The organism is Streptomyces sp. NPDC058401 (assembly GCF_042722885.1).
In the GTDB taxonomy this organism is placed as follows: Bacteria; Actinomycetota; Actinomycetes; order Streptomycetales; family Streptomycetaceae; genus Streptomyces.
In genome coordinates, this window is the sequence record NZ_JBHXKA010000071.1 from 1 (window position 1) to 40,432 (window position 40,432).

Annotated in this window: 30 protein-coding genes; 23 read left to right on the forward strand and 7 right to left on the reverse strand. The window is 70.9% G+C overall.

All coding sequences use genetic code 11. The features are described from left to right. Positions 1–237: 237 nt before the first annotated feature. The 5 genes from ACFWNV_RS24470 (at position 238) to ACFWNV_RS24490 (ending at position 6,188) form a co-directional block, all read left to right on the forward strand. A complete protein-coding gene (locus ACFWNV_RS24470; protein WP_383950841.1) occupies positions 238–1,929 on the forward strand; it encodes a purine-cytosine permease family protein in 1,692 nt (563 codons plus the stop codon). Between the two features lie 160 nt (positions 1,930–2,089). Then, positions 2,090–2,302: an SPOR domain-containing protein gene (locus ACFWNV_RS24475; RefSeq protein ID WP_383950844.1), complete on the forward strand. Its 213-nt coding sequence runs from the start codon at positions 2,090–2,092 to the stop codon at positions 2,300–2,302. Between the two features lie 41 nt (positions 2,303–2,343). After that, positions 2,344–2,808: a (deoxy)nucleoside triphosphate pyrophosphohydrolase gene (locus ACFWNV_RS24480; RefSeq protein ID WP_383950847.1), complete on the forward strand. Its 465-nt coding sequence runs from the start codon at positions 2,344–2,346 to the stop codon at positions 2,806–2,808. Between the two features lie 165 nt (positions 2,809–2,973). Continuing rightward, positions 2,974–3,402 (forward strand): ATP-binding protein, encoded by a 429-nt coding sequence (locus ACFWNV_RS24485; protein WP_383950850.1) that lies wholly within the window; start codon positions 2,974–2,976, stop codon positions 3,400–3,402. A 185-nt stretch (positions 3,403–3,587) separates the two neighbouring features. After that, positions 3,588–6,188: a SpoIIE family protein phosphatase gene (locus ACFWNV_RS24490; protein ID WP_383950909.1), complete on the forward strand. Its 2,601-nt coding sequence runs from the start codon at positions 3,588–3,590 to the stop codon at positions 6,186–6,188. 127 nt (positions 6,189–6,315) lie between these two features. On the opposite strand, the gene ACFWNV_RS24495 is transcribed toward ACFWNV_RS24490, so the two are convergent. From ACFWNV_RS24495 to ACFWNV_RS24510, 4 genes are all read right to left on the reverse strand, one after another. Continuing rightward, positions 6,316–7,035 carry a PspA/IM30 family protein gene (locus ACFWNV_RS24495; protein WP_266880921.1) on the reverse strand — a complete coding sequence of 240 codons (720 nt, stop codon included), beginning with the start codon at positions 7,033–7,035 and terminating at the stop codon, positions 6,316–6,318. A gap of 53 nt (positions 7,036–7,088) precedes the next feature. Continuing rightward, on the reverse strand, positions 7,089–9,197 hold the full coding sequence (locus ACFWNV_RS24500; protein ID WP_383950912.1) for a TPM domain-containing protein: 2,109 nt from the start codon (positions 9,195–9,197) through the stop codon (positions 7,089–7,091). A 129-nt stretch (positions 9,198–9,326) separates the two neighbouring features. Continuing rightward, positions 9,327–12,716: a protein kinase gene (locus ACFWNV_RS24505; RefSeq protein WP_383950854.1), complete on the reverse strand. Its 3,390-nt coding sequence runs from the start codon at positions 12,714–12,716 to the stop codon at positions 9,327–9,329. A gap of 84 nt (positions 12,717–12,800) precedes the next feature. Beyond that, positions 12,801–13,574, reverse strand: a complete 774-nt coding sequence (locus ACFWNV_RS24510) for a succinate dehydrogenase/fumarate reductase iron-sulfur subunit (protein WP_383950856.1) — start codon at positions 13,572–13,574, stop codon at positions 12,801–12,803. Positions 13,575–13,717: 143 nt separating this feature from the next. Here ACFWNV_RS24510 and ACFWNV_RS24515 point away from each other — a divergent pair, with 143 nt between their 5' ends. Further along, complete coding sequence (locus ACFWNV_RS24515; protein ID WP_383950859.1) at positions 13,718–14,989, forward strand: RNA-guided endonuclease InsQ/TnpB family protein; 1,272 nt, start codon at positions 13,718–13,720, stop codon at positions 14,987–14,989. On the opposite strand, the gene ACFWNV_RS24520 is transcribed toward ACFWNV_RS24515, so the two are convergent. The 3 genes from ACFWNV_RS24520 to ACFWNV_RS24530 form a co-directional block, all read right to left on the reverse strand. After that, positions 14,955–16,868 carry a fumarate reductase/succinate dehydrogenase flavoprotein subunit gene (locus ACFWNV_RS24520; protein WP_383950862.1) on the reverse strand — a complete coding sequence of 638 codons (1,914 nt, stop codon included), beginning with the start codon at positions 16,866–16,868 and terminating at the stop codon, positions 14,955–14,957. The two genes, ACFWNV_RS24515 and ACFWNV_RS24520, sit on opposite strands and share 35 nt — an antisense overlap. Beyond that, the gene (locus ACFWNV_RS24525) at positions 16,868–17,689 is read right to left on the reverse strand and encodes a hypothetical protein (RefSeq protein WP_383950865.1); all 822 of its coding nucleotides are present in this window, start codon (positions 17,687–17,689) and stop codon (positions 16,868–16,870) included. The genes ACFWNV_RS24520 and ACFWNV_RS24525 overlap by 1 nt, the downstream gene beginning before the upstream one ends. 119 nt (positions 17,690–17,808) lie before the next feature. Then, entirely contained in the window at positions 17,809–18,039 is a 231-nt protein-coding gene (locus ACFWNV_RS24530; RefSeq protein ID WP_383950868.1) for a hypothetical protein, read from the reverse strand. Between the two features lie 358 nt (positions 18,040–18,397). Between ACFWNV_RS24530 and ACFWNV_RS24535 the strand changes: the two genes are divergently transcribed. The 17 genes from ACFWNV_RS24535 (at position 18,398) to ACFWNV_RS24615 (ending at position 40,285) form a co-directional block, all read left to right on the forward strand. Next, positions 18,398–20,776, forward strand: coding sequence for an ABC transporter family substrate-binding protein (locus ACFWNV_RS24535; RefSeq protein WP_383950871.1), 2,379 nt, complete (start codon positions 18,398–18,400; stop codon positions 20,774–20,776). Positions 20,777–21,117: 341 nt separating this feature from the next. After that, positions 21,118–23,022 (forward strand): translational GTPase TypA, encoded by a 1,905-nt coding sequence (typA, locus tag ACFWNV_RS24540; RefSeq protein WP_383950873.1) that lies wholly within the window; start codon positions 21,118–21,120, stop codon positions 23,020–23,022. Between the two features lie 439 nt (positions 23,023–23,461). Continuing rightward, the gene (locus tag ACFWNV_RS24545) at positions 23,462–25,096 is read left to right on the forward strand and encodes an ABC transporter substrate-binding protein (protein WP_383950876.1); all 1,635 of its coding nucleotides are present in this window, start codon (positions 23,462–23,464) and stop codon (positions 25,094–25,096) included. A gap of 174 nt (positions 25,097–25,270) precedes the next feature. After that, positions 25,271–26,203, forward strand: coding sequence for an ABC transporter permease (locus tag ACFWNV_RS24550; protein WP_383950915.1), 933 nt, complete (start codon positions 25,271–25,273; stop codon positions 26,201–26,203). Continuing rightward, a complete protein-coding gene (locus ACFWNV_RS24555) occupies positions 26,196–27,143 on the forward strand; it encodes an ABC transporter permease (RefSeq protein ID WP_383950879.1) in 948 nt (315 codons plus the stop codon). The genes ACFWNV_RS24550 and ACFWNV_RS24555 overlap by 8 nt, the downstream gene beginning before the upstream one ends. Positions 27,144–27,163: 20 nt before the next feature. Further along, entirely contained in the window at positions 27,164–28,210 is a 1,047-nt protein-coding gene (locus ACFWNV_RS24560; RefSeq protein ID WP_383950918.1) for an ABC transporter ATP-binding protein, read from the forward strand. Next, complete coding sequence (locus tag ACFWNV_RS24565; RefSeq protein WP_383950882.1) at positions 28,203–29,252, forward strand: ABC transporter ATP-binding protein; 1,050 nt, start codon at positions 28,203–28,205, stop codon at positions 29,250–29,252. The genes ACFWNV_RS24560 and ACFWNV_RS24565 overlap by 8 nt, the downstream gene beginning before the upstream one ends. A 121-nt stretch (positions 29,253–29,373) precedes the next feature. Continuing rightward, positions 29,374–30,315, forward strand: coding sequence for a GNAT family N-acetyltransferase (locus ACFWNV_RS24570; protein ID WP_383950884.1), 942 nt, complete (start codon positions 29,374–29,376; stop codon positions 30,313–30,315). Positions 30,316–30,423: 108 nt separating this feature from the next. Next, positions 30,424–32,052 carry an ABC transporter substrate-binding protein gene (locus ACFWNV_RS24575; protein WP_383950887.1) on the forward strand — a complete coding sequence of 543 codons (1,629 nt, stop codon included), beginning with the start codon at positions 30,424–30,426 and terminating at the stop codon, positions 32,050–32,052. Positions 32,053–32,082: 30 nt separating this feature from the next. Next, positions 32,083–33,006 carry an ABC transporter permease gene (locus tag ACFWNV_RS24580; protein ID WP_383950890.1) on the forward strand — a complete coding sequence of 308 codons (924 nt, stop codon included), beginning with the start codon at positions 32,083–32,085 and terminating at the stop codon, positions 33,004–33,006. After that, a complete protein-coding gene (locus tag ACFWNV_RS24585) occupies positions 32,999–34,006 on the forward strand; it encodes an ABC transporter permease (protein ID WP_383950893.1) in 1,008 nt (335 codons plus the stop codon). Before ACFWNV_RS24580 ends, ACFWNV_RS24585 begins: the two co-directional genes overlap by 8 nt. A gap of 12 nt (positions 34,007–34,018) precedes the next feature. After that, positions 34,019–34,993, forward strand: a complete 975-nt coding sequence (locus tag ACFWNV_RS24590) for an ABC transporter ATP-binding protein (protein ID WP_327304766.1) — start codon at positions 34,019–34,021, stop codon at positions 34,991–34,993. Beyond that, positions 34,986–36,014, forward strand: a complete 1,029-nt coding sequence (locus tag ACFWNV_RS24595; protein ID WP_383950896.1) for an ABC transporter ATP-binding protein — start codon at positions 34,986–34,988, stop codon at positions 36,012–36,014. The genes ACFWNV_RS24590 and ACFWNV_RS24595 overlap by 8 nt, the downstream gene beginning before the upstream one ends. A gap of 357 nt (positions 36,015–36,371) precedes the next feature. Further along, positions 36,372–36,566, forward strand: coding sequence for a hypothetical protein (locus ACFWNV_RS24600; RefSeq protein ID WP_266904827.1), 195 nt, complete (start codon positions 36,372–36,374; stop codon positions 36,564–36,566). A gap of 81 nt (positions 36,567–36,647) precedes the next feature. Then, positions 36,648–37,556: an N-acetyl-1-D-myo-inositol-2-amino-2-deoxy-alpha-D-glucopyranoside deacetylase gene (gene mshB / locus ACFWNV_RS24605; protein WP_383950900.1), complete on the forward strand. Its 909-nt coding sequence runs from the start codon at positions 36,648–36,650 to the stop codon at positions 37,554–37,556. Continuing rightward, positions 37,553–37,936: a DUF6113 family protein gene (locus ACFWNV_RS24610; protein WP_383950903.1), complete on the forward strand. Its 384-nt coding sequence runs from the start codon at positions 37,553–37,555 to the stop codon at positions 37,934–37,936. The genes mshB and ACFWNV_RS24610 overlap by 4 nt, the downstream gene beginning before the upstream one ends. Before the next feature lie 390 nt (positions 37,937–38,326). Further along, complete coding sequence (locus ACFWNV_RS24615) at positions 38,327–40,285, forward strand: hypothetical protein (RefSeq protein WP_383950906.1); 1,959 nt, start codon at positions 38,327–38,329, stop codon at positions 40,283–40,285. Positions 40,286–40,432 lie beyond the last annotated feature (147 nt).

Sequence of the window (40,432 nt, forward strand, 5' to 3'; positions counted from 1 at the left end):
TTTTTTATATGCGACCGCCCCGCCGGGGTTTTGTGGAGCTGGGGGGGGGGGGCGGCCCCCCGCAACGGCGGCGCGCCGGAACGCTTCGGCGGGAACCCCGCCGGGTGGGGGCACCGGTAGGCGGACGTCGGGGTCCGCGGGGCGTAACCCCGTCGTGACGCGGGGGCCGGGGGTGTAACCCCCGGGCAATGCCCAAGCGTGACGGGCCGTCACGGAAGCGGCCTACCTTCCGGCGGTATGACCGATACCGTCACCCCCGCCCCGGCCCCCGCGGTGCAGCCACCCCGTCGGAGCTACGCCAAGCTCGCCGCAGACGAGAGCCGCGAGGACTACTCGCTCAGATACGCGCCCCACTCCTTCCGCCGCTGGGGCCCCGGCACCGTCGCCGGCACCGCCCTCGGCGGCATCGCCTACCTCGCCGACTTCGCCATCGGCGCCTCCATCGTCTTCGCCTACGGCTTCACCAGCGGGGCCGCCGCGATCCTGGCCGCCGCCGTCGTCATCTTCCTGACCGGCATCCCCATCGCCCGCGCCTGCGCCAAGTACGGCCTGGACATGGACCTGGTCACCCGGGGCGCGGGCTTCGGGTACTTCGGCTCCACCCTCACCTCGCTCATCTACGCCTCGTTCACCTTCATCTTCTTCGCGCTCGAAGGCTCGATCATGGCCCAGGCCATGCACCAGGCCGTCGGACTGCCGGTGGAGATCGGGTACCTGCTCACCACGCTGATCGTCATCCCGATCGTCTTCAAGGGCATGGGCGCCCTCGCCAAGGTGCAGGCCTGGACCCAGCCGATCTGGCTGATCGGGCTGGTCCTGCCGTTCCTCGTGCTCGCCTTCGAGGCCCCCGATGCCTGGGGCGCCTTCGCGCACTTCGGCGGGACGGAAGGGGCCGGCTCCGGCTTCTCCTGGATCGGCTTCGGCTTCGGCACCGGCATCGCGCTCTCGCTGATCGCGCAGATCGGCGAGCAGGCCGACTACCTGCGGTTCATGCCCGCCAAGACCCCGGCCAACAGCCGCCGCTGGAACCTCGCCGTGCTCGCCGCCGGCCCCGGCTGGGTGATCATCGGCGCCGCCAAGCAGCTCGGCGGCGCCTTCCTCGCCTTCGTCGCCCTGGAGGCCGTCGGCAAGACGCACGCGCTGGAGCCGATCGCCCCGCAGCTGGAGGCGCTGCGCCCCTGGCTCGGGGGGCTCGCACTGCCCGTGGCCGCCCTGTTCGTCATCGTGTCCCAGGTCAAGATCAACGTCACGAACGCCTACAGCGGCTCGCTGTCCTGGTCGAACTTCTTCTCCCGGGTCACCCACCGCCACCCCGGCCGGGTCTGGTACATCTTCCTCAACCTCGGCATCGCGCTGACGCTGATGGAGCTGAACATGTTCGCGATGCTCGGCAAGCTGCTGGGCTTCTACTCCAACGTCGGCATCGCCTGGATCGTCGCCGTCGCCGCCGACCTCGTGATCAACAAGCGGCTCGGGCTCAGCCCGCCGTACATCGAGTTCAAGCGCGCCTACCTGTACTCGGTCAATCCGGCCGGTTTCGGGTCGATGGTGATCGCTTCCACCGTCTCGATCCTCGCCTTCTTCGGCCTTTTCGGGACATACGCCGAGGCCTTCTCCACCTTCATCGCGGCCGGACTCTCCCTCGTCCTGTGCCCGTTGATCGCCTGGGCGACGAAGGGGAAGTACTACCTGGCCAGGCCGAACACGGTCAACGGCCCGGACGTGGTCGTCGAGGACGTCACCGCCACGCACGTCTGTTCCGTCTGCGAGTCCGCGTACGAGCTCCCGGACATCGCCGACTGCCCCGTCGTCTCCGGCCCGATCTGCTCGCTCTGTTGTTCCCTCGACGCCACCTGCGGGGACGTATGCCGCAAGGAGAACCCGGGTGGCGCGGTGATCCTTCCGCTGCCGACCGTGCGCGGGGTCTGAACCGGCGCGCACGGCCCACTCGTACGCATGGCCGGATGCGTACGCCTGCGAGGTACCTCTTCGTGAAAAACCGTATCCGCTGAGTAAAGGTCGGGCGTAGGCTCGGGCATATGCGCAATGCGGTTTCCCGGGCAGGTACGTCGGCGGAGGGTGAAACGCGATGAACGACAGCGGTGCCCTGCTCCCGTGGCTGGTCATACGTGAGGACGACAACGGCAACCGCTACCGGGTCGGCCGGTACTCCACCCGGGCAGAGGCCCAGAAGGTCGCCGACAGCCTCGAAAGCAGAGGGCACAAGCAGCTCTACTGGATCGAGCGGATGGGCCAGGTGGGTCAGGACACCACCGCCGGCCGGACCGGCACGAGGAACTGAGCGGTGCGGCGCACCCGTCGCCGCTGCCATAGGCTCCGTCCATGACTGTACGAGTGGTCGTGGGCGGAGCCCTTTGTCATGAGGGGCGCCTGCTGGCCGCCCGCCGGAGTGCGCCCCCGGAGCTGGCCGGCCGCTGGGAGCTCCCGGGCGGCAAGGCCGAGCCGGGCGAATCCGTACCCGAGGCGCTCGTGCGCGAGCTGCGCGAGGAGCTCGGCGTCGAGACCGAGGCGCTGGAGCGGATCCCGGGGGAGTGGCCGCTGAAGCCCGGCCTCGTCCTGCACGTGTGGACGGCCCGGCTGCTCTCGGGCGATCCGCTCCCGCTGGAGGACCACGACGAGCTGCGCTGGCTCCGGCCCGAGGAACTGGACTCCGTGGACTGGCTCGACCAGGACCGCCCGGCCGTCGCCGAGGCGGGCCGCCGGCTGAGCGCGGGAGCGCGGGGCGGCCCGGGCGGTCACGGCGGCCCGGGCGTTCACGGCGGCCGGGGCGTTCGCGGGGGCGCGTGACGCGCACGCGCTAGGCCGTCTGCGCCACAGTGCGCCGGTCCGTGGGGGACCGAGTGGTACGACGCCGCGAATATCGGGTATGTCGCTATTAATCCCTATCTCGTACTTGTCCCCCGTGGTTCTGTCCCTGTCGAACCGGACTGGGGTCGCCAGCCGGCCCGGGAAGTGATCGGCGTGATCGACACAGACGGTGAATGCGCCGAATGGGCCTTTCCCGCCGAACCGGGTGCCGTCCGCACCGCCCGCCACGCGGTGCGCGGCACCCTTCGCGACTGGGGTCTCGACTCCGTCGGCGACGTGACCGTCCTGCTGGTCAGCGAGCTGGTCACCAACTCCCTGCGGTACGCCTCGGGCCCCATCGGGGTCCGTCTCGTACGGCGCAATCCGGCCGCCGCCGAGGCTCGTCCGGGTCCGGCACTTCTCGTGGAGGTTTCGGATCCGCTTCCGGATCCACCCCGCGAACGCACCGCCGCACCCGACGACGAGGGGGGTCGCGGACTCCATCTGGTGGCCGTCTCGGCACAGCGCTGGGGGACCCGTCACGGGAAGTCGGGGAAGACCGTGTGGTTCGAATTGGCTCTTCCTGGTGAGTAACAAGGTGAGGGGCAGCCGACGATCACACGGCCTGGCCGGAAAACAACGGGATCTTTTTGTGATCGCGAAGGCCGTGTCGTAGAGCGCCGTGGTGCTGAATACTTCGGTCATGGCCGGTCCGGTTGCGGTGAGCTGGAGGGGACGGTCGCGTGAGCGAGATACCTGCACAGGCACATCAGGCCCGTGTGCCCGGGGAAGCGTCTGGGGAGACCTGGCGCGACTCCCTGTGGCACAGCAGCCCGCCTGGCTCGATATATGACTACATAAAGGTCGCTTCCTTCTCGATCGGGCCCGACGGGCTCATCGACCAGTGGAGTCTGCGCGCCGAAGAACTCTTCGGGCTGACCGCCGGCGAGGCCGTCGGCCGTGACCCCGTCGACGCCTTCATGCCCCCGGAGCTGCGCGCCGGCGCCCACCGCAGGGTTGCCGAGATTCTCGACGGCAAGGAATGGACCGGCCTGATCCCCTTCCGGATCCCCGGCGGCGACGGTGCGCACGGGGTGGCCGAGATCTATGTGATGCCGACCCAGACCGAAACCGCCGAGCGGGCCGCGCTCTGCGTCGTGGTCGACGTCCGCGCACTGCGCCGGATCGAATCCGATCTGGCCGCCTCGCAGGCGATATTCGGCCAATCTCCCTTCGGGTTCCTGCTCTTCGGTACGGACCTCACCGTGCAGCGGGCCAACCGCCGCTTCGCGACCGTCTTCGGCGGCGCCGCCGAGGAACACCGCGGCCGCACCGTCCACGACTACCTCCCCGCGCACGAGGCCGACCGGATGGCCGAAGCGCTGCGCAGGTGTCTGGACACCGGCGAATCGGTCAACGACCTCCAGATCACCGGCGCCGCCCCCGGCAGCCGGGACAACCGCCACTGGTCCATCAACCTCTACCGGGTCCACGGCGGCACCGGCCGTCCCATCGGAGTCGCCGGCATCGGCATCGACGTGACCCGCCGCCACCTCGCCGCCCGCGAGGCCGCCGGGGTCCGGCGCAACCTGGCCCTGCTCAACGAGGCCGGACACCGCATCGGCAACTCCCTCGACCTGGAGACCACCGCCCGCGAACTCCTCGACGTCACCGTCCCGGGCTTCTGCGACCTGGCCGCCGTCGACCTCTACCAGGGGCTGCTGCTCGGCGACGACGACCGCCCCGCCCGCCCGCAGGGCCCCGGCGTGCCCAGCCTGCCCGGCTACGGACCCGGACGCGCGCCCTCGGCGCCGCTGCGCCGGGTGGCCTTCTCCTCGGCCGTGTCGGACGCCCCGCTGTCGGGTCCGGGCGCGCTGGTCTCCGTAGGGGAGGTGCACCGGTACCCGGCCGGATCGCCGGGGGCCTTCGCCCTGCGCACGGCGCGGCCCCGGCTGGTGGAGGGCGGCGGACCCGACTCCGGGGACCTCGTCCAGTCCACCCTCGTCGTCCCCCTGGTCGCGCACGACACGGTGGTCGGACTCGCGCAGTTCTCCCGCACCAAGGGCAGCGAGCCCTTCGGCGAACGCGACCGGGCGGTCGCCGTGGAGCTCGCCGCGCGCGCCGCCGTCTGCATCGACAACGCCCGCCTCTACCGGCGCGAGCACGAACGCGCGCTGATACTGCAGCGCAGCCTGCTGCCCCCCGGCGACCCGGAGGCCGCCGGACTCGACATCGCCTGCCGCTACCTGCCGGGCAACGCCGCCACCGAGGTCGGCGGCGACTGGTTCGACGTCATCGAGCTGCCCGGGCACCGCACGGCGCTGGTCGTCGGCGACGTCATGGGCCGCGGACTGCGGGCCGCCGTGGCCATGGGCGAACTGCGCACCGCCGTACGGACCCTCGCGCTGCTGGACCTGGAACCGGCCGAGGTGCTGACCGCGCTGGACGAGATCGCCCGGGGCCTCGGCGCACCCGGCGGCTCCCAGCAGGCCTCCCGGGCCGCCCTGCACTCGCGGGACGCCGACCGCTCCGAGGTGTACCTCGCCACGTGCGTCTACGCCGTCTACGACCCGGTCACCCGGCGCTGCACCATCGCCAACGCCGGCCACATGCCGCCCGTACTGGTGGAACCGGTGGAGGAGGGCGGCACGCCCCGCCCCGGCCTGCTGCTGGAGATCCCCACCGGAATGCCGCTGGGCGTGGGCGGGGAACCCTTCGAGGAGGTCGAGGTCGAACTCCCCGAGGGCGCCCTGCTCGCGCTCTACACCGACGGGCTGGTCGAATCCCGGACCCACCCCCTGGAGGAGGGCCTGCGGGGCCTGCGGGACGCGCTCGCCGACCCCTCGCGCCCGCTGGAGGAGGTCTGCGACCACGTCCTGAACACGCTCGACACCCGGCACGGCGAGGACGACATCGCCCTGCTGATGGCCCGGGTCCAGGGCCTCCCGGTGGACGCGGTCGGCGACTGGCAGCTCCCGCGCGAGGCCCGCTCCGTGGGCCGGGCCCGCGAGCTGGCCCGGGCGAAGCTGCCCGCGTGGGGCCTGGAGGGACTGCTCGACACCACGGAACTCCTGGTGAGCGAGCTCGTCACCAACGCCCTGCGCTACGGCGAGGGCGAAATCAGGCTGCGCCTCCTGCTGGACCGCACCCTCGTCTGCGAGGTCTGGGACGCCAACCTGGTCCAGCCCCGCCGCCGCCGGGCCCGCGACACCGACGAGGGCGGCCGCGGCCTCCAGCTGGTCGGCCTGCTCTCCGCGGGCTGGGGCACCCGCCGCACCCACCGGGGCAAGACGGTCTGGTTCGAACTCCCGCTCCCGGGCGCGGTGGCCGAATCGGTGACGGAACTCTCGGCGGAGCAGCTGCTGAGCATGTACGGGTGAGCACGGCCGGGTGAGCACGGCCGGGTGAGTACGGCCGGGTGAGCACGGCCGGGTGAGCACTCCGGAGTCGTCGTGGAATCCCTGGTGGCCGCCCCCTGACAGGGGGCGGCCCGTACCCGTGGGGCCGTCAGGCGGCCTTGCCCGCCTTCAGGGCGGCCAGGCGGGCCTCGATCTCCGAGGTCTTGCCGAGGTCGTCCAGGGACTCGAACTGCGCGTCCAGGGAGGAGGCGGCCAGCTCCTGCTTGCCGAGGGCCATGGCCTCCTCGCGGCGGACCTTCTCCTCGAAGCGGCCGATGTCGCTGGTCGGGTCCAGCACGTCGATGTTCTTGACCGCGTCCATCATCGTGTTCTGGGCCTGCGCGGTCTTGGCCCGCGAGACCAGCTCGTCGCGCTTCGCCGTCAGCTCCGTCAGCTTGGTCTTCATCGAGTCCAGGCCCGACTTCAGCTTGTCGACCACCTCGGTCTGGGCGGCGATCGTCGGCGCGGCCGTTTTCGCCTCCTTCTCCGACTGCATCTGGCGGCCGAGGGCGACCTTCGCGAGGTTGTCGAACTTGTCGGCGTCGGCCGCCGACCCGGAGGCCCGCAGCTCGTCGGCCTTCTTGCTCGCCGCGAGGGCCTTGCCGCCCCACTCCGCGGCCGCGTCCACGTCCTCCTTGTGGTCCGCCTCCAGCATCCGCAGGTTGCCGATGGTGGTGGCGACGGCCTGCTCCGCCTCGGAGATGTTGTTCGTGTAGTCGCGGATGAGCTGGTCCAGCATCTTCTGCGGGTCTTCCGCCTGGTCCAGCAGGGAGTTGATGTTGGCCTTGGCGAGCTGGGTGACGCGGCCGAGGATGCTCTGCTTGCTCATGTGCTCTGTCTCCTTGGGAGGGGGAGGGGGAGGGGCTGTGAAGGGAGTACGTGTCAGAAGCGGCCGCCGCCGCCCATGCGGCCGCGGGTGCCGCCGCCGCCGAAGGAGCCGGGGCCGCGTCCGCCGCCCCCGCCGCCCCCGCCGAAACCGCCGCCGAAGCCCCCGCCGCCTCCGCCGCCGAACCCGCCGCCTCCGCCGCGGCCGCCGCCCAGGATCTCGCCGAGGATGATCCCGCCGAGCACCGCGCCGCCCATGCCGCCGCCCTGCTGCCGGCCGCCACCGCCGTACGGGTTCTCGTAGCCCCGAACGTCCTGTTCGGCCAGCTGCTGCGCCTGGCGCGCCAGCGAGTCCGCCTGCTGGGCCTCGGCGAGCGCGCCCGCCGGGTCCGAGCCCGCCAGGGCCGTGGACCGCTCCAGGTGCCGCTGGGCCTCCGCCAGCCGGGTCCGGGCCTGGCTGCCGATCGCACCCCGGCTGGTGGTGATGTAGTCCGTGGCCGCGCCGATCGCGCTGCGCGCCGTGAGCAGGGCCTGGTCGAGCAGGGCCGCGGCCCGCTGCCGGCCCGACTCCCGCTCGCGGGCCCCGGCCAGCGCCTCGTCGAGGGCCGCGTCGGCCTCCTCCACGCGGCGCAGCGCGTCCATCGGGTCGTACCGGCCGGCGCCCTGCTCCTGCCGTACGTCGGCCAGTACGGCCTCCGCCCGGCTGATGCGGCCGCGCAGATCGCCGGTCGAGCCCTCGGTGGTGCCGGTCAGCAGCCCGCGCGCGTCGGCGAGGTCCGTGTCCGTCTCGTTGAGCGCGCCCGGCAGCTTCCCGGCCGCCTCCGCCAGCTCCTGCGCGCGCCGCTCCACCGCGTCGACCAGGGTGGCCGCCTGGTCCACGGCGCCCTCGGCCGCCCGGACGTGCACGGCGGCCTTGCCGTTGTCGCCGGAGTCGATGGCGGCGCGCGCCTCGCCGAGGCTGGTCGTCGCGAACAGCAGCCGGTCCTTGGCCTGTTCGGGGTTGGAGGCCACCGGCGCCGCCGCGGAGTCCGCGTACTGGCGGCCGAGCGCCGTCAGGGTCGCCTCCGCCGTGGTCGTACGGCCCGTCAGGGCGCGGAAGTGGGCCTCGACGGTCGCGAGCGCCTGCGGGGCGTTCTTCTCCAGGTCCCGCAGCCGGTCGAAGTCCGCCGACTCGGCGTCGAGCCGCCGGCTCGCCTCCGTGCAGCGGGCCACGATCTCGTCGAGCATCCGGCGCCGGGTCGCGTCGTCCTCCGGGTAGGCGTCGTCGAGCTGCTGGCGCAGCCGGAACGCGGCCGTCAGCTCGCCCTTCCCGAACTCCACCGCCTGCGTGAAGGCCGCCACCGCCTCCTCGCCGAACTGCGCCGTGGCGAAGCCGAGTTCCTCGGTGCTGGTGCGGATCGCGTCGTCGGTCTCCACCAGCAGGGCCTTGGCCCTGGCGTCCAGCTCCGGCAGCGGGACGGGGGCGGGCCCCTGCCCGGACCAGCCGGTGGTCTTCGCGCCGCCGCCGCTACCGCCGCCCGCCTGCTTGCGCTTGCGGCGGGTGTACGCGTACGCCCCGAGGGCGCCGGCCGCACCGACCGCGACCACCGGGAGGACGAAGTCCCCGGCGCCGCTCTCACCGCTCGCCGCGGCGCCTCCGGGATCGGCCTCACCGGGCACGACGGCCGGCACCGGCACGGGCTGCCCGCCCAGGACCGCGTCGTAGCCGTTGGCGGCGCCGATCGCGGCGCCCGCCCAGTCGTTCTGCTTGAGGGCCGGCTCGATCGCGGTCTGCGCGACCGCCGCGAGCTGCTCCTTGGTGAACCCGGAGTCGACATCGGCCGAATAGGCGTACTGCCGGGCCCCGGTGGCGACGGCCAGCAGCACGTCGTTCTGACCGAGGCCGTTCTTCTGGGCGGTGGCATCGGCCCAGCTCTGCGCGGACCGGCCGGAGAAGTCCCGCACGTACGTGACGAACAGCTGGACCTTCCGGTCCGCGTACAGCTTGTCCAGCGCGGCGGTCACCTCGGGCCTGCGATCGCCCAGGGCCCCCACCCGGTCGGTGATCTGCCCCTGCTGCGACAGGGTGACGGGATCGTCGGCCCGCGCGACCGGGGCGGTGGCCGTCACCCAGCCGGTGACCGCGAACAGCCCGGCGGCGAGGGCGAGGCCGGTCCGGACGGGTATCCCGGTGGTGGCGCGTCTCTTCGTGCTGCTTCGCGTCCTGCTCTTCGGCGGAGTCACATTTCGGAGGGTATGGGTGGTTCAGTGCCCCCGCACCCGGAGTCGTCCGGCACCGGGTGCGGGGGCCGGCGGCTACGGCAGCCGGTACGCCGAGAGGGTGGGCCGGGACAGTACGAGGCGCTCGCCGACCAGCAGGGTCTCGCCGTCGGAGGAGGCCGGGTGCTCCCACGTGCGCTGCGTCATGCCCGTCCGCGTGTCCAGCGCGCCGACGTACGGATCCGTGGTTCGGCCGAACCGGCCGCGGCGGCCGCCGCTCCGGACGTCGACGTACAGGGCGCCCGCCCGCAGGCCCAGGAACCGCAGCGCGCACTGCGGACCCCGGTGCCGGGTCAGCGCACGCTGCCAGCGCAGCGCCCCGGTCCCGGCGTCGAGCGCGACGACCCGGTCCCCGCCCAGGCCCGGATCGTACGAGGCCACGTACACCGTGCCCGCTTCGATCAGCGGCCCCTCCACGGCCTGGCCCACGTCGAACCGCCACAGGTGCCGGCCGGTGCTCCGGCGCAGGGCGATGAGGAAGGGGCCGTCCAGGAAGTGGACCGGGTCGTCCCCGAGGTCCTGCTTCCCGTACACCGCGAGGTTCGCGGGTGAATCCACGGACCAGGACCACACCGCGCGGCCGGTCGGCAGATGCAGTGCCTGGAGCAGCCGGGAGTCCTTCAGGAGCAGGCAGTCGCCCACCGCCGCCGGTGACCGGGCGCCGGGGTCCGGGAGGGAACGCCGCCACAGCACGTCGCCGGTCGCCGGTTCCAGAGCGGTGAGATCGCCCGGCGCCCCGTGCAGCAGCACCGGGCCGAGGTTGTGCAGGGGCCGCCGCTGCGGCAGGTCCCGCCACCAGCGCACCCGGCCGTTCTCCGGCTCCCGGGCCACCAGCCGGACCCCGGGCCCGTCGGTGCGCGACACCTCGACGTAGACGGTGCCGGCATCGGCGACGCAGGACACCCGCATCCGCCGCTGCCCCGGAAGCCGGGGCGCCCCGCTCACCCCCTCGTCGGCACGGGCCGTCCAGTGGATCGTGCCCGTCTCAGGGTTCAGGAAGGCCACCTCGGTTCCCGACCGCCGCACGAGGTGCCCGCCGGCCGCGCGCAGTTCGTCCGCCATCGCGCCCCCGGACCAGGCGAGCTTTCCCGGCGCGGGACTGCGGTAGCCGGTCCCGGCCGGTGCGAAGACGACCGTCGTCCCGGGCGACAGCGGGGTCCCCGGGTCGGCGGACACCGCTGTCAGCCAGGGCGTGCCGCCCCCGGCCGCGTACGTCCACGCGGCGGCGAGCAGTTCGCCGGCCCGTTTTGCGGCGTCGGGCAGGCTCCGGGCCCGGCGGGCCCGTTCCGCGGCGTGGCCCAAGTCCTGCTGCGCCGGGGCGGGCGCCACGACCCGTTCCCGGGCGCCGGCCAGGGTGGCCGCACCATGGCTCGCCTTCTCGTCGGCGGCCGCCTCCAGCCGGCCCCGCAGCAGGGCGGCCGCCCGGCCGCGCAGCCGCTCGGCGTCGACGTCCCGTCCGCTCGCGGCGTGCCGGTCGGCCTCCTCCCGCAGCCAGGAGGCCCGCTCGGACAGGGCCGGGGGCAGCGCCGCCTCGGCCTGCTCCAGCACGCGCGCCGCGCCCTCGTGGTCCTTGGCGGCGGCGAGGTCCTCCGCCAGCTGGCACAGGACCAGCAGCCGGGCCACCGCGTCGCCGATCCGCCCGGTCAGTTGCAGGGCCGCGGGCAGGTCCCGCACCCCCATGGCCAGGACCATCTCGTACGTCTCGGCCGCCCGCTGGCCGGGGTCGGCAATGAAGTCCAGGTGCAGCCGGGTCCATTCGGGGTCGGAGGCGATCGCCGCCTTCTGGATCCGGTCGATCAGCGGCCTGTCCTCGGGGTTGTTCCCGAGGTGGTACTCGGCGATCTGGCGAGCCTGCTCGGGGTCGAACCTGAGCAACTTCCCGGCCACCTCCCGCAGCAGGCCCGCCCGGTCGGGGTCGGGCACCGTGAACAGCGCCTGGTGCGCGTCCGTCAGCAGCCGGCGGGACCGGGCCGGGGCGTGCGCGGCGGTGTTCCCGGCCAGCCGGAGCAGATGCCGGGCCACCCGCGCACCGTCGTGACGGCCCGCGGCCCACGCCGCCGCCTCGGCGTCGCGCAGCAGGCGGCGGGCCAGATCCGCGTCGAAGCGGGCCGCGGTGTCGGCGGCCGTGCCCAGGATCTCGATCGGGGACTCGCTGTCGGCGGGCAGCAGCAGGAGGGTGTCCTCGACCTCGGTCAGCAGGTCCCGCAGGAACTGCTGCCCCGCGCCGGTCACGGCCGGTCCCCGGTCCCCGGCGACCGGCTCGCCGACGGCCCTGTCTTCGGTCACGGCCGGGGACCCGCGCCCGTGCCCGTGTGCGGCTTCGCCCGCGACCTCGTACGCGCCCAGGGCCCCGCTCGTGCCCGGCGCCCCGCCCCCGGTCGCTGCCCCGGTCGCTGCCCCTGCCCCGTCCCCGTCCCCTGCCCCGCCCCCGGTCCCGTCCCCGTCCCCGGTCCCGTCCCCGGTCCCGTCCCCGGTCCCGTCCCCGGTCCCGTCCCCTGCCCCGCCCCCGGTCCCGCCGTGGCCGCCGTCCCCCGGCGGGGGTGCGGCCGTCTCGTCCGGGGCCGGCTCCGGGGCCGGCTGCGTGGCCGCTGTGGGGGCCGCCGAGGAGCTGCCCAGCAGCCCCCGCAGCGCCTTCGCCACCGCCGCCGCCGACTCCGGCCGGTCCTCCGGGGCCTTCTCCAGCAGCTGCAGCACCAGCCGCTCCACCTCCGGGGCGACCGGGGCGCCGGCCACGCGCAGCGGGAGCGGCGGGTCCTCGATGTGCCGGCGCATCAGGACGTACGGGCTCTCGGCCTCTCCGAAGGGCGCCTCCCCGCTCAGCAGCGCGTAGAGCACGCCCCCCAGCGCGTACAGATCGCACCGCGCGTCCACCCGCTCGCCCCGCCACTGCTCGGGGGCCATGTACGGCGGGCTGCCGAAGATCCTGCCGGTGACCGTCCAGCCGGCCGTGGCGTCCGAGGAGTGCGCGATGCCGAAGTCGCAGATCTTCAGCCGGCCCCCGGGCAGCAGGAAGAGGTTGGCCGGCTTCAAGTCCCGGTGGATCACCGAGCGTTCGTGCGCGGCGGCCAGCGCCTCGGCGGTCTGTGCGGCGAGGTCCAGCGCGACCGCCACCGGCATCCCGCCCGGAGCCCGGACCAGCGCCGTGCGCAGATCCTCACCCGCCAGCAGCTCCATCACGATGAAGAGCCGCCCGTCCTCCTGGCCCACGTCGTGCACCACGGTGATGCCGGGGTGCTGGAGCCGTGCCCCGATGGTGGCCTCGCGCCGGAAGCGGGCGACCAGTTCGTCGTTCGTGGCCGCCTCCAGCAGTACCTTCACCGCCACGGCCCGCTCCAGCGCCGTGTCCTGTGCCCGCCACACCTCGCCCATGCCGCCCTGGCCGAGCCGCTGTTCGAGGCGGTACCGGTCCGCCAGCTGATCCCCCACCCGCACCGCGAATGCCCCCTGACTTCACGTCAACGACGTTGCTCAGGGGGCATTCTGTCCTGCCAAGTGAACGATTGGGGGCGGCTATTGACCGGAGCGACGCCCGATCTTGTTGCCCAGCCACACCAGCGGGTCGTACTTGCGGTCCACGGCCCGTTCCTTCAGCGGGATCAGGGCGTTGTCGGTGATCTTGATGCCCTCGGGGCAGACCTCCGTGCAGCACTTGGTGATGTTGCAGTAGCCGAGCCCGTGCTCCTCCTGCGCCGTGCGCTTGCGGTCGAGGCCCGCCTCGGCCGCCGCGTCCAGCGGGTGCATGTCCAGCTCCGCCACCCGCATCAGGAAGCGCGGACCGGCGAAGGCCGCCTTGTTCTCCTCGTGGTCGCGCACCACGTGACAGGTGTCCTGGCACAGGAAGCACTCGATGCACTTGCGGAACTCCTGCGAGCGCTCCACGTCGATCTGCTGCATCCGGTACTCGCCCGGAGCCACCCCCGCGGGCGGCACGAACGCGGGCACCTCGCGCGCCTTCTGGTAGTTGAAGGACACGTCCGTCACCAGGTCGCGGACGACGGGGAAGGCCCGCAGCGGGGTCACGGTGATCGTCTCCTCGCGGGAGAAGGTCGACATCCGCGTCATGCACATCAGCCGCGGCCGCCCGTTGACCTCCGCACTGCACGAACCGCACTTGCCCGCCTTGCAGTTCCAGCGCACCGCCAGGTCGGACGCCTGGGTGGCCTGGAGCCGGTGCACGATGTCCAGGACCACCTCCCCGTCGTTCACCTCCACGGTGAAGTCGCGCAGCTCACCACCCTCCGCGTCGCCCCGCCAGATCCGGAACGCGGCATCGTAGCTACTCATTGAGTCCTTCCTCGGGGGCGCTGGACTTCTGCTCGAGTGAGAGTGTGGCCCGCCATGGTGGCCGCGGAACGCTGGAAGTCTGGTCGCATATGTGATGACCTGCGCTTTCTTGCGTTGTCAGTGGCCCGGTCTAGGTTGATTGCATGACGACACTTCAAAAGTCGGAGGGCGCTGGATACAGCAGGTTCACCTACCGGCTTCGGGTGTCTTCCAACGCGCTCGCCAAGCTGTTGGGTGAGTGGGCACGGTGTCGATGGACATGGAACGAGTGCTGCGCCCGATCGAGAAGGGCCGGCGCCGAGGGCGAGATGTGTGGCCCGGCCCGGCTGGACAAGATGCTCACCGAGGCGCGCATGGCGAATGCGTGGCTTCGGGAGGGTTCCTCGGTTCCGCAGCAACAGGTGGTACGGGACTTCGGAAAGTCCCGTACCAAAGCCCTGAAGGACATCAAGGCACGGTTGCCGATGGGGCAGCGAGCAGGGATGCCCAAGTACAAGAAGAAGGCCAAGGCGGATCCGAGCCTCAACTACACCCGGCGCGGTTTCCGGATCAAGAACGGTCGCCTGCATCTCGCGGGGGGCATCGGACTGACCGTTGTGTGGTCCCGTGAACTTCCGGCGGAACCCTCGTCGGTACGGGTCTGCCGTGACGGCCTCGGTCATTGGTACGCGTCCTTCGTCCTCCCCGTCGAAGGCCAGCCCTTGCCCACCACCGGCAAGGTGATCGGGATCGACTGGGGCGTGAAGGAGACCGCGACCACCACAAGTGAAGCCCACGACCTCCCCCACGCCGAGCACGGCCGGAAGGCTGCCGCAGGGCTCGCCCGCTATCAGCGAATGATGGCCCGGCGGAAGCCTACGAGGGGCAAACCCGGCTCCAGGGGCTACCGGGCCGCGAAGAAGCTGGCGGCGAAGCTCCTCAAAAAGGTGGCCCGGCAACGCCAGGACACCGGGCGAAAGTGGGCCAAGGCAGTCGTCCGCGGCCACGATGCCCTGGCGGTTGAGGACTTCCGCCCGAAGTTCCTGGCCAGGTCCACCATGGCCCGCAAGGCAGCCGATGCAGCCATCGGTGCTGCCAAAACGGCGCTGGTCGAGATGGCCCGCAAGCACGGCCGTGCCGTGCACCTTGTCCATCCCGCGCACACCACCATGGACTGCGCGCAGTGCGGAGCGAGAACCAAGCACGCACTACCTCTCTCTGAACGAACCTATGCCTGCACGGCGTGCGGAGCTGTGTCCCCCAGGGACAAGAACTCCGCCCGTGTGATGCTGGTCCGGGCTGGTCTCAACCCGGCTGGTGCCGATCGTGTAAGAGCTGACGGACCGCAGGTCCACAGCCGACGTGAGCCAGGAATTCCCGCCCCTTCGGGCGGGAAGGGCGTCAATCGTAGAGCTCCTCTTCGGCGAGGTACTTGACCAGCTCTTCCTTCTCGAAGAGCGCGAGCAGGTCGGATCGGATGGGATCGGTGCGCACCCGGGTCAGTTCGATCCGGTCCGCCGCGGGGTCCGAGGGGGCGGGATCGACCGGTCGGCACAGCAGGTTCACCGGCCGCCAGGAGCGCTCCATCGCCGGGCAGTCCTCGCGGGTGTGGCCGCCCCGGCTCTCGGTGCGCTCCAGGGCCGCGCGGGCCACGCACTCGCTGACCAGCAGCATGTTGCGCAGGTCCAGGGCCAGGTGCCAGCCCGGGTTGAACTGCCGGTGCCCCTCGACCCCGGCCCGGGAGGCCCGTAGCCGCAGGGCCGAGAGCTTTTCCAGGGCCTGGGCCATCTCGCCCTCGCGGCGGATGATGCCGACGAGGTCGTTCATGGCCGTCTGGAGCTCCTGGTGCAGGGTGTACGGGTTCTCCGCGCCCTCGGCGGCATGGAACGGGGCCAGCGCCTCCGCGGCCGCCGCGTCGATCTGCGCCTGGGACACCTCGGGCCGCCCGCCGACGGCCGGGGCGTCCCGTGCCGCGTACTCGGCGGCGTGCAGCCCGGCCCGGCGGCCGAAGACCAGCAGGTCGGACAAGGAGTTCCCGCCGAGCCGGTTCGAGCCGTGCATCCCGCCCGCGACCTCACCGGCGGCGAACAGGCCCGGCACCCCGAGGGTGGCGGCGGTGTCGGACTCGACCGCGATGCCGCCCATCACGTAGTGGCAGGTCGGGCCGACCTCCATCGCCTCCGCGGTGATGTCCACGTCCGCCAGCTCCTTGAACTGGTGGTACATCGAGGGCAGCCGCCGCTTGATCCTCTCGGCCGGCATCCGGGTGGACACGTCGAGGAACACCCCGCCGTGCGGGGACCCGCGCCCGGCCTTGACCTCGGAGTTGATGGCGCGGGCCACCTCGTCGCGGGGGAGCAGCTCGGGCGGACGCCGGTTGTGGTCCGGGTCCTCGTACCAGCGGTCGCCCTCCTCCTCGGACTGCGCGTACTTCTCCTTGAACACGTCCGGGATGTAATCGAACATGAACCGCTTGCCCTCGCTGTTGCGCAGCACCCCGCCGTCGCCGCGCACCGACTCGGTGACGAGGATCCCCTTCACCGAGGGCGGCCAGACCATGCCGGTCGGGTGGAACTGCACGAACTCCATGTTCAGCAGCGGGGCCCCGGCGAGCAGCGCCAGCGCGTGGCCGTCGCCCGTGTACTCCCACGAGTTCGACGTGGTCTTGAAGGACTTCCCGATCCCGCCCGTGGCCAGCACCACCGCGGGGGCCTCCAGGACGAAGAACCGGCCGCTCTCGCGCTCGTAGCAGAAGGTCCCGGAGACCCGCTCGCCGTCCTTGAGGACGCGGGTGACCGTGCACTCCTGGAAGACCTTGAGCCGGGCCTCGTAGTCCCCGTACTCCTTGAAGTCCTCCTGCTGGAGCTGGACGATCTTCTGCTGGAGGGTGCGGATCAGCTCCAGCCCGGTCCGGTCGCCGACGTGCGCGAGCCGCGGGTACTCGTGGCCGCCGAAGTTGCGCTGCGAGATCTTCCCGTCGGGCGTCCGGTCGAAGAGCGCGCCCCAGGTCTCCAGCTCCCAGACCCGGTCCGGTGCCTCCTTGGCGTGCAGCTCCGCCATCCGCCACTGGTTCAGGAACTTGCCGCCGCGCATCGTGTCGCGGAAGTGGACCTGCCAGTTGTCGCCCTCGTTGACATTGCCCATGGAGGCGGCGATCCCGCCCTCCGCCATCACGGTGTGGGCCTTGCCGAAGAGGGATTTGCAGATCACGGCCGTACGGGCGCCCCGCTCGCGCGCCTCGATCGCGGCCCGCAGCCCGGCGCCGCCGGCCCCGACGACGACCACGTCCCACTGCTGCCGTTCCACTTGGGTCACTAGAAGATCCTCGGGTCGGTGAAGGCGCCGCTGGCCAGCAGGTACACGTAGAAGTCGCACAGGGCCACGCTGATCAGCGAGGCCCACGCCAGCTGCATGTGACGGGTGTTCAGTCGGCTGATCCAGCCCCACAGGCGGTAGCGGACCGGGTGCTTGGAGAAGTGCTTCAGGCGGCCGCCCATGATGTGCCGGCAGGAGTGGCAGGACAGGGTGTACGCCCAGATCAGCCCGATGTTGACGAGGAACAGCAGGGTGCCGAGGCCCATGTGGCCCCACGCGTAGTGCTCGTCGCGGAAGGTCAGCACGGTGTCGTAGGTGAGGATGCCCGCGACGGGCAGCGCCGCGTAGAAGAAGTAGCGGTGCATGTTCTGGAAGATCAGCGGGAAGCGGGTCTCACCGCTGTACGAGGCGTGCGGCTCGGCGACGGCGCAGGCGGGCGGCGAGGCCCAGAAGCCCCGGTAGTAGGCCTTGCGGTAGTAGTAGCAGGTCAGCCGGAAGCCGAGCGGGAAGACCAGGACCAGCAGCGCGGGGGACAGGCCCCACCAGCTGCCGAAGAGGTCGAGGTTCGGGCCGCCGCGCATGTCCGCGCAGTTCTCCGCGAGGCACGGGGAGTAGAACGGGGAGACGTACGGCGCCGCGTAGTAGTCGGCGTTGGCGAAGGCCCGCCACGACGAGTAGACGATGAAGGCGAGCAGCCCGGCCGCGGTGCCGGCGGGCGAGAGCCACCACCGGTCGGTCCGCAGGTGCCGGGCCGCGATCGCGGCCCGCGAGGCGTCGTGGACGCCGCCGGACCGTGGGGATGGTTGGGTGCCTGTGGCCAAGGGGGACTCCGGGTGGAGTGATGAGGGGTGCCCCGGGGGCCCGGCCGCCCGTCGCTGCGGGTGACCGGGTCCGGCGGGGCGGTGGGGTGTGCGCGAGAGGTGGGTCAGGGGCGCGTGGGTCAGGGCGCGCGGCGGTCGCGGCCGCCGAGGCCTTCGTCGTCCGCGTCCGTCCACAGCGTGCTGTCGTACGGGGTGTCCGGGACGCTGACCATGGCGCCCCCGCCGGGAACCCGGGAGGCGGCCGGTGCCGGGCGGGCCGTGTTCGCGACGTCGCGCTCCAGCTGCTCCACCGAGCGGACCAGCTCGTCCAGATTGCGCCGTACGGCCGTCAAATCGTCGTGCAGGGACATGATTTGCCCTCACTTCCGCTGGGTGCGGTGGCAACGCTCATGTGCGCCTGCGAGTGTCGCGCCTCCCGTCCCCCGTTGTGAAGGGACGTGCAGCGATTGCAGGCGCGCAGGCTCGGACCGTGCGCCCCTCCTGCCCCCGATTTCGTCCCTCCTACGGGGGAACGCCCGCCCGGAAGGCAAGCCGGATTGGTCCGCACGGGTGGGGTTCGCGGCGTGGCGGCGGTCGGCTGCGGTGGGTGCGGCGGGGTGTCGATTTCAGTGGGTTTCGGCACCCAGTGTGATCAGCTCCATATACCGCCGAACGTGATCAAAACCCCCTTTCACGGCTCCCCCACGCCCCGTCCCGGAGGTACCACCCATGTCCCAGAGAAGGCGCAGGTCCTTGGCGCTCCTGACCTCGGGAGTTCTTGCACTGCCGCTGCTCGCGGGCTGCGGCGCGGGTGACGACGAGGGCGGCCCGGCCGCCGCCGGACAGGACATCGCGACCGCCACCCGCGACAAGGTCGCCGACGGCGGGGTGCTGCGGTGGGCCGTGGACTCCATGCCGGGCACCCTCAACGCCTTCCAGGCCGACGCGGACGCCACCACCAACCGGATCGCCGGGGCGGTCCTGCCCCAGCTGTTCGTGCTCGACGGCAAGGGGCGGCCGGTGGCCAACCCCGACTACCTGGAGAAGGCCGAGGTCGTCGAGCGGGAGCCCAAGCAGGTCGTCCTGTACAAGCTCAACCAGCAGGCCGTCTGGAGCGACGGCCGCGAGATCGGCGCCGCCGACTTCGTCGCCCAGTGGCGGGCCCTGAACGGCAAGGACTCCGCGTACTGGACGGCGCGCAACGCCGGCTACGACCGGATCGAGAAGATCGAGCGCGGCAAGACGGACCTGGAGGTCAAGGTCACCTTCGTCAGGCCGTACACCGACTGGCGCTCCCTCTTCAGCCCCCTTTACCCCAAGCAGGTCACCGGCACCCCGGAGAGCTTCAACGAGGGAGCCCGGGGCGCCCTGAAGGTCACCGCAGGCCCCTTCGGACTCGGCGCCATCGACAAGAAGACCGGTACCGCCTCGCTGACCCGCAACCCGCGCTGGTGGGGCAGCCCCGCCAAGCTCGACACCCTGGTCCTCACCGCGGTGCCCCGCTCCGAACGCCCCGCCGCGCTGGCCGCCGGCAAGCTCGACCTGGCGGAGATCGACCGCACCGGCGCCGACCGGATCGCCCTGGCCCGCCGCGACGCCGCCAAGGCCGACGGGTCCCACGGCCCGGCCGCCTCGGTGACGCCCGCGCAGGCCACCCTGGCGTGGGCGCTCGCCTTCGGGCTGGACGAGGACAAGGCCAAGGAGGCGCAGGCCACCCGCCAGAAGCACGCGGAGTCGGTGAAGCGGTACGCCGAGGAGCAGAGCGCCCTGCGCGGCTTCACCGTCCGCAAGTCCCTGGAGCCCGCCTACACCCAGCTCGCCATGAACGGGGCGAGCGGCCCGCTCGCCGACGAGCGGGTGCGCCGCGCCGTGGCCCGCGCCCTGGACCGCCAGGCGCTCGCCGACATCGTCCTCAAGCCGCTGGGCCTGCCCGCGAAGCCGGTGGGCAGCCACCTCGCGCTGGCCGGGCAGCAGGCGTACGCCGACAACAGCGACGCCCTCGGCGGCCAGGACACCCAGGCCTCGCAGGCCCTGCTCGCGGATGCCGGCTGGCGCCGGGGCGGCAAGATCACCGAGCCGGCGGGCGCCAAGGCGGGCGCGGAGGCGGCCAAGGAGACGGACGACTCCAAGACCCCCGCGGTCCCGGCCGCGGGCCCGGGCACCGGGAACGACGGCCTCTACATCGTCGGCCAGGAGGACGGGCGCAACGGCGACGGACAGCCCGAGGGACAGCCCGAGGGACAGCCCGAGGGACTGCGGGACGGGCAGCACGACGGGCAGCCGGACGGAGAGGTCGTCGACGCCGACGCCTTCGGCGCGGACGGGCGGAACCACCCCTCCCAGGTGCTCGCCCCGGCCCCGTTCGCGGCCCTCCAGGAGAAGCACCTGCGGGCCCAGGCCGATCACCAGGCCGAGGCCGCCGACGCCGTGGACGACGGCAAGCGCAGCCCGGCCCTCGACGCGGAGACCGCCGCCGAACCGGCGGACCCGGCCAAGGCGAGCCCCGCCCCGGCCCCGGCCAAGCAGGCCGTACGCACCTCCGGCAACGTGCTCGCCAAGGACGGCAAGCCCCTCGCCCTGCGCTTCGTCCTGCCGGCCGGTCCCGGTTCGGAGGCGCTGCGCACGGTCGGGGAGCGGATCGCGCAGATGCTCCAGAAGGTCGGCGTGCAGACCGAGCTGACCAAGGTGGCCGACGAGAGCTTCTTCAAGGACCACATCGCCTCGGGCCAGTACGACCTGGCGCTGTACTCGTGGCCCGCGACCGCCTACCCGGCCACCGACGCCCGGCCCATCTTCGCCAAGCCGGAGCCGGCCGCCGACGGCTCGCTGCTGGTCGAACAGAACTACACCCGGGTCGGCACCGACCACATCGACCAGCTGTTCGACCAGGCGCTCGGCGAGCTGGACGAGGCGGCCTCGCGCGAGCTGATGCGCAAGGCCGACGCCCGGATCTGGGCGACGGCCGGGTCCATCCCGCTCTACCAGCGCCCCGAGCTGGTGGCCGTGAAGCCGGGTCTCACCAACGCGGGCGCCTTCGGCCTCGGAGTCCCGCGCTACCAGGACATCGGCTGGAAGAAGCCGGCCGCGGCCAAGGACAAGAAGAAGTAACGAGAAGCAACGCGAAGAAGTGCTGACGAAGGGGTGCATCCGGGGCTGATTCGAAGGTCTCAAGCTCAGATGTGACTCAAGTCCCTTGCCCGCCGGAAACCCGGCGGGCAAGGTCGTACGTACCCGTTGACCCGCGTGTTTACTGGCTCCACCCGCAGCCGAGTCCCCCCACCCAGGACCCGGCCGTGCTCAGTCGTCCGGCCTCTTGACAGACCCCCCGGCAGGCGGTTCCCGCCAGCCGACGTACGATGGGGTAAGGCCGTGGCAGGTTTTCCGCCCGGTCGAGGCGCGCGTGCCGGACCGTACGCGTCGCCATCCACGATCCCGGGAGAAGCGCCGAAGTGCCCACGCGCCACGACATCCGTAACGTCGCCATCGTCGCCCACGTCGACCATGGCAAGACGACCATCGTCGATGCCATGCTCAAGCAGGCCGGTGCCTTCGCCGCCCACCAGCACCTCGACGACCGCATGATGGACTCGAACGACCTGGAGCGTGAGAAGGGCATCACGATCCTCGCCAAGAACACGGCGGTGAAGTACCACCCCAAGGACGGCGGGGCGCCCATCACGATCAACATCATCGACACCCCCGGCCACGCCGACTTCGGTGGTGAGGTCGAGCGCGGTCTGTCGATGGTGGACGCGGTCGTCCTGCTGGTGGACGCCTCCGAGGGTCCCCTGCCCCAGACCCGCTTCGTCCTGCGCAAGGCCCTGCAGCAGAAGCTGCCGGTCATCCTCTGCATCAACAAGACGGACCGTCCGGACTCCCGGATCGACGAGGTCGTCAACGAGACGTACGACCTCTTCCTCGACCTGGACGCGGACGAGGAGCAGATCGAGTTCCCGATCGTCTACGCCTGTGGCCGTGACGGCGTGGCCTCGCTGACCAAGCCGGAGGACGGCACCGTCCCCGCGGACAGCGACAGCCTGGAGCCCTTCTTCTCCGCCATCCTGGCCCACGTCCCGGCCCCGGTGTACGACGAGGAGGCCCCTCTCCAGGCCCACGTCACCAACCTGGACGCGGACAACTTCCTCGGCCGCATCGCGCTGGTGCGCGTCGAGCAGGGCGAGCTCCGCAAGGGCCAGACCGTCGCGTGGATCAAGCGTGACGGCAGCATCTCGAACGTCCGCATCACCGAGCTGATGATGACCGAGGCGCTCACCCGCAAGCCGGCCGAGGTGGCGGGCCCGGGTGACATCTGTGCGGTCGCCGGTTTCCCCGACATCATGATCGGCGAGACCCTGGCCGACCCGGAGAACCCGATCGCGCTCCCGCTGATCTCGGTCGACGAGCCGGCGATCTCCATGACCATCGGTACGAACACCTCCCCGATGGTCGGCCGCGGCGGCAGCGGCAAGGGCGCGGACGCCAAGTCCGCGGTCAAGGACCGCAAGGTCACCGCCCGCCAGGTCAAGGACCGTCTGGACCGCGAGCTGGTCGGTAACGTCTCGCTCCGCGTCCTGGAGACCGAGCGTCCCGACGCCTGGGAGGTCCAGGGCCGTGGTGAGCTCGCGCTCGCCATCCTGGTCGAGCAGATGCGCCGCGAGGGCTTCGAGCTGACCATCGGCAAGCCGCAGGTGGTCACGCAGATCATCGACGGCAAGGTGCACGAGCCGGTCGAGCGCATGACGGTCGACGTCCCCGAGGAGCACATGGGCGCGGTCACGCAGCTCATGGGCGTCCGCAAGGGCCGCATGGACAACATGTCGAACCACGGCTCCGGCTGGGTCCGCATGGAGTTCGTCGTCCCGTCCCGTGGCCTCATCGGCTTCCGTACCGAGTTCCTGACCGGTACGCGCGGCACCGGCATCGCCCACTCGATCCACGAGGGCCTGGAGCCGTGGTTCGGCCAGCTGGTGACCCGTAACAACGGTTCGCTGGTCGCCGACCGCTCCGGTTCGGTCACGCCGTTCGCGATGATCAACCTGCAGGAGCGCGGCGTCCTGTTCACCGAGCCCGGCACCGAGGTGTACGAGGGCATGATCGTCGGCGAGAACTCCCGCGCCGACGACATGGACGTGAACATCACCAAGGAGAAGAAGCTCACCAACATGCGTGCGGCTTCCGCGGACAACACCGAGAACGTGGTGCCCCCGCGCAAGCTCTCCCTGGAGCAGTCCCTGGAGTTCTGCCGCGACGACGAATGCGTCGAGGTGACCCCGGAGGCCGTCCGCATCCGCAAGGTCGTCCTGGACCAGAAGGACCGCTCGCGCACCGCTTCGCGCGCCAAGTCCGGCAAGTAGTCGGGTAGGACCTGGGTCACACCCGGGTCCTGCCGAGTACGGCTTCAACGAACAGCCCCCGCCGTCACGTGCACCGTGACGGAGGGGGCTGTTCGCTTTTGTCAAGCGGATTGTTTCGGTCCGGTGTCCGCATACCGACCGTGACACTCCGGAAGAAGAGCTAACAGTCCGTTTCGTTCATGTCTGTCTCCTATCCGTTTGTCCGGATTTCGGGTTTTAGCCGTAGTGCGATGTTGTGAAAACGAGACCACTTAAGTGTGGTTTACGGTCAAGGCGTCCCCGAGGATGGCTCCATTGAGCTCGGGTCAATGGGTCACACGCTGTGGGGAGCGTCGACTCACGAGCACACTCGGGACACCGGTCCTATCGCCGTCAGGGGTGTCGGCGAAACACACCTGTGTCCTTCACATCAGACAGTGGACTCATGAGGAGGAAACCCATGCGCGGTGCCAAGAGCGCCAAGTGGGTAGCGGGCGCGATTGTCGTCGCCCTGGCAGCGACTGCCTGCGGCGGTGGCGACGGCAAGGCCGGCGCCAACGGTGAGGCTGACCCGAACGGAATCTTCTCGGTCGAGGTGGGCGAGCCGGAGAAGCTCCTCCAGCCGGCCGACACGATGGAGTCCAACGGCTCGATCGCCATGTCGGGTCTGTTCTCCCAGCTCGTCGACTACGACGCTGACGGCAAGATCGTCAACGTCAACGCCGAGTCGGTCACCAGCACGGACAGCAAGCTCTGGACCGTCAAGCTGAAGCCGGGCTGGACCTTCCACGACGGCACCAAGGTGACCGCCGAGTCCTACGTCAAGGCGTGGAACTGGGCTGCGAACATCAACAACAAGCAGGGCAACGCGTCCTGGTTCGCCGACATCAAGGGCTTCGAAGCCCTGCACCCCGAGGCCGAGGGCGCCAAGCCCACCGGTGAGGCTCTCGAGGGTCTGAAGATCGTCGACGAGAACACCTTCACCATCGAGCTCAACAACGCGGTGCCGTACTTCGCGTACAAGCTCGGCTACGAGGTCTTCTCCCCGCTGCCCGCCTCGTTCTACGCGGACCCCGCGGCCGCCGGTGAGAAGCCGGTCGGCAACGGCCCGTACAAGTTCAAGTCCTGGGAGCACAAGAAGCAGATCGAGCTGACCCGCTTCGACGACTACAAGGGCGAGAACAAGGCGAAGAACGGCGGTGTGATTCTCAAGAACTACACCACCCTCGAGACCGCCTACGAGGACCTGAAGTCGGGCAACGTCGACGTCCTGCGTCAGATCGGCCCGAAGGACCTCCCGGTCTACCGTGCCGACCTCGGTGACCGCGCCGTGGACCAGGCGTACTCCGCCGTCCAGACGCTGGCCATCGCGTACTACGCCGACCAGTGGAAGACCCCGACGAAGGTCAACCCGAAGGTCATCCAGGGCCTGTCGATGGCGATCGACCGCGACACCATCACCAAGACGGTGCTCCAGGGCACCCGCGAGCCGGCGACCGGCTGGGTCGCCAAGGGCGTCCTCGGCTACACGCCGACCGGCTCCGGTGACGTCACCAAGTTCGACCCGGCGAAGGCCAAGGCCCTCATCACCGAGGGCGGCGGCGTTCCGAACAACGAGATCTTCATCCAGTTCAACTCGGATGGCGGTCACAAGGAATGGGTCGAGGCCGTCTGCAACAGCATCACGCAGGCCACCGGCGTCAAGTGCACCGGTGACGCCAAGCCGGACTTCCAGGCCGACCTCCAGGCCCGCAAGTCCAAGCAGGTCAAGTCGATCTACCGCTCCGGCTGGGTCCTCGACTACCCGGTGAACGCCAACTTCATCAGCGACCTGTTCCGTACGGGCGCCGGCGGCAACCAGGGTGGCTTCAGCAGCCCCGAGCTCGACGCGAAGATCGCCGCCGCGGACACCGCGCCGTCGCTCGACGAGTCCGTGAAGGCCTACCAGGCCATCGAGAAGGAGCTCGTCAACTACATGCCGTCGATCCCGCTCTGGTACTACAAGGTCAACGCGGGCTACTCGGAGAAGGTCTCGAACGTGAAGTACGCCCAGGACGGCGACCCGATCCTTGAGGGTGTCGAGGTCAAGAAGTAAGTCCCACCGCGTAATTCCTTTCGACGGATGTGGGCCGGCGGGGAGCCGGCCCACATCCGGGCCTATACGCAGCGCCCGGGGGGCCCTTTCGCGACGCAGTGACGGAACCGTCACGCGCGTGCGTGGCGAAAGGGCCCGTCCGGCTGCGCCTGCCGCATCTTCTACGGAGGCATGATGGGGCGCTATGTCGCACGACGACTGCTCCAGATGATCCCGGTCTTCTTCGGGACGACCCTGCTCATCTTCTTTATGGTGTACAGCCTGCCCGGCGACCCCGTGGCCGGACTGTTCGGGGACAAGGGCACCGACCCGGCCACCCTGGCCGCCCTGCGTCACCAGCACGGTCTGGACCTGCCGATCTGGCAGCAGTACTGGAACTACATATCCGGCATCCTGTTCCACTTCGACTTCGGATCCCAGATCCGCAGCGGACGTGAGATCACCGAAGTGATCGGTGCCGCCTTCCCGGTCACCCTGCGCCTGGCCTTCCTGGCGTTCGCGATCGAGATCGTCCTGGGCCTGACCCTCGGGATCGTCGCCGGCCTCAAGGCCGGCAAACTGGCCGACAACCTGATCCTGATCCTCACCCTGCTGATCATCTCGATGCCGGTGTTCGTCCTCGGCTTCATCGTGAAGTCGGTGTTCGCCTTCCAGCTCGGCTGGATCTCGCCGAACGTCAGCATCAACGAGACCTGGGGCGAGCTGCTCGCGCCGGCGATCGTGCTGGGATCGCTCTCGCTCGCCTACGTGGCCCGCCTGACCCGCACCTCGATGGCCGAGAACCTGCGCGCCGACTACGTGCGCACCGCCGTCGCCAAGGGCCTGCCCAAGCGACGCGTCATCGGTGTGCACCTCATGCGCAACTCGATGATCCCGGTCGTCACCTTCCTCGGCACCGACATCGGTGCCCTGATGGGCGGCGCCGTCGTCACCGAGGGCATCTTCAACGTCAAGGGCGTCGGCGGTCTGATCTACGAATCGGTCGTCCGCCGCGAAGGACTGACCGTGGTCGGTGTCGTCACCGTCCTGGTCGTCGTCTACCTGATAGCCAGCCTGCTCGTCGACCTCCTCTACGCGGTCATGGACCCGAGGATCCGGTATGCCTGATCTGACCAAGACCGACATCGTGGCGGCCGAGACCACCGCGGCGCCCGGCGCCCCGGTGGAGCCGGTGAAGGCCGAGAAGGCCCGCAGCCTCTGGGGCGACGCCTGGGCCGACCTCCGTCGCAACCCGTACTTCGTCGTCTCCTCGGCGCTGATCTTCGTACTCCTCGTGATCGCCGCCTTCCCGGGCTGGTTCACCAGCATCGACCCCACCAAGGGCGACCTGGTCCACCACTTCCTGGGCAAGCCGGACCTGGGCGCCGTCGGTTCCCCCGAGTGGCTCGGCTGGGACGGCCAGGGACGCAGCGTCTACGCGCGCGTCATCTACGGCACCCGCGCCTCGGTCATCGTCGCCGTCTCCGTGACCGCGATCGTCACCGTGCTCGGCGGGATCACCGGAATGATCGCCGGCTACTTCGGCGGCATCACCGACGCGATCATGTCGCGCATCACCGACATCTTCTTCGGCATCCCCTTCCTGCTCGGCGCGATGGTCGTCCTCCAGGCCTTCACCGAGCGCACCGTGTGGACGGTCGTCTTCGCCCTGGCCTTCCTCGGCTGGACGCAGATCAACCGCGTCATGCGCGGAGCGGTCATCACCGTGAAGCAGGCGGACTACGTGCACGCCGCCAAGGCGCTGGGCGCCGGCACCAGCCGGATCCTGTTCCGGCACATCCTGCCGAACGCCATGGCCCCGGTGATCGTGGTCTCCACGATCGCGCTCGGCGGTTACATCGCGGCCGAGGCGACCCTGTCCTACCTGGGTCTCGGCCTCGCTTCCCCGACCATCTCGTGGGGCGTGGACATCTCCGCCGGTGCTTCGCAGATCCGAGTGGCCCAGCACATCCTGCTGTACCCCTCGATCATGCTCAGCATCACCGTCCTCGCCTTCATCATGCTCGGCGAAGCGGTCCGCAACGCCCTCGACCCCAAGCTGCGCTGAGGAGGGCGTAAGTGATCACCATGGACAACACCTCCAGCCTTCCCTCCCCGCGTGACGGGGACCCGCAGACGCCGCTCCTCGAAGTGCGCGACCTGCACGTCGAGTTCCACACCCGCGACGGTGTGGCCAAGGCAGTCAACGGCGTCAACTACTCGGTGAGCGCCGGCGAGACCCTCGCCGTCCTCGGCGAGTCCGGCTCCGGCAAGTCCGTGACGGCGCAGGCCATCATGGGCATCCTCGACATGCCCCCCGGCAAGATCCCGCAGGGCGAGATCCTCTTCCGCGGCCAGGACATGCTCAAGATGAGCTTCGAGGAGCGGCGCAAGCTGCGCGGCCGGAAGATCGCCATGATCTTCCAGGACGCCCTGTCCTCCCTGAACCCGGTGCTCACCGTCGGCTACCAGCTGGGCGAGATGTTCCGCGTCCACGAGGGCATGTCGAAGAAGGACGCCCGGCTCAAGGCCATCGAGCTGATGGAGAAGGTCAAGATCCCGGCAGCGAAGGAGCGGGTCGACGACTACCCGCACCACTTCTCCGGCGGTATGCGCCAGCGCATCATGATCGCCATGGCGATCGCGCTGGAGCCCGACCTGATCATCGCGGACGAGCCGACCACCGCCCTGGACGTCACCGTCCAGGCCCAGGTCATGGACCTCCTCGCGGAGCTCCAGCGCGAGCTCAACATGGGCCTGATCCTGATCACCCACGACCTCGGCGTGGTCGCCGACGTCGCGGACAAGATCGCGGTCATGTACGCCGGCCGGATCGTCGAGACCGCTCCGGTCCACGAGATCTACAAGCGCCCGGCGCACCCGTACACCCGGGGCCTGCTGGACTCGATCCCGCGCCTGGACCAGAAGGGCCAGGAGCTCTTCGCGATCAAGGGCCTGCCGCCGAACCTGCTGCGCCTGCCCACCGGCTGCTCGTTCAGTCCGCGCTGCATCGCCGCGCAGGACATCTGCCGGTCCGAGATCCCCGCCCTGCAGCCCGTCACCGAGCAGGACGGCAGCGAGCTGGCCGGCCGTCACAGCGCCTGCCACTTCTGGAAGGAGCAGCTCCATGGCTGAGCCCACCAACGCCCCCGCACGGGAGCCGATCCTTCAGGTCCGCGGCCTGGTCAAGCACTTCCCGCTGACCCAGGGAATCCTGTTCAAGAAGCAGGTCGGCGCCGTCAAGGCCGTCGACGGGATCTCCTTCGACCTGTACCAGGGCGAGACCCTGGGCATCGTCGGCGAGTCCGGCTGTGGCAAGTCCACCGTCGCCAAGCTGCTGATGAACCTGGAGCGCGCCACCGCCGGCGAGGTCTTCTACAAGGGCCAGGACATCACCAAGCTGTCCGGCCGCGCCCTGAAGGCCGTCCGGCGCAACATCCAGATGGTGTTCCAGGACCCGTACACCTCGCTGAACCCGCGCATGACGGTCGGCGACATCATCGGCGAGACCTACGACATCCACCCCGAGGTGGCCCCCAAGAGCGACCGGCGCCGCAAGGTGCAGGAGCTCCTGGACGTGGTCGGTCTCAACCCCGAGTACATCAACCGGTACCCGCACCAGTTCTCCGGCGGCCAGCGCCAGCGCATCGGCATCGCCCGCGGCCTCGCGCTCAACCCGGAGATCATCATCTGCGACGAGCCGGTCTCCGCGCTCGACGTATCGGTGCAGGCCCAGGTCATCAACCTGATGGAGAAGCTGCAGGAGGAGTTCAACCTCTCCTACATCTTCATCGCGCACGACCTGTCGATCGTCCGGCACATCTCGGACCGCGTCGGCGTCATGTACCTCGGCAAGATGGCCGAGATCGGCACCGACGAGCAGATCTACGAGCACCCGACCCACCCGTACACCCAGGCGCTGCTCTCCGCGGTGCCGGTGCCGGACCCGGCCGCCCGCGAGGGCCGCGAGCGGATCATCCTCACCGGTGACGTCCCCTCGCCGGCCAACCCGCCGTCGGGCTGCCGCTTCCGCACCCGCTGCTGGAAGGCCGAGGAGAAGTGCTCCGTGGAGGAGCCGCTGCTCGCCATCCCGGAGCGGTTCCAGGCAGTCAAGTCGCCGGCCTCGCACGAGTCCGCCTGCCACTTCGCCGAGGAGAAGGCCATCCTGGCCGTCTGACCTCCCCGAAGCGACACCCCAGGGCGCCCGTCACCGGATCCACTCCGGCGGCGGGCGCCCTGCCGTTTCCCCCGACGCCCTCTGACGTCCTCCCGACCGCCGCCGTGGTCTGATGGCCCGCATGCTCACCGTCCGGCCCGCGGGGCCCTCCGACACCGCGGACATCTGCGGGCTCCTCAACACCATCGACCGGATCGAGATCGGCCGCCCGGAGACCGACCTCGGCGCCGTCGAGGCCGATCTGCACCACCCCGACGTCGACTTGGAGGCGGACTCCTTCCTCGCCTTCCAGAACGGCCGGCTCCTCGGCTACGCCCTCGTGTGGGCCGACTCCGGCCCCGGCCGGGCCGACTGCCACTTCCGGGTCCTGCCGGGCCGCCGAGAGGCCGCCGTCCGGCTGCTGGAACGGGTCGAGGCCAGGGCCCGCGAACTCACCGCCGGAGCCCCGCACGCCTTCCTGTGGCTCGCGCCGAGCGGCGGCCGCACCCTCGACCCCGGCCTGCTGCCCGGCCGCGGCTACCGCACGGTGCGCAGCCACCGGGTGCTGACCCGCCCGCTGGGCCCGGCCGACACGCCCCCGGCCCCGCCCGCCGGACTCACCCTCCGCCCCTGCGACGGTGACGAGAGCGAGCGCCGGCGCGCCCACGCCCTGATCGAGGAGACCTTCGCGGACCACTTCGGGCACGTGGAGCGCCCGTACGAGCCCTGGCTGGACCACATCGACGGCCGGAGCCTGGACTGGTCGCTGGTGTGGATCGCGAGCCTGCCCGGACTGGGCGACGCCGGGGTCTTGCTCACCCGCGACGACCGCACCAGCATGGGCTGGCTCAGCCACCTCGGCGTACGCGCGCAGGCCCGCGGCCGGGGCGTCGGCGCCTTCCTGCTGCGCCACTGCTTCGCCGCCTACGCCGCCCGCGGCCGCGCCACCGTGGGCCTCGGCGTGGACACCGCCAACACGACCGGGGCGCTGCGGCTGTACGAGGCGCACGGCATGCGGACGCACCACGCGGTGGACACCTGGGAGCTGACGCTGCGGCGGTCCGCCGTGCACTCGCAGGGGTGACAGCCGGGCGGCGCGAGGGTGCAATCGGTCCAACGGGGAGTGTGCGGGACCCCACATAGGGTGACATTGGCCCCTAAGTGAGTCTTGGGATCCATGAGGAGGCACTCCATGCGCGGAGCCACCCACGCCAAGTGGGCCGCATGTGCGACGGCCGTCGCCCTCGCGGCGACCGCCTGCGGCGGCGGAAGCGACAGCGGCGGAGGCGGCGAGACGGGAATCGTCAGCTCCTCGTGGGGTGACCCGCAGAACCCGCTGGAGCCCGCCAACACCAACGAGGTCCAGGGTGGCAAGGTCCTCGACATGATCTTCCGGGGGCTCAAGCGGTACGACCCCAAGACCGGCGAGGCGAAGAACTTCCTCGCCGAGAAGATCGAGACCACCGACAGCCAGAACTTCACGATCACGCTGAAGGACGGCTGGAAGTTCAGCAACGACGAGCCCGTCACCGCGCAGTCCTTCGTGGACGCCTGGAACTACGGCGCCGACGTCACCAAGAAGCAGAACAACTCGCCGTTCTTCTCCGACATCGTCGGCTACGCGGACGTCCACCCCGAGAAGGGCGACCCCAAGGCCAAGACCATGTCCGGCCTGGTCGTCAAGGACCCCAAGACCTTCACGGTGGCCCTCAAGGAGAAGTTCTCCACCTGGCCCGAGACCCTCGGCTACCAGGCGTTCTCCCCCCTGCCCAAGACCTTCTTCACCGACCACGAGGCCTGGCTGAAGAAGCCCGTCGGCAACGGTCCCTACACGGTGGACTCGTACACCAAGGGCACCGGCATGAAGCTGCGCAAGTGGGACGCCTACGCGGGCGAGGACAAGGCGGTCAACGGCGGAGTGGACCTGAAGGTCTACACCGACAACAACACCGCCTACACCGACCTGATCTCCGGCAACCTCGACCTGGTCGACGACATCCCGGCCCAGCAGCTGAAGAACGTCGCGAACGACCTCGGCGACCGCTACATCAACCAGCCGGCCCTGATCATCCAGACCCTCACCTTCCCGCTGTACGACCCGCAGTGGAGCAAGGAGGGCATGGAGAAGGTCCGCCGCGGCATCTCCATGGCGATCAACCGCGACGAGATCACCAAGCAGATCTTCCGCGAGACCCGCACCCCGGCCAAGGACTGGACCTCCCCGGCCCTCGGCGACAAGGGCGGCTTCTCCGCCACCGCCTGCGGCGAGGCCTGCTCCTTCAACCCCGCCGAGGCCAAGAAGCTCATCCAGGAGGCCGGCGGACTGCCCGGCGGCAAGGTCACCCTGACCTCCAACGTGGACACCGGCTCGCACCGCGACTGGATGGACGCCGTCTGCAACAGCGTCAACAACGCCCTGGGCGAGGGCCCGGTCTGCACCGTGAACCCCGTCGGCACCTTCGCCGACTTCAGGAACCAGCAGAGCAGCTTCAAGCTGACCGGCCCCTTCCGCTCCGGCTGGCAGGCCGACTACCCGCTCATCCAGAACTTCCTGGAGCCGCTGTACTACACCGGCGCCTCCTCGAACTACGGCAAGTTCAGCAACCCGGAGTTCGACAAGCTCGTCGACGAGGCCAACCGGGAGACCGACGCCGCCAAGGCGACCGCCAAGTTCCAGGAGTCCGAGAAGATCCTCGCGGCCCAGATGCCGTCGATCCCGCTCTGGTACCAGAACGGCAGCGCGGGCCACTCGGAGCGCATCTCGGAGGTGGCGCTCAACCAGTTCAGCGTCCCGGTGTACGACCAGATCAAGGTCAGCTGACCCGCCAACGGATCGAACCTGGAGCAGTCCATGGGACGTTATGTGATCCGGCGACTGCTCCAGATGATCCCCGTGTTCATCGGCAGCACGTTCCTGATCTTCTTCATGGTGTACGCGCTCGGTGACCCGGTCGCCGCCCTCTTCGGAGACAAGGCCCCCGACCCGGCCACCGCCGCGCGCATCCGCAAGGACCTCTACCTCGACCAGCCCCTGTGGAAGCAGTACCTGCACTACATGGGGCAGATCTTCCAGGGTGACTTCGGCACCGCGTTCAACGGCCAGAAGGTCACCGAACTCATGGCCTCCGCCTTCCCGGTGACCCTGCGCCTGACCATCGTCGCGATCGCCATCGAGATCGTCGTCGGCATCACCCTCGGCGTGATCAGCGGACTCAAGCGCGGCAAGTCCATCGACACCAGCGTGCTCGTCCTCACCCTCGTGGTGATCTCGGTGCCCACCTTCGTGACGGGCTACCTGCTCCAGTTCCTCTTCGGCGTCAAATGGGGCTGGGTGCGGCCCACCGTCTCCCCGGACGCCCCCTTCAGCGAGCTGATCCTGCCCGGCATCGTGCTCGCGCTGGTCTCCCTCGCCTACGTCACCCGGCTCACCCGGACCTCCATCGCCGAGAACGTCAAGGCCGACTACGTCCGCACCGCCGTGGCCAAGGGCCTGCCCCGGCGCCGGGTCGTCACCCGCCACCTGCTGCGCAACTCGCTGATCCCCGTGGTCACCTTCATCGGCACCGACATCGGCGCCCTGATGGGCGGAGCCATCGTCACCGAGCGGATCTTCAACATCCACGGGGTCGGCTACCAGCTCTACCAGGGCATCCTGCGCAACAACTCCCCGACGGTGGTCGGCTTCGTGACCATCCTCGTGATCGTCTTCCTGCTGGCGAACCTGCTCGTCGACCTGCTCTACGCGGTCCTGGACCCGAGGATCCGTTATGCCTGAGCCCGACCCCGAGCACGCCGCCTACGATCCGCTGGGCCCCGGCCCCCACGAGGCGATGTCCCCCACCGGCCAAGGGGGCGCCATGGATCTCGCCCTGGAAGAGGGGGAGTCACTGGAGAAGGAGCTCGGGGGAGCCCCCGCCGGCCCCCAGGAGAAGGCCCGCTCCCTGTGGTCCGACGCCTGGCACCAGCTGCGCCGCAACCCCGTCTTCCTCGTCTCCACGCTCCTGATCCTCTTCCTCGTGGTCATCTCCATCTGGCCCCAGCTCATCGCCAGCGGCGACCCACTCCAGTGCGACCTGTCCAAATCGCAGCAGGGCTCCTCCCCGGGCCACCCCTTCGGCTACGACACCCAGGGCTGCGACGTGTACACCCGCACCGTCTACGGGGCCCGCGCCTCCATCACCGTGGGCATCTGCGCCACCCTCGGCGCGGCCCTCCTCGGCTCCGCGCTCGGCGGGCTCGCCGGGTTCTTCGGCGGCTGGGGCGACGCACTGCTCTCCCGGGTCGCCGACATCTTCTTCGGCATCCCCGTGGTCCTCGGCGGCCTGGTCTTCCTGTCCGTGGTCACCAGCACCACCGTCTGGCCCGTCGTCGGCTTCATCGTGCTGCTCGGCTGGCCCCAACTGGCCCGCATCGCCCGCGGCTCGGTCATCACCGCCAAACAGAACGACTACGTCCAGGCCGCGCGGGCGCTCGGCGCCGGCAACGGCCGGATGCTGCTGCGGCACGTGGCGCCCAACGCCATCGCACCCGTCATCGTGGTCGCCACCATCGCGCTCGGCACCTACATCGCCCTGGAAGCCACCCTGTCCTTCCTCGGCGTGGGCCTGCGCCCGCCGACGGTCTCCTGGGGCATCGACATCTCCAACGCCGCCTCCCAGATCCGCAACGCCCCGCACATGCTGCTCTACCCGGCGGGCGCGCTCAGCATCACCGTGCTCGCGTTCATCATGCTCGGCGACGCGGTGCGCGACGCCCTCGACCCCAAGCTGCGCTGAGGAGCCCCGCACATGCTGCTCGAAGTGCGCGATCTGCACGTGGAATTCAAGACGCGGGACGGAGTCGCCAAGGCCGTCAACGGGGTCAACTACTCCGTGGCCGAAGGCGAGACCCTCGCCGTGCTCGGAGAGTCCGGCTCCGGCAAGTCGGTGACCGCCCAGGCCGTCATGGGCATCCTCGACATGCCGCCGGGCCGCATCGCGGGCGGCGAGATCCTCTTCAAGGGCAAAGACCTGCTGAAGATGAAGGAGGAGGAGCGCAGGAAGGTCCGCGGCAACGAGATGGCGATGATCTTCCAGGACGCCCTGTCCTCCCTCAACCCGGTCCTGAGCGTCGGCGCGCAGCTCGGCGAGATGTACGAGGTCCACCGCGGGATGTCCCGCAAGGACGCCCGGAACAAGGCCGTCGAGCTGATGGACCGGGTGAAGATCCCGGCGGCCCGCGAGCGGGTGGGGGACTACCCGCACCAGTTCTCCGGAGGCATGCGCCAGCGCATCATGATCGCCATGGCGATGGCCCTCGAACCCTCCCTCATCATCGCGGACGAGCCGACCACCGCCCTGGACGTCACCGTCCAGGCCCAGGTCATGGACCTCCTCGCGGAGCTCCAGCGCGAACTGAACATGGGCCTGATCCTGATCACCCACGACCTCGGCGTGGTCGCCGACGTCGCCGACAAGATCGCCGTCATGTACGCCGGCCGGATCGTCGAGGCCGCGCCCGTCCACGAGATCTACCGGAACCCCGCCCACCCCTACACCCGCGGCCTGCTGGACTCCATCCCGCGCCTGGACCAGAAGGGCCAGGAGCTCTACGCCATCAAGGGCCTGCCGCCCAACCTGCTCGCCATCCCGCCCGGCTGCGCCTTCAACCCGCGCTGCCCGATGGCCCGGGCCGTCTGCCGCACCGACGTACCGCCGCTGGCCGAGGTCGGACCGGACCGCGCCAGTGCGTGCTTCTTCTGGAAGGAGTGCCTCGGTGGCTGAGTCGATCCTCGTGGTGGAGGACCTGGTCAAGCACTACCCGCTGACCCAGGGCGTCCTGTTCAGGAAGCAGGTCGGCGCCGTGAAGGCCGTCGACGGGGTCTCCTTCGACCTGCGGGCCGGCGAAACCCTCGGCATCGTCGGGGAGTCGGGCTGCGGCAAGTCCACCGTCGCCAAGATGCTGGTCAACCTCGAACGCCCGACGGCGGGCGCGATCACGTACAAGGGCGAGGACATCGCGAAGCTGTCCGGCCGCGCCCTGAAGGCCGTCCGGCGCAACATCCAGATGGTGTTCCAGGACCCGTACACCTCCCTGAACCCCCGCATGACCGTCGGCGACATCATCGGCGAGCCCTACGAGATCCACCCCGAGGTGGCCCCCAAGGGCGACCGGCGCCGCAAGGTCCAGGAACTCCTGGACGTGGTCGGCCTGAACCCGGAGTACATCAACCGCTACCCGCACCAGTTCTCCGGCGGCCAGCGCCAGCGCATCGGCATCGCCCGCGGCCTCGCCCTCCAGCCCGAGATCATCGTCGCCGACGAGCCCGTCTCCGCCCTCGACGTCTCCGTCCAGGCCCAGGTGGTCAACCTCCTGGAACGCCTCCAGAACGAGTTCAACCTCTCCTACGTGTTCATCGCGCACGACCTCTCGATCGTCCGCCACATCTCCGACCGGGTCGGCGTCATGTACCTGGGCCGGATCGTCGAGATCGGCACCGACACCCAGATCTACGACCACCCCACCCACCCGTACACCCAGGCGCTGCTCTCCGCCGTTCCGGTCCCCGACCCGCAGGCCCGCGCGGGCCGCGACCGGATCATCCTCTCCGGCGACGTCCCCTCCCCGGCGAACCCGCCCTCGGGCTGCCGCTTCCGCACCCGCTGCTGGAAGGCCGAGGCGCGCTGCGCTTCGGAGGTCCCGCTCCTGGAGATCCCGGCCTTCCTCCCGGGCGGCCCGACGGCCCACCCCTCGGCCTGCCACTTCGCATCCGAGCGGACCGTCGTTCCGCCGACCAAGGAGTGAGCTGCGGGCCCCCGCGACCGCTCATTTCTCGCCACAGCTGTGAACGGCACCTGGCATATCCACAACTCGGTTTACACGCAGGCAACTTGACCGTTTCTGTCCCGAGATCTGGGCCGTGCAGCCTGATCCCGTGCGGCCGTGCGGGTGCCGACAGCCGGCCGGGGAGGCGTACAGCTTCCCCGGCCGGCACTCCTGTGACCCCGGACGTGCGCGGCGTGCGCCCCTCGTGCTGCCGGAATCGATCGATGTCGGGGTACGGATAGTTATGATCCGTAGCGCACGGTGGGTATGACTCTGCCGAGCACCGAGTTGCGAGTACGCGAACCCGATGTCCGCTCGACGTGGAGGTGAAACGCCGTGGCACTATCGATCTCGGCCGTGGTGCTGCTGGCAGTCGTCGTCTTCCTGCTGGTCCGGCGTTCGGGCCTGAAGGCGGGTCACGCAGTGGTCTGTGTACTGCTCGGCTTCTATCTGGCGAGCTCGACCGTGGCTCCGACGCTCTCCCAGCTGACGTCCAACGTGGCCAGCATGATCAGCGGCCTCAAGTTCTAGCGCGGGCACACAGGGGCCGCGCGGGCGACGCCGCGCGGGGTTGTGGGCGGCGGGTCCTGCGCAGCTCGTAGGGTGAGACCCATGAACGGTCTTCCCGCCCGTCGGCTCCTGCTCGTGCACGCGCACCCGGACGACGAGTCGATCAACAACGGCGTCACCATGGCCAAGTACGCGGCCGAGGGCGTCCATGTCGCGCTGGTGACCTGCACGCTCGGCGAGGAGGGCGAGGTCATCCCGGCCGACCTCGCCCACCTGACGGCCGACCGCGAGGACACCCTCGGCGCCCACCGCATCGGCGAGCTCGCCGAGGCCATGCGGGAACTGGGCGTCGCCGACCACCGGTTCCTCGGCGGCCCCGGCCGCTTCCGGGACTCCGGGATGATGGGCGCCGAACAGAACCACCGGCCCGGCGCCTTCTGGTCCGCCGACGTGGACGAGGCCGCGGGGTACCTCGTGGAGGTGATCCGCGAACTGCGCCCCCAGGTCCTCGTCACCTACGACCCGGACGGCGGCTACGGCCACCCCGACCACATCCAGGCCCACCGCGTCGCCACCCGCGCCGCCGAACTGGCCGCGGAACCCGCGTACCGCCAGGAACTCGGCGCACCGCACGCCATCGAGAAGCTCTACTGGAACCGCGTCCCGCGCACGGTCGTCGAGGAGGGCTTCGCCCGGCTCCGCGAGGCCGGCAGCGAGGTGCCCTTCCCGGCACCGGCCGCGCCGGACGACGTACCGGGCGTGGTGGCCGACGAGCGCATCACCGCCGAGATCGGCGGGGACGAGGCCGCCGAGCAGGCGTTCGTGGCCGCCAAGACCGCCGCGATGCGCGCCCATGCCACCCAGATCGCGGTGGACGGACCCTTCTTCGCGCTCTCCAACGACCTGGCGCAGCCGCTGTTCACCCACGAGTACTACGAGCTGGTCGTCGGCGAGCCGGGCGTCCCGGCGGGCGAGCGCGAGCGCGACCTCTTCGCCGGGGTACGGGCATGACCGGCGCGTGGGCCGGGGGACGGATCGCCACCCTGCTCGGCCTGTTGGCGGCCGGGGTGCTGACGGGCACGGCCGGCTGGCTCGTCGTCGACCTGTGGTTCCCGGCCGGACTGCTGCTCGCGCTCCTCGGACTCCTCGGCCTGTTCCTCGGCGCCCGGATCGCCCTGGGAACCGGCATCGGGGTCGGCGCGGCCACGGGTGGCTGGTTCCTCTCCTACGTGCTCCTCGGCGTGCCCCGCGCGGAGGGCGACTTCCTGCTCGGTTCGTCCGGAATCAGCATGTACGTCTACCTTTTGGGTGGAGTGGTGCTCGCTGTGATGTGCGCCACGATCAGCCTCCCGGGGGACCGGCCGCTTTCGGCCGCCAGGAACGCCGGGTGACGCGGCGTCGGACGTGCGCGACGCCTTGACGAGCGGCTCGGCCGCTGCGTGCGCGGCCCCCCGGAGGCCTGGCGGCAGGTGCTCGGAAGGGGCACGGAGGGGGCGCGCAGGAGGTCAAGGGGAAGCCTTCGTTCCCGGCGACCGGGTGCGTGCGGGCGGCGGCCAGTATGGTGGACCGGCCGCCGAGCTGCCCGCGCACGCTATGACGGGTGGCGGAGCCGATCGGGAGAACCTGCTTTGAGTCGTGATACTGACAGTCCGTCCGCCGGGCCCAACGGGCGCGGCGGAGCCGCCTACCCCTCGGGTACGCCGGCGCACGGATCAGGCCAGTATCCGAACCCGACAGTGCCCCCCGGTCCGGGCGCGGCGACCACCCCGGAGGAGAGTTCAGTGACCGCACCGCCCGCGAAGCCGTCCACCCCCGATTCCGACGGGCCCAAGACGGAGACCCAGCTGACGACCCGGATCCGGATCAACATCCCGGGTTCGCGGCCGATCCCGCCCGTGGTCGTACGCCAGGCCATGCCCGAAGCCGAGGCCGGGCCGGCGCCCGAGCCCGTGGCCGCCCCGCCGGTGGCGCCCGAGCCGGGTCCGGGCGGGGAGATGCCCAGCAACTGGTTCGCCCCGCGCAAGGCCGGCTCCGGCCCCGCCCCGGTGCAGGCTCCCGCCCCGGTCCCGGGACGCGGACCGGCTCCGGCCGGCGGCCCCCGCTTCGACGGTCCCGCGCAGCAGGGCTTCGGCCCGGGCCCGGGCGCGCCGATGGGTCCCGGCCCGGGTGCGCCCATGGGCCCCGGTCCCGGTGCTCCGATGGGTCGCGGCCCCGGTGGTCCCGGTCCCGGAGGTCCCGGCCCCGGTCCCGCCCAGGCGCAGGCCGGCGGCCCGCGCTTCGACGGGCCCGCGCAGCAGGGCTACGCCCAGGGCCCGGCAGGCCCGCGCCCGGGCGCACCGATGGGCCCCGGGCCCGGTGCACCGATGGGCCCCGGCCCCGGCGGGCCCGGCGGCCCCGGTGTCGGCACCGGGCCGGGTGCGGGCTACCCCGCGCCGCCCGCAGGCCCCGGCGGTCCCCGCACGGGCGGCCCCGGGGGCCCCGCGCAGGGCCCCGGCCCCGCCGGACCGCCCGTGCCGCAGGCCGGCGTCGACTACGGCTCCGGCCCCACCACCGGTCCCGTCGCCAAGGCACTGGTCGCCCCCGTGCCGCCCGCCCCGGCCTGGCCCGGCAGCGCCAACGGCCGCGGCCCCGACGGGCCGACCGGCGGACCCGCGCTGGGCTCCGTACCGGTGGGCGGGGCGCAGGAGCCGAGCTGGCCCGGCCCCGAGCTGGACGCGGCCGGATACCCGCAGCCCGCGCCCGTCCCGGCGCCCGCGAACAAGGCCAAGGCCAAGGCGCCCGCCCCGGCCAAGCCCGCCAAGAAGGGCCGCAGCAAGGTGGTCCTCCTCGGCGGAGCCCTCTTCGTGCTGGTCGGCGTGGCCTACGGAGCCGGCCTGCTCCTCAACCACTCCGACGTCCCCAAGGGCACCACCGTCGAGGGCGTCGACATCAGCGGCAGCCGTGACGAGGCCGTCGCCAAGCTCCAGACCTCCTTCGGCAACCGCGCCGTCGCCCCGCTCCAGCTCACCGTCGGCGGCAAGCCGGTCGAGCTGAAGCCCGAGAAGGCCGGCCTGAGCCTGGACAGCCAGACCACCGTCCGCAACGCCGCGGGCAGCGACTACAACCCCGTCACGGTCATCGGCTCGCTCTTCGGCAGCGAGCGCAAGGCCGAGGCCGTCCTGCCCACCGACGAGGAGAAGCTGCGGGTCGCCCTCCAGGAGCTGGCCGGCACCGCCGGCACCGCCACCGAGGGCACCATCACCTTCGACACCGGCAAGGCCCTCGCCGTCCCCGGCAAGCCCGGCTCCACCCTCGACGTGGACGGCTCCGTCAGCCTGGTCACCAAGGCCTTCCACGACATGGTCGCCACCGGCCAGGCCGCCCCGGTCACGCTCCCGGTCGCCACCAAGGACCCGGTCGTCGGCCAGGCCGAACTGGACCGGGCCATGAAGGACTTCGCCCAGCCCGCGATGTCGGCGCCGGTCCTCGTCAAGGCGGGCCTCAAGTCCATCCCGCTGGGCGCCAAGTCCCTGCCGAAGATCCTGAGCATGCAGGTCGTCGAGGGCCACCTCGTCGAGAAGTACGACCTGGAAGCCCTCAAGACGGCCTACGGGAACACCTTCGACGGCGTCCTCATCATGCGCGGCACCGGCGAGAAGACCGCCGTCACCCCGCAGGACGTCGCCGGAGTCCTCGGCAAGGCGCTGCGCGGCAAGACGACCGCCGAGCGCACCGCGGTCATCCCCACCAACCCGAGCTGACCGCAAGCACCGGAGCCCCTCCCTGAGCCCCTTCCCGGCCCCCGGGGAGGGGCTCAGGCCGTCTCTTTCGGATCTTGTCGGCCGGCCCGACAAGATCCGAAATATACGGCCGGGCGCGTCCGCGGCACGCCGGGCGCCAGGACAACC

Bases quoted from the DNA above. Each gene is read 5' to 3' on its own strand.
- ACFWNV_RS24470 (WP_383950841.1), top strand. From the start codon at position 238: ATGACCGATACCGTCACCCCCGCCCCGGCCCCCGCGGTGCAGCCACCC.
- ACFWNV_RS24475 (WP_383950844.1), top strand. From the start codon at position 2,090: ATGAACGACAGCGGTGCCCTGCTCCCGTGGCTGGTCATACGTGAGGAC.
- ACFWNV_RS24480 (WP_383950847.1), top strand. From the start codon at position 2,344: ATGACTGTACGAGTGGTCGTGGGCGGAGCCCTTTGTCATGAGGGGCGC.
- ACFWNV_RS24495 (WP_266880921.1), bottom strand. From the start codon at position 7,035: ATGAGCAAGCAGAGCATCCTCGGCCGCGTCACCCAGCTCGCCAAGGCC.
- ACFWNV_RS24510 (WP_383950856.1), bottom strand. From the start codon at position 13,574: ATGAGTAGCTACGATGCCGCGTTCCGGATCTGGCGGGGCGACGCGGAG.
- ACFWNV_RS24515 (WP_383950859.1), top strand. From the start codon at position 13,718: ATGACGACACTTCAAAAGTCGGAGGGCGCTGGATACAGCAGGTTCACC.
- ACFWNV_RS24530 (WP_383950868.1), bottom strand. From the start codon at position 18,039: ATGTCCCTGCACGACGATTTGACGGCCGTACGGCGCAATCTGGACGAG.
- ACFWNV_RS24535 (WP_383950871.1), top strand. From the start codon at position 18,398: ATGTCCCAGAGAAGGCGCAGGTCCTTGGCGCTCCTGACCTCGGGAGTT.
- ACFWNV_RS24545 (WP_383950876.1), top strand. From the start codon at position 23,462: ATGCGCGGTGCCAAGAGCGCCAAGTGGGTAGCGGGCGCGATTGTCGTC.
- ACFWNV_RS24550 (WP_383950915.1), top strand. From the start codon at position 25,271: ATGGGGCGCTATGTCGCACGACGACTGCTCCAGATGATCCCGGTCTTC.
- ACFWNV_RS24555 (WP_383950879.1), top strand. From the start codon at position 26,196: ATGCCTGATCTGACCAAGACCGACATCGTGGCGGCCGAGACCACCGCG.
- ACFWNV_RS24560 (WP_383950918.1), top strand. From the start codon at position 27,164: ATGGACAACACCTCCAGCCTTCCCTCCCCGCGTGACGGGGACCCGCAG.
- ACFWNV_RS24565 (WP_383950882.1), top strand. From the start codon at position 28,203: ATGGCTGAGCCCACCAACGCCCCCGCACGGGAGCCGATCCTTCAGGTC.
- ACFWNV_RS24570 (WP_383950884.1), top strand. From the start codon at position 29,374: ATGCTCACCGTCCGGCCCGCGGGGCCCTCCGACACCGCGGACATCTGC.
- ACFWNV_RS24575 (WP_383950887.1), top strand. From the start codon at position 30,424: ATGCGCGGAGCCACCCACGCCAAGTGGGCCGCATGTGCGACGGCCGTC.
- ACFWNV_RS24580 (WP_383950890.1), top strand. From the start codon at position 32,083: ATGGGACGTTATGTGATCCGGCGACTGCTCCAGATGATCCCCGTGTTC.
- ACFWNV_RS24585 (WP_383950893.1), top strand. From the start codon at position 32,999: ATGCCTGAGCCCGACCCCGAGCACGCCGCCTACGATCCGCTGGGCCCC.
- ACFWNV_RS24590 (WP_327304766.1), top strand. From the start codon at position 34,019: ATGCTGCTCGAAGTGCGCGATCTGCACGTGGAATTCAAGACGCGGGAC.
- mshB (WP_383950900.1), top strand. From the start codon at position 36,648: ATGAACGGTCTTCCCGCCCGTCGGCTCCTGCTCGTGCACGCGCACCCG.
- ACFWNV_RS24610 (WP_383950903.1), top strand. From the start codon at position 37,553: ATGACCGGCGCGTGGGCCGGGGGACGGATCGCCACCCTGCTCGGCCTG.